Consider the following 55,564-nt stretch of genomic DNA (forward strand, 5'->3'; position numbering starts at 1 on the left):
AAACTGCGGTACGTGACATCGCGGCGGCCGGCTACGAAGGCACCGAAATGTTCGACGGCAACCTGGTCGAATACGCGGACCGGCCGGATGAGCTCCGTGAAACGCTGTCCAACGCCGGACTCGAGCTTGTCAGCGTTTACACAGGTGCGAACTTCATCTACGCCGATATCCTCCCAGACGAGCTCCACCGAATCCGGCGGGCTGCGGAACTGGCCACCATCTTCGGGGCGGAACGTCTCGTCGTCGGCGGTGGCGCGCGACGGGCGGCCGGAACAACGGACGAGGACTACGACCGGCTGGGCACTGCGCTGGACCGCGTCACGGACATCGCTGAGGAATTCGGGCTGTCGGCGAGCTATCACCCGCATTTGACAACCATCGTGGAAAGTCCGGATGAACTTGACCGCCTCATGTCCAAGACCCGGATAGGATTCTGCCCCGACACAGCGCATCTCGCCGCAGGCGGCGGCGATCCGGCGGCCGCGATCCGCAAATACCCTGACCGTATCCGGCATGTCCACCTCAAGGACTTCAAGAAGGATCCCTTCCAGTTCCTGCCGCTGGGAGAAGGGGACCTGGATTTCCCGGACATCATCCGCGCGGTGAAGGAAAGCGGCTATGACAGCTGGCTGATGGTGGAACTGGACTCGTACGACGGCGACCCCCGGGCTGCCGCAGAAATCAGCAAGAAGTACCTCGACAAGATCCTCGCCGAATCCGGCATCCAACGATAAGGAACACGCCATGCAGAATCTCAACGTCGGCCTCATCGGCGGCGGCTTCATGGGCAAAGCCCACTCCCTTGCCTACGCGGCCATGCCCATGTTCTTCTGGCCAGCCCCCGCAATGCCGGTACGCAAGGTGATCGCCGAAGCCACAGACGAGCTGGCCGCCCAGGCCGCCAGCCGCTTCGGCTTCGAAAAGTCCACTTCAGACTGGCGAAGCATCATCGATGATCCGGACATCCACGTGGTCGACATCGCGACGCCGAACCACCTTCATGCCGAGATCGCTATCGCTGCGGCCGAGGCCGGAAAGCACATCATCTGTGAAAAGCCGCTGGCGCGGACGGGTGAGGAATCCAAGGCCATGTATGACGCGGTGAAGAACACTGACATCGTGCACATGGTTGCGTTCAACTACCGCCGCACACCGGCAGTCGCCCTGGCCAAAAAGTACATTGACGAGGGTGCCATCGGCCGGGTTATCAGCTTCCGCGGCACCTACCTGCAGGACTGGAGCGCCGACGCGAATTCCCCGCTCTCCTGGCGCTTCCAGAAGTCCATCGCAGGTTCGGGCGCATTGGGCGACATTGGAACCCACGTAATCGATATGGCCCGCTACCTCGTCGGCGAATTCACATCCGTCAATTCGGTAATGTCCACCTGGATTCCGGAGCGGCCGTTGCAGTCCGGCAGCGCGGACAGCCTGGGTAACGTCTCCGGTGGGGAAGGTCCCCGCGGGGCTGTGGATGTGGATGACGAAGTGCTCACCATGGTCAAGTTTGCCAACGGTGCCATCGGATCCATCGAAGCGACCCGCAACGCCTACGGCCGCAACAACTTCCTGACCTTCGAGATCCACGGCACCGAAGGTAGCATCGTGTTCAACTACGAACGGCGCGATGAACTCCAGGTTTGCTTCGCCAGCGACCCCGGTGACCGCCGGGGGTTCCGGACTGTCTACACCGGCCCTGCGCACCCGTACGGAGAAGGGCTCTGGCCCATCCCGGCCCTGGGCATTGGCTACGGTGAAACCAAGATCATTGAAGCCTACGATTTCTTCAAGGCAATCGCTGAAGGCGGAAGCGTCAGCCCGAACTTCGCTGACGGGTATCAAATCGCCCTGATCGACGACGCAATCATCGAATCCGCGGAAAGCGGAGCCTGGGTCGACGTACCAAGGATCGACGCCTAACCCAGCCATCGGGGCGGGCAGGCGTGTGGCTGAAAATGAAGCTGCGCGCCTGCCTCGCCCGACCAGTCCCTGGCAGACAGTGCCAAGATAAGGCGTCGTGATGACTGCTGCAACAACCGGGTCGCCCACCTCCGGCCCCGTCCATCTGATTCCAATCTTCGTCGCCGAGCAGGGCAGCGCTGACGAGTTAAAGCGGCTGCTGACTGTTCTTCAGAATGCCAGCCGTCTCGATCCCGGTTGCCTGGAGTACTCGGTGTTCGGCGACGAGCAGGATCCCGACACCTTCCTGCTTTGCGAGAAATGGACGAGCAGTGAGGCCCTCGACGCCCACAATGAACAACCGCACGTCGTAGACTTCGTGGAATCCGCAGCGCAGTTCATGGCTGAACCCCTGCGCGTGCACCGGCTTCGCCCCATCGCGTAAGCCGATCCGAGACCATCCAGCTGGCAACGCCCGCCCTCCGAAGGAGCCTGACATGCCCCGCCCCTACACCCTGTTCACCGGCCAGTGGGCCGACCTCCCGTTCGAGGAAGTTGCCAAACTGGCCTCCGGCTGGGGCTACGACGGCCTGGAAATCGCCGTGTCCGGGGACCACCTGGACGCCTGGCGCTGGGACGAGCCCGGCTACGTGGAGTCCAAGCTCGCCGTCCTGGCCAAGTACAACCTCAAGGTCTGGGCCATCTCCAACCACCTCAAGGGCCAGGCCGTGTGCGATGACCCCATCGACTTCCGCCACGAAGCGATCGTCGGCGCGAAAGTCTGGGGCGACGGCGACCCCGAGGGCGTCCGCCAACGCGCCGCCGAGGAAATGAAACACACCGCCCGGCTGGCCAAAGCCCTCGGAGTGGACACCGTCGTCGGATTCACCGGCTCCTCCATCTGGCAGTACGTGGCCATGTTCCCGCCCGTTCCTGCCGCCGTGATCGAGGCCGGCTACCAGGACTTCGCAGACCGCTGGAACCCCATCCTGGACGTCTTTGATGAATGCGGCGTCCGGTTCGCCCACGAAGTCCACCCCTCCGAAATCGCCTACGACTACTGGACCACCGTCCGCACGCTCGAAGCGATCGGGCACCGTGAAGCGTTCGGCCTGAACTGGGACCCCTCCCATTTCATGTGGCAGGGCATCGACCCCGTCTCGTTCATCTGGGACTTCAAGGACCGGATCTACCACGTCGATTGCAAGGACACGAAGCTCCGCCCCACCGGCCGGAACACCGTCATGGGCTCGCACCTGCCCTGGGGCGACCCGCGCCGGGGCTGGGACTTCGTCTCCGCCGGCCGCGGCGACGTCCCCTGGGAATCGTCTTTCCGCGCCCTGGCCGCGATCGGCTACACCGGACCCATCTCCGTCGAATGGGAAGACGCCAGCATGGACCGGCTCCACGGCGCACCGGAAGCCCTCGCCGCGCTGAAGAAGTTCGACTTCCCCGCCTCCCAGACCAGCTTTGACGCCGCCTTCAGCACGAAGCCCTAGGAAGCGCACGTAGAATCCCTGCATGACCCACACGATTCGAAAGGCAACAACGGACGACGCCGGCCGGCTCGCCGACCTGGCGGCCGTCACCTTCCCGCTGGCGTGCCCGCCGTCGTCGTCACCCGAGGACATTGCCGCGCACTTGGCCAACACGCTCAGCGAACGGCACTTCCGGGAGTACCTGGCGGATCCTGATGTCACCATCCTGGTCATTGACGCGGACGGGGCGCTCCGCGGCTACAGCCTGCTGTTGAACCGGCCAGCAGAGGATCCGGATGTCGCGGCGGCGCTGAAAGTCCTGCCCTCCGTGGAGCTCAGCAAATGCTACGTCCACCCCGAACACCACGGCCTGGGCGCGGCCGGCGAACTGATGCACGCCAGCCTCCGGGCGGCGGCAGAAGCGGGCGCGGCCGGAGTATGGCTGGGGGTCAACAGCCGGAACGCCCGGGCCATCCGGTTCTACGAAAAGTCCGGCTTCCACAAGGTGGGCAGCAAGTCCTTCCGGCTGGGAACCACCGTGGAGCACGACTTCGTCCTCGAACGCGCCGTCTGACCCCACCCAACGCGACACACCCACCGCCCACACCCAGCGCGAATACCCAGCGCGAAGGGACACTTGAGGCCGCGCGGCTGAGGGCCTCAAGTGTCTGTTCGCGCTCAATGGTGACCAATCTGACACCCCGCCGCGGAATGGCCCCGGGGCAGGCGGGGTTGTGGCAAGCATGAAGATTGAGATCTGGTCAGACGTCGCGTGTCCGTGGTGCTACATCGGCAAGCGCCGGTTCGAGGCCGCCCTGGCCGAGTTCCCGCACCGCGACGCTGTTGAGGTGAAGTGGCGCAGCTACCAGCTGGACCCCACCCTTCCCGAGCACTATGACGGCACCGAGCTGGAGTATCTGAGCACGCGCAAGGGCATGGCCCAGGCGCAGGTCTTGCAGATGTTTGACCACGTCACCGAGCAGGCCAAGGGCGAGGGCCTGAACTACCGGTTCGACCAGGTGGTGGTGGCCAACAGCTTCACCGCCCACCGACTGATCCACCTCGCGGCGCAGCACGGACAGCAGGATGCCGCGAAGGAACGCCTGCTGAGCGACCATTTCGAGCACGGCAAGGACATCGGCAGCGCCGAGTACCTCACCGCCCTGGGCCAGGAGCTGGGCCTCAACACCGATGACGTCGCCGAGCTCTTCACCACGGACAAGTACGCCGACGACGTCCGCTTCGATTTCGAGGAAGCCCGCGCCCTGGGCATCACGGGCGTCCCGTTTTTTGTGATTGACCGCAAGTTTGGCCTCTCGGGTGCCCAGCCCGCCGAAACGTTCACGGCGGCGCTCAACCAGGCCTGGCAGGAGACCAACCCCCTGGTTCTGGTCACCGCCGCGGACGGCAACGACGGCGAGGCCTGCGGCCCGGACGGCTGCGCGGTCTGACACGGCCCGATGAGAGAGTTTACTGACACATCGCGGTAAAGTGTCTGCATGCCCAGGATTTCGGCGGCCAACAACGCCGCGCAACGCGCCGAGACTCAACGCAGGGTCCTGACAGCGTTCGGGGAACTCCTGTTCACGCACGGCCTGCCCGGACTGACCATGACGGACGTCGCCCGGCATGCCGGCGTGGGGCGGACCGCGGTGTACAACTATTACGCGGACATCGAAGAACTCCTGATCTCCTACGCCCTGGATGAGACCGAGCGCTTCCTCGCCGAACTCCGGGAGTCTCTGAGCAGGCTCGAGAACCCCGTCGAACGGCTGGCCCTGTACGTGCGCACCCAGGTGGAGGACCTTAGCCGCCGCCACCTCCCGCCCGGACCCGCGATGGCGGCGGTGCTGTCGCCGTCGTCCTTTGCGAAACTGGCCGACCACGTGGGTGAACTCAGCGTCCTGCTGCAGGGCATCCTCCGGGACGGCATGGCGCAGGGGTACCTGCCGCAAGCGGACATTGGCCAGCAGGCGCAGCTCATCCACGGCACGCTCTCCTCCAGCGCCGCACGCGGCAGCAACGAGCCCGCCGAACTTGAGGCCCGGATCGCCCGGACCGTGCGGTTCATCCAGCTGGGCGCCGGAGCAAGGTTCGACGACGACGGCGCACCCCTGCGCATCAGCTAGGGCGTGGGGGCCTAGAGCCTGGGCCTAGGGTGTGGCGCCGGCCGTCGGAATCACCGGCCACTTGGCATCGTCCGCGATCCGCCGGCTTTCACGCGGGCAGCTGAGCGTCCCTGGCGTCTGGTCCACACGGTCCGCGGCGGCCAGCTCTTGGAAATCGCTGGAAAGAATCACGTCAACGCTGGCGTCCGTCCGGCCGTCCTGGAAGTAGTCGGAGCCGGGCAGGTTCCGTTGGACGCTGAAGGCCGCAGACTGCCCGGCAGCCCCTGAAACCACCGCAGCCACGCCGCGGAAGCCGGCCTCCGTGTTGGCCACGGCACCCACCACAAACTTACGGACCAGCAACTCATCCGCCACGGAGCGGGCCAGACCGGGGCGGCTGGTGGAGTTGTAGACGTTGAGGTTGATTTTGTCGTTGGGGGTGTAGTCAAAGGTGGCCCCGGGACAGGTGGTCCGGGGCTCATTGCTGCCCAACGTCGTCGGAAGCTTCAGCTGTCCGCTCATGATGGCCAACGCAACGATGATGGCGCCGGCAATGAGGCCCAGCAGCAATACCAGGACCACTCCATGCACCACGCGGCGGCGGACCCGCACCGGGTTGTCGGGGTCTCCGGCAGCCTCAAACGTGGCCCGCAGTTCGGGGCCGGTGACAACGTGGTGGCCGTGCAGGACGCTGGCGTCCTTGGGTTTCCTAGCCATCTATGACCAGCACGCGGGCGTGGATGGCGGTCCGCTGGTGCAGCGCTGTCCGGACGGCGCGGTGCAGCCCGTCCTCCAGGTACAGGATTCCCTGGTACTGCACCACGTGGGGGAAGAGGTCTCCGAAAAAGGTGGAGTCTTCGGCCAGGAGCGCTTCGAGGTCGAGCGTCCGTTTGGTGGTCACCAGTTCGTCCAGGCGGACAGGGCGCGGCGGCAGCGACGCCCACTGTTTGGGCGTGTTGAAACCATGGTCGGGATACGGGCGTCCCTCGCCCACAGCTTTGAAGATCACCATGCCACCCTAAGCAGCTTGGGGGCCCAAGAGAAGTGTCCGGCCCGCAGCATCCCAAGGTTGTAGCCAAACAGTGACCATCTGTCACATGCCGTGGACATCGCGCCGCCGGCGCAGGATCAGAGGCCCGTGGCTGACACAATGGAGCCATGACTGCACCCGAATTCCCTGCCAGCACCACGCCCGGCGTCCGCCTGCCGTCCACCCCACCCCTCGCCCTCCTGCTCGACGTTGACGGACCCGTGGCCAGCCCCGTGACCCGTAACGTGAAACCCGGCATCATTGCCGATCTCGTGGCGCTGGCCACTGCCGGAATTCCGGTCATTTTCAATACCGGCCGCTCCGATACCTTCATCCGGGAGCAGGTCATGGAGCCGATGATCGCCGCCGGCATTCCCGCCGGGACAGTCATCCACGCCATTTGCGAGAAGGGCGCCGTGTGGTTCAGCTACACCGCCGCCGGGCCCGGCCCCATCCACGTTGATCACGAACTGGCCGTGCCCAAGGCCTACGGCGATGACGTCCGCCGGCTCGTGGCCGAGGACTACTCCAGGCACATGTTTTTTGACGAGACGAAACGTGCCATGGTGTCCGTTGAGCAGCACATCGAGGTGCCCTCCGCCGACTACCTGGCCGAACAGAAGCTTTTCGACTCCGACGCCATGGACCTCATGACCCGCCACGGCATGGGCGTGGTCCGCCTGGAGCACCACGCACCGAATTCCGACGACGAGGTGGACTACCGCGTCGATCCCACCATCATTTCCACCGATATTGAGTCAGTGCGGCTGGGCAAGGACCTCGGCGCCAGCCGCGCCGTGGAGTTGCTGGCGGCACAGGGCATCACGCCGCTGGCGTGGCGGACGGTAGGTGATTCCCGCACGGACTACGCCATGGCGGACTGGCTCCACCACAATGACCACCCCGTAAAACACGTTGATGTCCGCCCGGCGGACGGCGTTCCGGTCAAGCCCTATGACGTGTTGACCGCCACCGATCTCGGGCTTGGGGAAGATGTCATTCACGACGACGCCGGCGGAGCTTACCTGCGCAGCTGGCGGGAGGCCATGGCCGGCTGAGCCCGTCCCCGGCCGGCGGCGCCCGTTTGAGACTGCCATTTTGGGGGTCGCGCTATTATTCAGATAAGAACGCTTACCATTTAGCCGCGACGGAGACAACCATTACAGAAGCACCTGTCCAGGACGAGATCTACTACGGCGGCCAGGCGTCCGTAGAACCGCGCACGCATGCGGAGGTGACATCTCCGGCTGCTGAGGCGCGGCTCAAGCACCGGCCGGACGTCGTCCGGCACAAGGGCAGGTATGCCCTGATCAACCACAACCGGACGCCGTACCAGGCCATGGTTGAGGACCTGCTGTTCCTGCGGGGCGTCCTCGCGGAGGCCGGGCTGGACTACCTTTTGGTGCGCGGCAACAACGACCGTCCGGTCATCGCCCTGGACTGGAAAGACCGCAAGAAGCTGCGGGCGGCCTTGGTGGAAGCCTGCCGCAACGAGCCCGTGTACTCCATGACCGTGGACGCGAAAAAGAAGTCCTCCGTGCTGGTTGCCGACGGGGATCTCTCCCCCAACCGTCAGGCCCGCATCTTCCGCCTCTACCGTCCGCGGGTTGAACCCGACGGCGGTTTCGAGTTCGGTTCCTCCGCCGGCGTCCAGATTGAGCTCTGGAGCTTTGAGGGCGATCAGCTGATCCTCCCGATCGAAAACTCCCTGACCCGCCGCACCATGCAGTCCCAGGACGCTGTCCGCGGGACGGTTGAACGGTACGGCCACACCTGGCCCACCATCGAGAACATGTTCGCCGACCATGCCAGCGACATCAGCTTCGACGTCGACCTGGTGTTTTCGTGGGTTGATGGCAGCTCTCCCGAATACATCGCGGCCCGCCGTGCCCAGCAGCAGGGTGTGGTTCTCGGCGAAGGCGACGACCACGAAGCCCGCTTCCGGCAGATCAACGAACTCAAATACGCCCTGCGCTCCGTCTACATGTTCGCGCCCTGGATCCGCCGCATCTTTATCGCCACAGACTCCCCCGCCCCGGAGTGGCTCGCGGAGCACCCGTCGGTGACCATTGTCCGCAGCGATGAGTTTTTCGCCGATCCCGCAGTGCTGCCCACGCACAACTCGCAGGCAGTGGAATGCCAGCTCCACCACATCGAGGGCCTCTCCGAGCACTTCCTCTACTCGAATGACGACATGTTCTTCGGCCGCTCGGTGGGCCCGGACATGTTCTTCACCCCGGGCGGCGTCACGAAGTTCATCGAGGCCGAGACCCGGATCGGGCTGGGCGACAACGATGCCGAGCGCAGTGGCTTCGAGAACGCCGCCCGCGTGAACCGCAAGCTGCTCTGGAACCGGTTCGGTCGGATCACCACGCGGCACCTGGAACACACCGCCGCCCCGCTGCGGCGCAGCGTTGTGGCCAGGATGGAGCGTGAGTTCCCGGAGGAGTTCCAGAAGACGGCGGCGAGCAGGTTCCGCGCCGCGGACAACATCTCGGTCACCAATTCCTTCTACCACTACTACGCGCTGCTGACAGGCCGTGCGGTCACGCAGACCGCAGCCAAGGTGCGTTACGTGGACACCACCGCCCGCGCCGGGCTGAACTCCCTGCCCAAGCTGCTGGCCAAGCGGAACATGGACTTCTTCTGCCTCAACGACGGCAGTTTCCCCGAAGTCCCCGCGGACGAGCGCGCCGAGACCGTGACCGACTTCCTGGAGAAGTACTACCCCATCAAGGCGCCCTGGGAGCTCTGACGCTCGCAGCCCTGACGTTGGTCGCGCCCACGTCAGGGCTTCCGACCCGCCGGGCTTCGCGCGCTAGATAGCGTAGTTCGGAAGGGCTACCTTCCTGACGCCTCCTGTTTTGGCGTTGTCAGGGATGCTGACGCCCGCCGCGGCCAGTCTCTCGGCAGTCATTTCCGAGGTGACATGCTCGCCGACGGTGGCCGCGCTCCCCAGCGGAACCACGGAGTGGACAATGGTGTGCTCGTACACGTGTACCAGGTTGAAGGCCTGCCCGCCGTCCCGGCCGCGGGTACCGCCCACGGCGACGTTGAGGTCCTGGGTGTAGCACGTGGCCGAGGCGACGGAGACAGGAATCCCCGCAAAGGTGGCGGTGGTCGAGTAGTGCAGATGCCCGGCAAGAATGGTCCGGACGTCGGAGTTGCGGACCACGGAGGCCAGGCTTGCCTGATCCCGCAGTTCCACGAGCACGGCAAGGTCCAAGACCGACGGGACCGGCGGATGGTGGAGCGCCAGGATGGTGCCGTCGGGGGCCGGGGTATCCAGCTGGCGGGTGAGCCACCCCAGCTGTGACGGGCTTAGCTCGCCGTGGTGGTAACCCGGGACCGAGGTGTCCATGGTGATGATGCGCAGGCCATTGATGAAGTAGCTTCGGTCCACCGGCGCATCGCTCGCCGGCTCGTCCAAGAGCCCGGTCCGGAAGTTGGCGCGGTTGTCGTGGTTGCCCATGGCCCAGATGACTTGGGCGCCCATGTCTTCGCAGGCGGGATCAACAATGGCCCGGAGCTTTGCGTAGGCTTCAGGGTCGCCCCGGTCGGCGAGGTCGCCCGTGAAGATCACGGCCTCGGGCCGGGCACCGGAAGCCTTGACCTCTTCAAAAAGCTGAATGAGCTTGGCTTCGCTGTCGACTGCGCCGTGAAGGGGATCCGGACCTCCCAACAGGTGGGGGTCGCTCAGGTGGAGAAGGAAGTGGCGTGGCCGGGGGTGTTCGGCCTCGATGTGCTTCATTGCTGCCTCTGTGGTTGGTGGGAAACGGCGTTTCCCTTCTACCCTTCAGTAACTATTATCCAATCAGACAATTGGCAAACTGTGGGTAAATTACTGCGGCCAAGTTGGAAAAAACCAAAAGATTTACGCCCCGGAAAGTGCCGTTGTGGCCGCCGGTCCGTCAAATTCGGCCAGTGCCATTTCTATGGCATCGATAACTTCGGCGGAGTCCGGTTCGACGGCGGGCGCGAAGCGTGCCACTACTTCGCCCTTGCGGTTGACCAGGAACTTCTCAAAGTTCCATTTCACCAGGCCGGGCAGCACACTGGTCTTGAACCTGGTCAGCTCGGCGTAGAGCGGATGCTGGTCCTTGCCACGCACATTGGCCTTGGCCGTCAGCGGGAAGGTAACACCGAAATTCCGCTCGCAGAACTCGGCGATCTCGCTGTCGTTGCCCGGCTCCTGGCCGGCGAACTGGTTGCACGGAACTCCGAGCACGTCGAAGCCGCGGTCCCGGAACTTCTCGGAGAGCGTCTCCAAACCCGCGTACTGAGGAGTGAACCCGCACTTTGACGCCACGTTCACCACCATCACCACGTTGTCCTTGAACCGGCCGAAATCGGTTTCGGTGCCGTCGTTGAGGGTGAGCGGAATGGTGTATAGGTCTGTCACAGCGCCGTCCTTGAAGGTTGGTCATGCAAATGATTCGTTGCCAACCATCAAGGGTACGGGTGCAGTCTGGGAGTTCTCTGTCAGGGTCCCGCCGACTCGGACCATGTTGCGGTGTCGGTAGGCGTGGCGGTGGATGTAGCTGTCGTAGAAGACGAGGGCGAGGGCGACGCTGTTTCGGCTGAGGACCCGCTACTCGTTGTTGCTGTTGGCTCCACCGTTGGCGCCGGCGTCGGCGTCAGGCGCGAGGTAGGCCTGAACGGCCACGACCTGGAGACAGTGGGCGTCGGAGACGGCGACGCGCTCGTCGTCGGCGCAGGCGAAGTGCCCGTGGGGGCAGGTGAGGTGCCCGTGGGGGTGGGTGACGTCGTCGTCGGCGTGGCGCTTGAGGTTCCCGTCGGCGTCCTCGTTGCCCGGGGCGTGGAAGGCGTTGAGGAGGGCGATGCCGTCGAAGCGGCTGTTTCTGTCGAAGATTCTGTCGCTGTTTCAGTCGCAGTCGGGTCCGGCGATGCGGATTCAGGCGAGGTAGCGTCCGACGACGGCTCTTCCGTGGGTGCCTCGTCCGGCGGTCCCGACGTTGTCACTGATCCCTCCACCGGCGGCGGTTCGGACAGTTCCTCTTCGCCGCCCAGGACCGTGTGGCTGTTGTCCTCTGCGACCGGGATGGCCCAGCGTTGCGCGCCGACGTCCACGGGTTTGGCATAGCTGACCATGGCTATGTCCTCGAGTTCGTCCAACTGACGAATGCGCAGAAGTGTCCAGTTCAGCGGGCTGGTGTGCTTGCCGTTGAGGATGGTTTCGAAATGCAGATGGCAGCCGGTGGACCATCCCGTGGTGCCCACACGGGCAATGACCTGGCCCACCTGCACGGAATCCCCCGTCCGGACCGCCACAGCCTCCAAGTGGTTGTACGTGGTGATCAGCCCGTTGCCGTGGTCTAGTTCCACGCGGTTGCCGCCGCCCCAGGGGTGCCACCCGGCGGCACGGACCACACCTGCGTCGGCCGAATAAACCCTGGTGCCGCAGCCTGCAGCGAAGTCCTGGCCCAGGTGGAAATCGCCGCCCGCACCGGTGATAGGACTGACCCTGTACCCGAATGGAGAGCTTGAAGTGAGGAGCTCAAGGGGCGCCATGAGGGACCCCTCCCGGGGGCGGGTGAGCCCGGCGGCGGCCACGTTGAGGGGAGCGCTCCCGCCCTTGGCGATCGTCCTGACCAGTGTGCGGTTAAACGGAACCAAGGCCCGGCTGTCCGTCAGGAAAGCACCGGCCAGCCCAGGCAGGCCAACATGTCCGGCGGCCGCCGGCGAAGCTGCCGGGCGGGGTTCAACGGGGGACGATCCAGGGAGGCCGACGGCGATGAGTGACGCGGCAGCAACGGCGCTGGCGGCCAGCACGCGCACAGCTATGGCGCAGCCGCCCGCGGGCTCCTTCTCCCGGCCGGATCCCCGATGATTGCCCACTCGTTACTCCCGGGTTGGCCCGCCAGACCCCGGATCCAGACGGACTTACCATCTCATGGGACCACAAAGACCCGGGCCTGTGAACCCCCGCGCCGGTCCCGCTGCGGACATTATGTGGATCACCCCTCAGAACCGTGCCCGCCGGCTTCTGGGCGAGAATAGTGACATGCGAAATTTCCTCAGGGAATGGCAGGGCGAAATCAAACGGGTATTCACCGGCAGCACTGACGGTCAGCCCGCTTGGGTTCCGCGGCTGGCCGAAGGGGACGACGCCGGCTATCACCTTCCCGGCTCGGCCGTCTGGGCGGTGCACGGCTCCATGACCACCATTGTGGCCGGGGTCCGCGCGCTCCTGATGCAGGCCTTGCACCCCGGGGCGCTGGCGGGAATCCACGAGCACTCCGACTTCCGCGCAGATCCGCTCAGCCGGCTGGCCCGGACCATCCGCTGGATCTTCACCGTCACCTATGGCCCACAGGCCGCCGCCGACGAGGCTTCCGCCCGGGTCCGTCGCCTGCACGAGCCTGTACAGGGGACCTACAGTGACGGGCACGGCGGCGAGCGGAGCTACTCGGCCAACGATCCGGAACTCGCCCGCTGGGTCCACATCGCGTTCGTGGACGCCTTCCTCTCGGCCCACAAAATCTGGGGTGCCGGGATCCCCGGCGGCCCCGACGCCTATGTCCGCGAGTGGGCCCAGGCCGGACGGCTGATGGGCGTGGAGAATCCGCCCCTGAGCGAGGCCGAAATGCGGGAGCAACTGGACCGCTGGTATAACAACGGTGAGCTGGTGACGGACAGCAGGGTTGCCGAGACCGTTGAGTTCATCCGCAACCCGCCACTGCATCCGCTGCTGCGCCCCGGCTACCGGATCATCTTCGCCGGCGCCGTCTACAGCCTTGAGCCGAAGTACCGCCGCATGCTGGGGCTCCAGGTCCCCCGGCTGGGGCCGTTCCCGCTCCCCGTGAGGCTGGCAACGAAGGTGACTCTCGGCGTCGTACATCTTGCCCTTGGACGCGGGCCTGGACCCAGCGAACAAGCGGCCCGGGAGCGCCTCCACCGCCTGGGCTACGCGGGCACGTGACCTGGCCGCCGGGCTGGGCAGCTGGGCTCCAGCCATGGGTCATCGCCTGGCTGGAGGACAGCAAAAACCCGGCCCTGACGAGGTCAGAACCGGGTTTTTGGCTGGCGGAGAATGGGGGATTTGAACCCCCGAGGGCGTTAACCCAACACGCGTTCCAGGCGTGCGCCATAGGCCGCTAGGCGAATTCTCCAGCTGCTTTCGAATCAAAAGCAGATACTAGACTACCTGAACATTCCGGCATCGCCCAATTGGCCCGTCGGACTGTTACCGCACGCGGCAATCCGGGCTCCAGCTGGCCCGTTAACGTAAAAATGGACGCCCCCAATGCGCCCATTCCTCCGATACACCGTTGAGCTGCCGGGTCCGGCCCTCCAGCCAGGCCCCGCAGCTCACAACCTTGAGATTGCCCCAATCGGTGTACATATCCATGATCGGCCCTACCCGCCGGATAAGCAATGAAAATCGCTGCCCATTAGCCTGCCTTCTTGGCAGGATGAGGCCATGACACAGCTGCACGCCCTGGTGGTTTACGTTCCGGAGACACACACGGAGCCGCTGCTCGCGGCAATCGGGGACGCCGGCGCGGGCAGGATCGGGAACTATTCGCACTGCACATTCACCTCCCCCGGCACCGGGCGCTTCACTCCGTCGCCTGGCGCCGAGCCGTTCATCGGGGCCGTCGGTGCGGTCGAACGCGTGCCGGAAACCCGGGTGGAGTGCGTTGTGGAGGAAGAGATGCTCGACGCCGTTGTGCTGGCCCTGCGCGCGGCGCACCCTTACGAGGAGCCCGCATTCATGACCTGGCCGGTGGACGGCTGGCGACGCTAGCTGGCGTCCGGGCCTTTGAACCCGCTTTCGCCTTTGCGCCAGCTTTCGCGGCCGTGGCCCGCTTGAGCGGTGCGGGCCAGCACCGCTCAAGCGGGTCCGGGCAGCTCATCAGGAAATTCCGGGCCGCGAGTGGGCACCCGGCCGGGCCACGGCCGGCCGCAGTCCGGGCCGTCCGGACCTTCCTGAATCTTCGGGTAAACTTGTCTGCGGCCCCTCATGTGGCGTCATCCTGTTGAACTCCCCCAGGACCGGAAGGTAGCAAGGGTAAACGGGCTCTGGCGGGTGCATGGGGGGTCTTTACTATTTCCCCACAGGGCGGCCGTCCGCGAGGGATCCTGATTGTCTGCCCGGATTGGTAGGGTTTTCTCGTGACTGTTACTACCACCGCCCTTTACCGCAGATACCGCCCGGACTCCTTCGCTGACGTTATCGGGCAGGAACATGTCACCGAGCCGCTGATGACGGCACTGCGGAAAAACCGTGTCAACCACGCCTATCTCTTCTCCGGCCCACGCGGTTGCGGAAAGACCACCTCCGCCCGCATCCTGGCCCGCTGCCTCAACTGCGCCCAAGGCCCCACAGATACGCCCTGCGGTACGTGCCCCAGCTGCATTGAACTGGCCCGCGGCGGCTCAGGCTCCCTGGACGTCATCGAGATCGACGCCGCCAGCCATGGCGGTGTCGACGACGCCCGCGACCTCCGCGAGCGCGCAACGTACGCTCCGGTCCGCGACCGCTACAAGATCTTCATCATCGATGAGGCCCACATGGTCACCTCTGCCGGGTTCAACGCCCTGCTGAAGATCGTTGAAGAGCCGCCGGAGCACATCAAGTTCATCTTCGCCACCACGGAGCCGGACAAGGTCATCGGCACCATCCGCTCCCGCACGCACCACTACCCTTTCCGGCTTGTCCCGCCGGAGCCGCTGATGGCGTACCTGGAGCTGCTCTGCAACCAGGAAAACGTTCCCGTGGCTCCCGGCGTTCTATCGCTGGTGGTCCGGGCCGGCGGCGGCTCCGTCCGCGATTCCCTGTCCGTGCTGGACCAACTGATGGCCGGAGCCGGACCCAACGGCCTCGACTACGAACTTGCCGTAGCCCTCCTCGGCTACACCCACGCATCGTTGCTGGATGACGTCGTGGAAGCTGTGGCCGCCTCAGATGCCGCCACCGTTTTCCGGGCTGTGGACCGCGTGGTGCAGACCGGCCACGATCCCCGCCGCTTCGTCGAGGACCTGCTGGAACGCTTCCGCGACCTCATCATCGTCCAGGCCATGCCCGAAAGCGCCCAGGTCATCCTCCGCGGCATGCCTGCGGACCAGATCGCCCGGCTCCAGAACCAGGCGCACAACCTCGGGGCTTCCGAACTCTCCCGCGCCGCTGATGTCACCAACACTGCGCTGACCGAGATGACCGGCGCCACGTCTCCGCGCCTGCACCTTGAGCTTCTCTGCGCCCGCATCCTGCTCCCCAGTTCGGAACAGACGGAACGCGGCATCGCTGCGCGGATCGACCGCGTGGAGCGGCGCCTGAATTACGCCGGGAACGACGTCGGCGCTCCCGCTCCGGCTGGTGCTGCGGTTTCGGCTGGACCCGCTGCGGTTTCCGCGGTGCCGACAGCGGCAACTCCGGCTCCTGCTGCACCTGTTTCCGTACCAGCAGCTTCCGCGCCGGCTCCTGCTGCACCCGTTTCCGTACAACCAGTTTCTGCGCCAGCCGTTTCTGAGGCGCCCGCTGCGGCGCCGGTTGCTGCGCAGCTGCCTTCAGGGCCAGCGGCTGCCGGTCCCGGGTCGGCCCGGCCACAGGTATCCGGAGCCGAACAGACCAGGCCGTCGCTGACGCCGCCCAAGGTCAGCACCAACGACTGGCCGGTTGACGAGTCCACAGGCAGGCCGCCCGCTCCCACTCCGCAGGCATCCGGTCAGCCCACCCGAGAGACCGGGGCAGACGCCCCCCGCACAGTTTCCCCGGCTACCCCGCCGGCAAGCACCGACGCTGTCACGGCTCCTGCCACCGCTGCACCTGCCCCGGCTGCGCCCGCTTCGGTTGGCCATGCCCCTGCCACTGCCGCACCGACCGGTGCGACAGGAACTGGCGCGGCAAGCACTGGGGCCGCCGGGACAGGCGACGTCGAAGTCCTGCGCCGTGCCTGGCCGGAAGTTCTGCAGACACTCTCCAAGATCAAGCGCAGCACGTGGGCCCTGGTTGAGCCGAACGCCCAGGTGGGTGCATTTGACGGCCAGGTCCTGACACTGTCGTTCAGCACTACCGGGTTGGCTGGCGCCTTCGGCCGGGCTGATCACGCTGAAAACCTGCGGCAGGCGATCCACAAAACAGTGGGCATCGACTGCCAGATCACCGCAGTCGCCGGTGGCGCCAACAGGGCAGCGAGCGCTGAGCCAAACCCAAAAGCTCCCGCTAGTCCGGAAGCCAGCCCGGAAGCTCCGGCCAGTTCAGCCGATGTCGCGTGGGGACTGGCCCCTGCCAGCGCCGTTTCCACGCCTGACGTGCTGGCCACCGCGCCGGCACCTTCGCCAGCCCCCTCCTCCGCGACGCGTGCTCCCGAACCGGCCGTGCCTCCTGCCACTGCTGCACCTGCACCGACTGCAGGCGCAGCAGCTATTGCGGAAACTGTCCAGCACACTGGCGACGTCAGCGCGTCGGCAGCCACTGAGGCCGCCCAGGGACAGCCGGTACCAGCTGAGCCGGATGCCACCGCCGGTTCGTATGCCTACTCCGATAACGACTGGGGTCCCCCGCGCGACGAAGATGCTCCGCCGCTGGACGAGGAACCACCCATGGACTGGGATCCCTCGGCTGCGGCTGCCCCACGCCTGTCGCCTTCACAGCCTGAGCCTTCAGCGGCCGCACCCGCCAAGCGGCCCGCTCGAGGTGCTTCAAAGGCTGCAGCAGCAAAGACCTCCCCAGCTAGCAGGTCCTCCGGTGCGGCTTCGGCCGCTCCTTCACAACCCGATCCGGCACTGGATCCGTGGGGCCGGGCCGTCGAGCAGGCGCCGGGCGTATGGGTGGTTGGCACCGAGCCCAATGTTGGCAAAAGCCTGAACACGTCCGTCCCGGAAGAGGCCGCGGAAACCGCTCCTGCGCCCAGCTACGAGCCGGCCACCGCCCAGGTCCCCAAGACGTCAGCTGTCGTCAGCCAGTCCGATGCCGACGCCAGCTGGGGCTTGCCGCCCGTAGCCCCCACCGCAACCACCGAAATCCCCGCACTATATTCAGCAGCACAACATTCAGCTGCACCGCAGAGCTCCGCGCCAGAGACCCCCGCACTACAAGGCCCCGCACCAGAATCCGCGGCGCCCAACAACCCGGCGCCAGCCAGCCAAGCCCCGGCAGTCCCGCCAGTGGAAGCAGCCGTTCCCGAACCGGCTGAAGTTCGTGAGTACGCCATGGCATCGACTGCTCCGGCTGCCGCACCCCTGCAGCCGGCACCGGCGACATCCGAGTCCGCTGCTGCCGCCCGGCAGAGTCTTTACCAGCGCCTGTCCAACAGCCCCGAGGCCGAAGCCGGGCGTGCCAAGGCGCCGGCCAGGGCTGCCGCCGCAACCTACGTCCAGGACATACCGAGCGCGGACGATGAAACCATCGAGGAATCCGGTGTCTTTGGACGCGCCGCCGTCGAGCGTATTCTGGGCGGGAAGCTGATCGAGGAGCGGTCCCCGGACGGAAGCCCCATCGTTGCGAGGTTCTAGGCACCTGGCGCACGTACTCCCGCAACTCCATTCACTACCCAAGCCAAGCCAAAAGAGGAAAACGTGTACGAAGGTGCAGTCCAGGAGCTGATCGACGAGCTCGGACGGCTTCCCGGTGTTGGTCCCAAATCCGCCCAGCGGCTTGCCTTCCACATCCTCGAAGCGGACCCGCAGGACATGAAGCGACTCGTGGAAGCCATCACCATGGTCAAGGAACGCGTGAAGTTCTGCACTGTATGCGGCAACGTCACCGAGCAGGAACTGTGCAACATCTGCCGGGATCCCCGGCGCGACCCGTCAGTCATTTGTGTAGTGGAGGAGTCCAAGGACGTCCTCGCCGTGGAGCGCACCCGGTCCTTCCGCGGCCGCTATCACGTGCTGGGCGGAGCCATCAACCCCATTGCCGGCGTTGGGCCCGAGCAGCTGCGGATCCGGGAACTCCTGACCCGGCTGAACGACGGCGCCATCCAGGAAGTCATTATCGCCACCGACCCCAACCTCGAAGGCGAAGCAACGGCCACGTACCTGGCCCGGATGCTGAAGACAATCGGCATCGTGGTGACCCGTCTGGCCTCCGGGCTGCCTGTGGGCGGCGATCTTGAGTACGCCGACGAGGTCACCCTCGGGCGTGCATTCGAAGGCCGCCGCAACGCCCTGACCTGAGCGGACCTGCCCCTGACCTGGTCAGGCCGACAGGCTAAGGCAGACAGGCTAAGGAAGACCGGCGCCCCGACCCGACCCGGCCTGGCCAGCCTGGCCTGGGTTCAGGGGGCCGGGCTGAGCCGTCGTCGGGCACACCGGCTTAGGCGATGCGGGTTCCGCGTGCCAGCCTGTGTGCCGGGGTGCGCAGCGAGCGCCAGCCCAGCCACATCAGCAGCCCGGCAAGCAGCAGCTGCAGGCCGAGCCCCAGCGGCCACAAGGGAGTGGACTGTGCCAGGTACTGCGGCTTGGCCTCCCCGTTGGCGCAGGGGTAGGTGCCCTCCGGACCGGCCATGGCGTAGCGTGCACCCTGGCTGATGGATTCGATGGCCCCCACCGGTGACGACATTCCGAGGCCACTGTTGACGCGGACCGTGTAGGGGATGGCATCGGCCACCACCACGTAAGGGTTCATGGCCAGCATCCACGCCACCCTTTCGGTGCGAACTGCTGGCTGGGCACGCAGCGGTCCGGAGCAGGTGTACTCCGGTTCCTGCGGCGCTGTTTCGTCGGGTACCGGCCGCAGCGGTTCGTAGTTGCGGTACTGCGCCTGGTTGGCCATAACGGTGCCCTGCGAGAGCCCGGTACCCAGGCCGAAGGCAATCAGGGAACCGAAAACCAGCCCGGCCACGGCAAGGTACGTGACGACAATCGAGAACAGCGGACGCCCCGCCAGCGCGGAAATTCCGACGCCGATGGCACAGACCACACCCACCTCAACCGCGAGCATCAGCAGGGCCACGATGACATGGCCGGGCGTCATGCCGCCGAGGGCCACTCCGATGACCAGGAACGGCGTGCTGGCAACCAGGAAGGCCAGGGCGGCGGCCCACGCGGCGAAGAACTTGCCCCACAGGATCTGGCCGGGACGGAGCAGGGTCACCTGAAGGATGGCCAGGGTCCCGCCGGCGCGGTCGCCGTTGACGGCATTGGCAGACAGTGCGGGCGCCACCAGCAATGCGAAGAGGAGGACAAAGGCCAGGACCACTTCGAAGATCATGGACCCCGGACCGGTGTCGGGCGGCAGAAAGTTGGAATAGGCGCGCTGGGCTTCGCGCTGGGCGTTCCAGCTGGCCCAGGTCAGCCAGGTCACCAGGCCCGTCAGGATGAACCAGATGGCCAGCATGATGTACCAGCCGCGGGACCGGAGCCGCTGCTTGAGTTCCAGGACCACCACATCCCGGATGCCGGCAAGGTAGCCGGCACCAAAGCCGGAAGCCGGCGGGCGCTGCGTTTGTTCTGTCAGCTGGCTCATCGCCGCTCCCCCTCAAGGTTCATGTAAGTCTCTTCCAGGGCACCCGAGGCGGGGGCAAAGGAGCTGACCCCGACGCCGGCGAGCACCAGGTCGCGGAGGAGGCGGGCGGCGTCGTCGTCGTTCAGCAACACCAGGCTGACGGCCGGCCGGCGGCCGTCCTCAACCCGGAACGTCAGGCCCAAGTCCGTGAGTTTGGCGGCGAGCGCTGCGCCGTCGGTTGCCGAGATGGCGTAGCGCCTGCCGGAGGCGGCAGCCGCGTCCGTGGTCTGGTGCCGGACCGTCCTCCCGCGGTTGACGAACACCGCTGCGTCCGCAATTTCGTCCAGCTCGCTGAGCACGTGGGAGGAGACAACGATGGACTTCCCCTCCGCCGCAAGCTGCCGCAGCATCACGCGCAGCTCCACCCGCGATCCCGGGTCCAGGCCCGACGCCGGCTCATCGAGCAGCAGCACGGACGGATCGTGTATCAGTGCGCGGGCCAGGCTGAGGCGCTGCTGCTGCCCCCGGGACAGGACACGGGCCGGCTGGTCTGCAAGGTCACTCAGGCGGACCCGGTCCAGCATCTCTGTAACGCGCTGCGGGATTCCGGCCTTGGGCAGCCGGTAGAAACGGGCTATCTGGGTGAGGATCTCACGGGCGGTCAGGGACTCCCACACGCCCAGGGTATCCGGCATCCAGCCAATTCTTTTCCGCACTTCCGCGCGGTGGTTCTGCGGATCCAGCCCATCCACCGTGACAGTGCCGGAATCCGGCGCCAGCAGTGAAGCCAGCATGAGCAACAGCGTGGTTTTACCGGCACCGTTCGGGCCGATCAGTGCGGTGACTTTTCCCGCCGGAGCATGGAAATCCATGTGCTCGACGGCGTGCACCTGCCCGAAGCTGCGGCTCACCGCGGTGGCGCTGATGCCGTCCTGGCGCGGGCTTTCCGGCTGGGCCGGAATGCCTATTCTGTCCCAGTTTTCTGTCATTTCCCGAGCACCTGTCCCCCAAAGCCGTTCATGCATACTGACTATATGAGCCTACGCCTGAGCCGACGGGCGCAGTATCCGCCGGAAGGCTGAGATTTGGACACAATTCCGCGTCCGGCCACAGGCGGCGATAAACTGGGCTGACACGTCACGCCGTCCAGCCGCAAGGCCGTGCCTGACCTCCAGAACTCCGATTGATCCAGTGAAGGTACGCGCATGAGTACGCCCACTTCCGAAGTGCACACAGCAACGCAGCCACAGGAGCTGCCCGAAGGCACTGCCGTGACCAAACAGCTGATTGTGCAGAAGTTCGGCGGCTCTTCCGTGTCGGATGCCGAGGGAGTCAGGCGCGTCGCCAAGCGCGTGGTCGACGCGCAGCGGGCCGGCAACGAAGTGGTGGTGGTCGTTTCGGCCATGGGCGACACCACCGACGAACTGCTGGACCTCGCCGCCCAGGTGACAGACTCCGCCCCCGCCCGCGAGATGGACATGCTCCTCTCCGCCGGTGAGCGCATCTCCATGGCCCTGCTCGCCATGGCCATCAACAAGTTCGGCGCCTCGGCGCAGTCCTTCACCGGCTCCCAGGCCGGCATGATCACCGACGGCATCCATGGCAAGGCTCGAATCATCGACGTCGATCCGCACCGCATCCGTACGGCCCTGGACAAGGGGCACATCGCGATCGTGGCCGGCTTCCAGGGCATGAGCCGCAGCACCAACGAGATCACCACCCTGGGCCGCGGCGGCTCGGACACCACCGCCGTCGCGCTTGCGGCCGCACTCGACGCCGATGTCTGCGAGATCTACACAGACGTTGACGGCATCTATACGGCTGACCCCCGAGTGGTGCCTTCCGCCCAGAAAATCGACACCATCTCCAGCGAGGAAATGCTGGAACTCGCGGCGTCCGGTGCGAAGATCCTGCACCTGCGCTGCGTTGAATATGCGCGCCGGTTCGGTGTGCCGTTGCATGTCCGGTCCTCATTCAGCCAGAACGAAGGCACCTGGGTCATCCCCAGCGCCGAAGACAAGATCACCACTCAAGAGGGAGTTGCCTTGGAGCAGCCAATCATCTCCGGCGTTGCACACGACCGTTCCGAAGCCAAGGTCACTGTGGTGGGTGTCCCGGACATCCCCGGCAAGGCGGCCGCGATCTTCCAGGTCATTGCCGACGCCCACTCGAACATCGACATGATCGTGCAGAACGTTTCCACGCACGGCACGGGCCGGACGGATATTTCCTTCACGCTCCCCATCGTCGAAGGCGCGGAGGCCCTGGAAGCGCTCAAGGCCGCGCAGCCGGACATCGGGTTCGAGAACATCGAATACAACGAACAGATCGGCAAACTGTCCCTGATCGGGGCCGGCATGCGGTCACACCCGGGCGTCTCCGCGACGTTCTTCAAGGCCCTGTCCGACGCCGGGATCAACATCAACATGATCTCCACCTCGGAAATCCGGATCTCCGTGGTGACACACGCCGATCTCCTCGATGACGCCGTCCGGGCAATCCACAAGGCCTTCGACCTGGACAGCGAGGACGAGGCAACCGTCTACGGCGGCACCGGGCGCTAGGCCGCTCTTAGAAAGCAACGAGGGCCCACGCCCCGCAGGGTTCCCTGGCCGAGCTTGCGAGGCTAGGGCGCGGGCGGGGAGGGTCACTTCCGGCCCGATAAACGAAGGTTATCGGGCCGGAAGTGACCCCGCGTTGCTTTTGTTTCAGCCCTGTTTGTCCAATTCTTCGCGGCGCACGGCGTAGTGATGACCTTCGGAATCGGTTTCCACCACGAAGTGGGAAAGATCCTCGTCAGAGGCCTGCTCGAACTCATCATGCTTGTGGACCACGGGCGAATCCGTGTCCAGACGCGTTGCCGGCCCGAAGACAAAGCGGAGCCTGTCAGTCGCGTGCATAAAACCGGTGAGCGCATGTCCCATTGTTTCCACCCCCCTTCCCGCGTTGCGGGCGAAAGAGCCACTGCCTCCTTGTGGAGTCAGTGCCATTATTTTACGCCCGCCGCCCGAAAATTGGTCTGGTGAGGTTGGGCATGGTGGGGAGGCCGGGGAGCGTCAGCGGAGGGACTGGTCGTCCGGGTTCCTGGGCACAACATAGGTGCTGCCGTCCGGGCGGGTGACCGTTTCCCATTGCTGGGTTTCCCGCTCGCGCTGAACCAGGAGTGCCCGGTTCTCTTCGGTCATGTCATGCACCAGGGAACTGCGGTTGGCCGGGCCGAAAATCGCCCTGAGCTTGCCGGTTGCGCGCATGAACCGCTGGGATGCGTTGCCCTTGTCGCCTGACTTGCCTTTGCCCATGAAAGTGACCCCTTCGATAGAACCCAATTAGCCGCTCCAGTGTACGCTAACAATTAGGGCACTAACTATTGGAGGAAATGTTATGACGGTACTGGCCGGCGCTGCGCGGCAGCAGGACGATGACCTCCTCTTGGAGCAACAGCTCTGTTTTGCCCTCACCGTGGCATCCAGAAGCGTGGTGGGCGCCTACAAGCCCGTCCTCGAAAAGCTCGGACTCACCCACCCGCAGTACCTTGTGATGCTGTGCCTGTGGGAGTCAGCACCCCGCACCCTGCGCAGCATCAGTGAAGCCCTGGCGCAGGCCCCGGCCACCATCTCACCGCTACTTCGGCGTCTGGAGGAGGCCGGCTTTGTCACCCGCCAGCGGGTGGACGGAAACGAACGCACCCTTGCCGTGGGCCTGACCCCGGCCGGCGCCGCGCTGCGTCAGCAGGCCATTGCTGTCCCGGGCACCATGATGGAACGCCTGGGGCTGACCCGTGAGCAGGTCGGCGCGCTGCACAAATCCATGATGGGGCTCATCGCCGCCTCCGCCGGATCCAACGGGCAACCCGCCGGGGAATAAATGCGGCAAGGCGTAAAATGGCAGCAACCTAGGAGGGTCCATGCGTTTGCGAACAGTACGGCCATTGCTGGCGGTCCTCGCCATTGCCGGGCTCGCCGCTTGTACGGGCACGCCTGACGGGACCGGGACTTCATCCGCCAGCCCCACAGCCAGCCCCACAACCAGCTCCTCCGCCAGCCCGGGCGCCTCCGGCTCCCCCGCTCCGGACACCGAGACCACCGTCCCTGCGCCGTCCCCTTCAGCACCCCCGGCCCCGACGGCAGGCCCCGGCGCCGGCAACGCCGAGCTTGCCATCATGGTCAGGCCCTCTCCCACCGAAGCGGCAGTGAACTACACGCTGGTCTGCCGCGGCGGCCTCCCCACGGCTGAGAGCAAGCACCCCAGGCCGGAGGCTGCGTGCGCTGCCCTCAAGAACAACGCTGCGCTCCTCAGCCCGGCCCCCAAGAGCAAAGACGTGGCCTGCACCGAACAATACGGCGGCCCGCAGACCGCCACGGTCACCGGGATTGTGGACGATACTCCCGTGGATGCCACGTTCGCGCGCACCAACGGCTGCGAAATCGGTGCCTGGAACGCAGCCCAGGACGTCCTGGGTGCCAGCGGTGGAGCAACGTAGCCTGCTGACGGCCGAGGCCTGGCGTGCCCGCGAAGAAGCGCACGCCCAACGCGTCCGCCGTTACTCGGATCCCTACCTTGCCCGCCGCTCGGCAGGTAGGAAGCACCCGGTGGAGGACTTTCTTTTCACTTACTACACCCAGAAGCCTGGCCAGCTGCTGCGCTGGCACCCGGGAGCCGGCGTCGTACTGACCGCGGAAGCGGCGTCCGCCCGCATGGGCTGGAAGCACTACAAAACGCTCGACGACGGCGAACTCGCCTCCCTTGGGCTGCCGCCAGGAACCCCTGCCGTGACCTTTGACCGCGCCCGGTTCCTGGCCGACCGGCAGGAGGCGGTGGCCTTCGCGGACATCATTCTTCGCGGCACCGCTGCCCGGCCCGCGCAGTTCGGCTGCTTCGGGCTGCACGAATGGGCCATGGTCTACCGACAGGACAAATTCGACCTGCGCCATGAATACCTGCAACTGAGGCTGGGTTCGGCCGGCACGGACAAAGTGGTGGAGGACAACAGGATCCGGTGCTCACACTTCGACGCCTTCCGCTTTTACACGCCCGACGCGATTGCGCTGAACGAACTGGCGCCCAGCCGCGAAAACCAGCGGCACATGGAACAGCCGGGCTGCCTGCACGCCAACATGGACCTCTACAAGTGGGCGTACAAACTGCTGCCCGCGCTTCCCAGCGAACTGGTCATGGATTGCTTCGAACTGTCCTGGCGGATCCGGGCCATGGACATGCAGGCCTCCCCCTACGACCTCGCGGAGTGGGGTTACCCGCCCATTCGGATCGAAACCGCGGAAGGCAAAGCGGCCTACGTTGAGCATCAGCGCGCCTTCGCCGGCGAGGCTACTGGGCTCCGAGGTCGCCTGGCGCAGGCCTTGGCACCGCTTCGAACTGCGGGGACCGTATGAAGGACCTCGAGCTGACCATCAGGGTCACGGAAGACCCCGACTCCCCCGAGTACGAGTTCCGGCTGATAGTCCGCGATGGCCGCCCTGCTGACGGTTGTACCGTGCCCGATTCCGCAGCAGCGTTGTCAGCGATGGAACGCTTCGGTGAGGACATCTTCTTTCCCAAACCGGCCCCCCCGAAACTCTGCACGCAGCAATACGGCGGGCCGCAGGTGGCCGTTGTGACCGGCTCCATCAACGGCCGTCCCGTCAGTGTGACTTTCCGGCGAACCGATGGCTGTGAAATCTCCCGCTGGCGCGCCATGGCTCCCCTGTTCGGCGGGACAACTGGTTCCCGCGGCGAAATCTGACCATCGGCGGCAGCCTCCGCAAAACGGGAACGCCGCCGGAACCAAGCGGTCCGGCGGCGTTCCCATGCTGTTGCTGAAGGGCTAGAGATCCATATTGCGGTTTCCGGAGAACTCCGGGACCTCCTGCTTCTTCTTTTCCTTTTTGACCTTGTCCTTCTTGTCGTTGGCAGGGTCATCGGCAGTTTCATCAGCAGGGACCACCAAAGCACTGCCTGGTGTGACAACCACAGATACGAAGGTGGGCGCGCTCGAACCCGCGAACGTCACTCGGCCGATATACGAGCCTTCAGCGAGGTCCTTCCACTGGAGCTTCAGAATGCCCGACTGGCCGTTCCCGAGCCGCAGCGGATTGGGGGTCACAGTGGCATTTCCCACGTTGGCTCCCAGCACCGCAGCGTCCACGGACGCCTTCGTGGGCTGCCCATTGGGGCTTGCGTAGAGGTTCACAAAAATCGTGTACACGCCCGGAGCCGGGTTCGGAACCGAAATTGATTCACTGGCAGAGGCCGTCTGGGCCAGCAGGGCCTGGCCCGCCGGGTTGAAGACCACCATGTCGAAGTCGGCGGCCTCGTCCGAGGAAAAGACGGAGAACTTTGCCAACGGCGATCCTGCCGGAACGGTGACCTCCTTGGCGAAGTTGGACGCGTCCGTTTCCAGGGCCAGCGGCCCTGGCACCAGTTCGATGGCCGAGGAGTCAGCCTTGGACAGTCCGTCCAAAGTAATCTTCACAGGCGCGTTGGTGCCCGAAACCACCGGAATGTCGCCCTGCCCCTGGCCTCCTTCCGAGGTAAACGCCAGGTTTGCCGGTGCCACCACTGACTGCGGGCGGACGGCCACCGGCGATGCCACGTTCTTGCCGGCACCCTGCCAGATGAGGTTGCCCATGGCAAACTGCCCCAGGGCAGCGCTGGTGTTCTCGAACTTGACATTGAAGGTGCGCTTCTCGCCGGCAGCATTGAAGCTAAGGATCGACGGCGTGACCGTCACCTTGACGCCAGGAACGCTGGCCTTGGCCCGGTAAACGCCTGGGGTCAGCGCGGTGACAGTCCGCGTGACCTCTGTCTTGCCGGTGAGTGCCCCCAGCGCGAACGAGGCAACATTCATATCCCGCGGTGCGGTTGTTCCGAGACCCCGGATGCCCATGTCCAGGCCCGTTCCCTGAATGAACTTCAGGTAGTCGTCCTCGGAATTGTCGTAGACGAGGCCGGGATCCAGGACCCGCGCAATGTCCACGTGGCCAGCGCCGGTTGCGAACACGTCACCGTTCCGGCTGCCGTCTGCGTTCTTGATATCAGCTGCCGTGGTCATCATGGCTGACTTGACGGTGGCCGGAGACCATGTGGGGTTCTTGGCCAGGATCAAGGCGCCAAATCCGGCCACGTGCGGCGCGGCCATGGACGTCCCGGACATCATGCCGAACTGGTCGCCGCCGGAACCGATGGGCGAAACGCCTGCCAGCACTGCCACACCCGGCGCCGCCACGTCAGGCTTGAGCAGGTCTGAGCCGGCGGCAAGCAGCGGGCCCCGGGAGGAGAACCCGGCGATCTGAGGCTGAGGCGCGGCCGGAAGGCCGGTGGTGTCCGTGTTTACCAGGGAGACCTTGATGCCGGGGTTGGCGATGATCTTGTCCTTGATCTGCTGCGTGGCTGGCGGGTTCACGTGCACTGTCGGGACTGCGTGGCGGTCAAGGTCCTCGGAGGAGGTGGTTACGTTGACCAGAATCATGCCGATGCCGCCGGCGCGCTGCACCTCGGCGCTCTTGGCTACGCGGTCCACCACCCCGCGGTCGCAGACAACAATCTTCCCTGTCACCTTGGCGGGATCCAGCGCATTGGGTGCGCACAGTTCCGGGTTTGCTGCGCCGGCGGCTGCGGCACTTGCCGCCAGCACAACGTTGCTCGCAGGAACGGGAGCGGACATAAGACTGGCGCCGCGGTACTTGCTGCCGTCCTCAAATTCGACGGTTCCCTGCAACTCCGTGGAGAAGGAGCTCGCGGCCACTGTGGTCAGCCACGGAGCGCCGTGGTTTACGGTGCTTGCCGTGGGTCCCGAGTTTCCGGCGGATGCGGCAACAAAGATTCCCGCGGACGCCGCGGAAAGGAAAGCCAGGGAAACCGGGTCCGTGGTGGTTGAGGTGCTGCCGGAGATGGAGTAGTTGAGCACATCCACGCCGTCCAGGATGGCTTGATTGATCGCGGCCACGGAGGCGGAGCTGTAGCACCCTCCTGTGGCTGGGTTGTCGTCCTCCCAGCAGACCTTGTAGACGGAGATCTTAGCCGCCGGCGCAACGCCGCTGGTGATGCCCATATCGGTTGCACCAAGGTTGGCCCGGACGTTCGCGTTGCCCGCGGCAGTGCTGGCGGTGTGCGTCCCGTGGCTTCCCACATCCACAGGCGAAATCAGTTCTTCGGGCGCGCGGTTCTCCGGCGCCACGTACGCCATGAAGTCGTCAGCGAAGTAGCGGGCACTCAGTACTTTGGAGTTGCAGGCGCTGCCGTCAAACGCAGCCCCGGTCCCCTGCCCCTTCTGGCACTCACCAACGAAGGTGTCGCCGTCGGACTTGAGCATGGCGATATTGCCGTCTGCGGTGCGGTACGGGGCGCCCATCTGGGCCTGGCCGGCGAGGGGTTGCACGTCGTCCCCGGCGAAGAACGGGTTGGAGGGTGTGTAGCCGGAGTCAATAACGCCCACTACGACGCCTTTGCCGGCATTCTCCTGCCCGCCGAAGGCAGTCTTCCAGATGCCATTTTCACCGCTGAGCCCAAGGAAGTCTGTAGTGGAGTAATCCGGCGCGTTCTCCGTGTCCGGTGCCACCATGAGGACGGCCGGGTCCTTGGCGAGCTTAGCGGCCTGGTCGGCGGTCAAATCGGCCGAGAACCCGTTGATGGCAGCCGTGTACTGGCGCTTGATCCGGACGCTTTCGGACCCGGCCACAGCGTTCTGCCTGCCCTCAAGGTGCGCCCGGTACTGCTGGACTTCCGGCCGGTCGGCGTCAAGCTTGCTGCCCTTCTGGGGCTTCGTCGCTGCGAGTCCGGGAGTCCCGCCGTCGTAGGTGGCCGCCGGCTTCTCGGCCAGGACCACAATGTAGCGGCCGGCGGGGTAGTCGCCGGGGTTGATCTTCTTTGAGGCAACTGCCGTGTTTGCTTCAGCGGGCGCCGCGGTAGCGGGGCTCATCGCCATCGAAGAAAGGAGCAGCGGCAAGCCCACGGCCAATGCCGCTGCTTTCCGGAGTCCCCCGCCCCGAATGGGGCTTTTTCCAGTTGATTTCACGAGCGACTACACCTTTCACGAGGAACGGCCGGCCACGTTGCCGGTCTGGAGCAGCTGGGAACGGCACACGACATTACAGATTTTGTAATGCTGTGACCAGCCGTTACAAACAGTACAGACTGAGAGCTGAATATGACATAGGACACATCAGGTGTATACGTCAATCATGCAGCTACAAGGCGGGGCCGGGAAGGCACAAAAGAAAGACCCCGACGCGGGCCGGACTTTGGAAATGTCCAGCTCCGCGCGGAGGTCTTCTTTGGTGCTAGGAAATCACCTGGCTCAACCCTTGGGCGTTACCTGCAGGCGGTCGAAGGAGACCTGCTTGCCGTCCTTGTCCAGCACCACCACGCCGTCGCGGCCGCTCTGCACACCTGAGGGCAGGATGAACTACACCGTGTTGTCGGTGGTGGGGAAAATCCAGCCGATCCGGTAGCTCTTCTTGTTCAGGTACACGTAGTACCACTGGCCGTAGTCGAGACCCTCCAGGGTCACCTTCTGGCCGTTGCGGTACTTGTCCTGCGTGCCGAGGTCGAACGGAGCCGCCTGTTCCTCGAGGTCCTGGACGGCGAGGACAGGGACCGTCTCGGGCTGCGACGGCTGGAGAGCCAGCACCGGCACGTGCAGCGGGCACAAAAACGGGCGCCCCCGCTCAGGGACGCCCGGTTGAGGCTTGGGCAAAGACTTGAGGCGTGGATAAGGAGTGGGCGCCTACTGCCTGGGCGTCCGAACCACGTCACTGATCCACTGGCGGGTCTTTTCGTCCACGGGGCCGGCCACGCGCGTTTCCCGGGCAGCCCGGTCCGCCTTGATCTTCTGCATAACCATCCGGCCCAACCCGGCAAAAACGGCCACGGCCATCATCGGCAACAGCAGAGATTTCGATTTTTCAGCCATGCGGTAATCCTAGTGACGCTTGCTCCACGAGGCCATAGCCGCCGTCGTCCTCCACCTCCCGAAAGCCCGCCCCGCCGCGATGACTGTGGCCGATCCCACCGAATACAGGGTGCGGCGCTCGGCCCGGTAGAATGGCCTAGCAAGCTCGCGGAGCGCCCGTCCACACTGTTCGAAAAAGAACGTCCCCAGCATCCCGGAACGGCGTAAGACGGCGTGACTCCGCTGCGCCCTTACCCAATGCTCACGCACAGGAGTTGCCGGATGCCCCGGATCGTTGTTGACGTCATGCCCAAGCCCGAGATTCTGGACCCGCAGGGGAAGGCCATCGTGGGTGCACTCCCCCGTCTGGGCTTCACCAGCTTTAGCTCTGTCCGCCAGGGCAAGCGCTTTGAACTGACGGTTGAGGGCGAGGTGACCGACGCAATCCTGGCCCAGGCCCGCGAAGCCGCCGAGACCCTGCTGTCCAACCCCGTTATCGAAGACGTCGTCAACGTCGAGGTCGTCGAGGCCTGAGATGACTGAACTTCCCTTGATCGGCGAGGCAATCGCCGTCGCCGCCGAGCCCCGGCTCGCCGGTGCCCGGATCGGCGTTGTAACGTTCCCAGGCACCCTTGACGACCGCGACGCCGCCCGTGCAGTCCGGCTCGCCGGCGGCACTGCAGTGCCGCTCTGGCACGCGGACACCACCCTGGGTGACGTGGACGCCGTCGTGATCCCCGGCGGTTTCTCCTACGGCGACTACCTCCGCGCCGGTGCCATTGCCCGCTTCGCGCCGCTGATGTCCAAAATCATCGACGCCGCCAACTCCGATGCCAAGCTGCCCGTGCTGGGCATCTGCAACGGCTTCCAGATCCTGACCGAGTCGCACCTGCTGCCCGGCTCCATGATCAAGAACGACCACCTGAAGTTCATGTGCCGCGACCAGGTCCTGCGAGTGGAAAACAGCAACACCGCCTGGACCCTCGACTACACGGCCGGCCAGGAAATCACGGTTCCGCTGAAGAACCAGGACGGCCAGTACATCGCGGACGACAAGGTCCTGGACGCGCTCGAGGCTGAAGGCCGCGTGGTGTTCCGCTACGTGGGCTTCAACCCCAACGGCTCGCGCCGCGACATCGCCGGCATCTCCAACGCCGCCGGCAACGTGGTGGGCCTGATGCCGCACCCCGAGCACGCGGTGGAAGTTGGCTTCGGCCCCGAATCCCTGGACGGGATCGGCGGGTCCGACACCGACGGCCTGGGTTTCTTCACCTCCGTACTGAACAAGATTGTGGGAGGCAACAAATGACCGAGATCAATTCGGTGGTCGAGCCTGTCGAGACCAAGAAGTTCAATATCGACACTGTCGAGAACGCTGCCAAAACGCCCGACACCGACCTGCCGTGGGCCGAACTGGGCCTGAAGCAGAACGAGTTCAATGAAGTAGTGAAGGTCCTGGGCCGCCGCCCCACCGGCGCCGAGCTGGCCATGTACTCCGTGATGTGGAGCGAGCACTGCTCCTACAAGTCGTCGAAGAACCACCTGCGCCAGTTCGGCGAAAAGGTGACCGACGAGATGAAGAAGGACATGCTGGTGGGCATCGGCGAAAACGCCGGCGTCACCAACTTGGGCGACGGCTGGGCCGTGACGTTCAAGATCGAGTCCCACAACTCGCCGTCGTTCGTGGAGCCCTACCAGGGTGCTGCCACCGGCATCGGTGGCATTGTCCGTGACATCATCTCCATGGGCGCCCGCCCGGTTGCCGTGATGGACCCGCTGCGTTTCGGCGCCATCGACCACCCGGACACCGCCCGCGTTATGCACGGTGCCGTTGCCGGCATCGGCGGCTACGGTAACTCGCTGGGCCTGCCGAACATCGGCGGCGAAATGGTCTTCGATTCTGTTTACCAGGGCAACCCGCTGGTTAACGCGCTGGCTGTCGGCGTGATGCGCCACGAGGACATCCGCCTCGCCAACGCGTCCGGCAAGGGCAACAAGGTGGTCCTGTTCGGTGCACGCACCGGCGGCGACGGCATCGGTGGCGCCTCGGTGCTGGCCTCCGAGTCCTTCGACGACACCAAGCCGTCCAAGCGCCCCGCCGTCCAGGTGGGCGACCCCTTCGCCGAGAAGGTCCTGATCGAGTGCTGCCTGGAGCTCTTCAAGGGTTCCCTCGTTGAGGGCATCCAGGACCTCGGCGCCGCTGGCATCTCCTGCGCAACGTCCGAGCTCGCCTCCAACGGCGACGGCGGCATGGAAGTTGAACTGACCTCCGTCCTGCTGCGCGACCCCACGCTGACCCCGGGCGAAATCCTGATGTCCGAGTCGCAGGAACGCATGATGGCCGTGGTCACCCCGGAGAACATCGCCGCGTTCGAAGCTGTGATGGACAAGTGGGCCGTGGAGTACTCCTGGCTCGGCGAGGTCACCGACACCGGCCGCCTGATCATCACCTGGGACGGCGTAGTCATCGTGGACGTCGACCCGCGCACCGTGGCCCACGACGGCCCCGTGTATGACCGCCCGTACGCCCGCCCCTCATGGCAGGACTCCGTCCAGGCCGATTCCTTCACCGGCTCCGTCCAGGACACCGGCCGCCCCTCCGCCCCCGCGGAACTGGCTGCCGCCGTCACCGAGCTCGTGGCCTCGCCGAACATGTGCAGCAAGGACTGGATCACCAACCAGTACGACCGGTACGTGGGCGGCAACACCGCCCTGGCGTTCCCGGACGACGCCGGCGTGGTCCGCGTCGACGAGGAAACCGGCCTGGGCGTTGCCCTGGCCACCGACGCCAACGGCCGCTACACCTACCTCGATCCGTACCACGGCGCACAGCTGGCGCTGGCCGAGGCCTACCGCAACGTGGCCACCTCCGGCGCCGTACCGATGGCCGTCAGCGACTGCCTGAACTTCGGCTCCCCCGAGGACCCGGACGTCATGTGGCAGCTCGCGGAGGCCATCCGCGGCCTGTCCGATGCCTGTATGGTGCTGGGCATCCCGGTCACCGGCGGCAACGTCTCGCTGTACAACCAGACCGGCACCACGCCCATCCACCCCTCCCCCGTGGTGGCAGTGCTGGGCAAGCTCGACGACGTTGCCCGCCGAACGCCGTCAGGCTGGCGTGAGGACGGCCAGGCCATCTACCTGCTGGGTACGACGGCGGCTGAACTGGACGGTTCCGAGTGGGCCAACATGCGTGGTCACCTCGGTGGACTGCCGCCCAAGGTTGACCTCGCCGCCGAACGCGAGCTGGGTGAAATCCTGATCAACGCGTCCCGCGACGGCATGGTGGACTCCGCGCACGACCTCTCCGAAGGCGGCCTCGCGGCAGCCCTGGTGGAATCCGCACTGCGCTACGGCGTGGGTGCCCGGATCGCCCTGCAGGACGTCCTGGACCGCGACGGCGTGGACCTGTTCACGGCGCTGTTCTCCGAGTCCCAGGGCCGCGCGGTTGTCGGCGTGCCCCGCTCGGAAGAGGTCCGGTTCAAGGACATGTGCACGGCCCGCGGCTTTGCCCACACCCGCATCGGCGTGGTGGACGCAGCCAGCGGCAACCTCGAGATCAACGGCGTGGACACCATGTCCCTGGCCGCCCTCCGCGAAGCCCACGAGGCGACCCTGCCGAAGTACTTCGGCTAGTACCCTCCATCGATTGCTCCGTAACTGCCCTTTTGAACCCTCATAACGGCGGTTCCGGAGCAATCGTTCGTTAAGGCCGGGGCCGCCACCCCGCCTGGACAAGGGCGGAACGAACCTTGGCGACCGCAGGCTTGGCGTCATTGAGCATGTGCCGCTTGGAAATCCTGACTTCAGTCCACCCCAGCGTGTGGTACTTTTCAGAACGCGTGATGTCCCGGACGATCTGCCCGTCCTCACCGTGCTGTTCACCTTCGTACTCGATCCCGATCCGGTACTTGCGGTAGGACAGGTCCGGCTCGTGATGGCGTATACCGTCGTCGCCGATGATCGGCACGTTCAACTCCGGTTCCGGCAGCCCCGCCCTCACAATGGCCAGCCTCAACAGAGTCTCCTGCGGCGAGTCAGATCCCACGCGGATGAGTTTGATGGCTTCCTTGGCCCTGCGTAGCCCGCGCTTTCTTGTGCCTGTCGATCATTCGCTGCAGATCAGCCAAACTGCACAGCGGCATGTCCCTGTCCTCAAACGCCGCCCTCGGCACGCGAACACAGCTGTCCCCCATGGCCACAAGCTCGTCCACCGTGAGCATTTCCGCCATGTCCAGCCAGGATCGCTCCGGAGTGGTCACGGGAATCCCGTCAACTGTGGCGACCTCATCGCTGTAAAGCTTCATGCGGTGCACAATGACGTGCGGCCTGTTCAGGTGTGCCGATCCCTCAGGCCTGATGACATGAAACATCTCTGGAGTCCCCTTCTGCTGACGTCGCGGCAGCAGAAGCATCTCCGCCGCGGTGAGGTGCGACGCGGCGCATCGCTCATTGACCTCGATGAAGGGCCGGACCCTGTCAGTCAAGGGGAGCTCCGCCGTCGGGCTTTCCGACCGGATCCCCTTGCCGAGCCGATGCAGTGTCCGGTGTCGCAGCCGCTTGTGCGACACTCCGGCGCGCACCGCCTCGACAACTGTGAACGGGCGGTCCTGTAGTTCCTCGGGCAGCGGGCGCTGGGTCTTCATGGATTCATCAGAGCAGAATACGGTGTGCGCTGCAGAAGTTATCCACAGCCTTCATCGATTGCTCCGTAGGCGCCGTTTTGGGCACTCAAAAGGGCGCCTACGATCGATGGGGTCAGTCGTCGCTGCGGAGCTCCCGCTGCCTTGAGCTGAGCAGTTCAAACTCGGGCCGGGCGGCCACAAAGCGTTCGACGGCGGTGAGCACCTCCACCAGGTGCGCCCGGTCTGCTGCCACCAGGCCGGCGCCCACCTGCGAGCGCCGGTACTGGTCGTGGTCCCCCACCTCCGCGACGGACACGTCGAAGCGGCGCTTGAGCTCGGCCAGCAGCGGCCTGATGACGGAGCGTTTCTCCTTCAGGCTCTGGACGTCGCCCAGGAGGATGTCGAATTCAATCCAGCCGATCCACATACAGTAATCGTATCGATCGGGGTCAGATGGTGAGTTCGCCCATCCGGTCCCAGCCGTCGCCGTCGAGCTGGCGGCTGATGATGTGCGGCGTCTCAGCCAGCGCCTGCGGCATGTCCGCCATGGCCTGCTTGAAGTGTGTGCTGCTGATGTGGTCCCCGGCGGCGTCGTCCTTGAAGGCTTCCACCAGGACAAACTCGTTGGGGTCATCCACACTGCGGGACCAGTCGAACCAGAGGTTGCCGGGCTCCGCGCGTGTGGCTTGGGTAAATGCGTCCACGAGGCCGAGCCAGCGCTCGGACCAGTCGGGTTTGACCTTGAATTTCACGACGATGAAGATCATGCGGTATTCCTTCAGTTGCAGGGGTATATGGGTTGTTCAACCTGCGGCCAGGGCAAGGTCACAGGCCTGGATGGCCTCACGTGCAGCCTGCTGCTGCGCCGGGGTTCCTGCCCGTTCCGCCCACTGTTCGGCCAGCTGGAACTCCACCAGCGCCTCGGTAAACCGGCCGGCGCCGTGGAAAGTCCAGCCGAGGTTGTTGTGCAGCGCCACCATCCAGCGCCGTGTGTGCGGATCGTGGGCGGTGGACGCGTATTCGAGGGCGCTCCGGGTCCACAGTTCAGCGTGGGCGGAGTCTGCCAGGGCCAGCACGTGCAGCGCGTCGACGGCGAGGAACTCCTCGCCGAGGTGGTCGCCGAGCTCGGCTGCCTGTTCGAACAGGGGCACGGCCATGGCGGCGTGGCCGCTGGAGTTCAGGACGCGTCCGCGTTCCAGCAGGATCCGCACGCCGACGGTGGGTTCTTCCTCGCCGTCCACGGAGTCCAGCAAGGCATCCGCCTCCTCGTAGCGGCCCTGCAGGCCAATGGCCCGGCCAAGCTGCGTGGCGAGTTCGGCCTTTTCGTACGTGTCGTAGGTCGGGTCAGTAAGGGCGTCCCGGAAGCGCTGTTCGGACAGCTCGGGATCCCCAAAATTCCATAGGCGGTCAAGGGTCGATTGGTCCAGCATGTACCTTCTCCTGATCAGCTTTCACCTGCGGCGAGTTGGCGTGCCCCTCCAACGTATCGCGAAGTGATGTGCCGTTGCGCCGCCCGGGCCAGCAGGCCTCCCGCCTGGTAGAACCAGTTCGCGTGCCTGCTGAAGGCGGTGATCTTCAGGAACACCAGCCCGTCAGCGCCGATCTCAACTTCGAAGGCTTCCTCGCCGCGTTCAGGATGGCCGGGCAGCGTGCCGTAGCCGAAGCCCGCTGACTGGGGGCCGTCTCCCGGCACCGGCCGCCGCACCCAGACCACCTCGCACGGGGCATTGATACGGAAAGGCCCGACACCGAACCCGCTCACCACGCGTGCGCCGGAGATCACGACGTCGGACTCGGTCCGGACGCGCAGTCCAGACCGACGCTGCAGTTCCCATATAAGGATTCCGTGCGCCACCCGTCGGTAGACCGCCGGTCCATCGCCCAGGTACTCCCGCGATACGAGGCAGGGGTAACCTTCCGGCGCCCGGCCGTGTTCGGTGAAGCCGATGCCCGGATAGTTGAGGCCGCCGGGAGCCAGGCGCTTCCCCGTCAACGGGGCCCGCCCGAAGACCCGGACAGCCGCGCCCACCCCAGCTGCTCCTGCTGCTTGCGGCTCAGGGAGACCACCACCAGGTCGTAGGAATCCTCCACCATGTCCCGGACCATGGCATCAGGCAGGTTTCCATCCAGCCGCACGCCGTTCCAGTGCGTCTTGTTCATGTGCCACGCGCCGGTGATTTCAGGGTGGGCGGCCCGCAGCTGCTCAGCCAGGGCGGGTTCACATTTCAGGCTCACGGACCAGTCGTCGGGGTTCATGGCGGACGCGGCAAACATCTTGGCTTCATGCCGCGCGCCACCTGCCACGGCAGCCCGGACCTTGAACACGGAGGTCTCCGGGCCGAAGGGAAAATCCTCGAAGGCACCGGGAAATGACAGGCATATTGCCTTGAGTTGGGCTGCGTCCATGGACCGAGCCTACAAAGCCCTTCCCGGCGGTGCTAGTCTGCGAAGATGTCACCCGATCAGGCCACCATTCCCGTTCTGGACATGAGCGCCGCACGCCAGCCGTACGGCTCCTTCAGCCCCGAATTCATTGACCAGCTGCGGGACGCCGCCCACAACGTGGGCTTCTTCCAAATCACCGGTTACGGCGCCGCCCCCGGCCAGGCCGACGAGCTGCTGGCCCTCATCAAACGCTTCTTCGAACTGCCCCTCGAGGAGCGGATGAAGCTGGACAACAGGATTTCCCCGCACTTCCGCGGCTACACCCGGATGGGCACCGAAGTCACGCAGGGACGGGCCGACGCCCGCGAGCAGATCGACTACTCCCCCGAGCGCGAGCCCGTCCACAACTATCCGGCCGACCAGCCGTACTGGCTTCTCCAAGGGCACAACATGTGGCCCGATGAGGCGTTGCCGGAGCTCAAGCCGGCGGCCATGGCCTGGGCCGACCTGATGTCCAGTGTGGGCATGGAGCTGCTGCGGGGCATCTCGGTTTCCCTGGGACTGCCGGAGGACCACTTCGACGAGCCCTTCGGCAACGAACCCGCGTGGATGGGCAAGCTGGTGCATTACGTCGGCGGTGTGGTGGAGGCGGCCGGGAACCAGGGCGTGGGCTCCCACGCTGACTACGGTTTTGTCACCCTCCTCCTCCAGGACGAGGTGGGCGGCCTCGAAGTGCTGCCGCCCGGGACAACTGAATGGGCGCCGGTTGAGCCTGTTCCCGGGGCACTCGTGGTGAACCTGGGCGAAATGCTGGAGGTGGCCACGGAAGGATTCCTTGCCGCCACGATCCACCGGGTCAAGGCGCCGCCACCGGGCGTGGACCGCTACTCAGTCCCGTTCTTCTGGTCGCCGCGGCTGGACGCTGTCATCGATCCGGTGCCGCTGCCTCCGGAGCTCAAAGCCCAGGCACGCGGCATCTCCGACGATCCGTCCAACCCGATGCTTGCGTCCTTTGGCCTGAACATGCTCAAGGGCCGCATGCGCGCCCATCCCGATGTGACCGAACGCCACTACCCGGAGCTGATGCAGCGCTGATCAGAGGTTGTACTTCCACGCCTGCTGCGCGGGGCAAACGTCCATCACCACGTCCAGGCCGGCGGCCTTGGCACGGTCCACTGCCGCTTCGTCGATAACACCCAGCTGCAGCCACACGGCTTTGGCGCCCACGGCAATTGCCTGGTCCACCACCGCACCGACCTTCTGTGAGTTCACAAAGCAGTCGACGACGTCGAGGGGTTGCTTTTCGGAGGGAATTTCACCCAGGGTACGGTACCCGGTTTCGCCGTGGACGGCATCGCCGGGAAGGTTGACGGGGATGATGTCCATCCCGAGCCGGTCGCGGATAAACAGCGAGGTGTCGTAGGCGGCACGCCACTCGTTGGTGGTCAGGCCCACGATGGCCCACCGCCCTTTGTTTCGCATCAGGCGCTCAATAACGGCAGGATCGTTGACGTGGACCATGATGCAAGCGTACATCGTCCCCTGAGCGGCCCCTGATCGAATATTTGAATGAATAGCTGGCGTCAATACTCGCGTGAGCGAATATTACGTCCCACAGACCATGATTTGGCGCAAGGCATGCGGTTCGGCTGTAGTGGTAGTGACCATCCCGAGCGGCCGAGAGACCTGGATCGATGAAGCCGCAGCATCCCTGACCAAACGCTGTACCCGTTGAGGCGACCATCCTCGGCACACAGCGAAGGGTGCTACCGCCAGGATCGATGGAGCACATCTATGACATCAGAAGTATCCTCTGCCACGCCTTTATCCACCCCGAGTCCCGTCAGCGCCGCAGCAGCGGCCGCCACACTGGGCTCTCCCCAATCCACTTCGAACGCGACGGCGGTCGAAGCAGGGCTGCGTGACGCGCCCGGCCCTTCCAGCAGCTCATCGGGATGGTCCTCGACCGAGCCCAACGACGTCGCAGTGCACGGCGCACCGTCGGGAGGGCCGGCGCGCCACAGCAGCACCATCACCACTCAGCACACGGCGGAGCACGAAGAAACACGCGGCGAAGCCCAGCCGGACAATGTGGCATTTTGGGAACAGCAGGCCCTCCGCCTGGACTGGGCGCAGCCCGAAGGAATCACAGGCAAGCCGTGGCACACGGCCCACCGCCGCGTCCCGGCCGACCCCGCAGCCGGCAAAGGCCCGGAGATCACCTGGTTTGAGGGCGGCAAGCTCAACGTCGCCTACAACTGCGTGGACCGCCACGTAGCCAATGGCCGCGGCGACAAGGTGGCCCTCCACTTCGAAGGGGAGCCCGGGGACCGCCGAGCCATCACGTACGCGGAACTGCAGCGCGAAGTCTCCAAGGCCGCCAACGCCCTGCTGGCCCTGGGCATCACCAAGGGTGACCGCGTGGTCATCTACCTGCCGGTGATCCCCGAGACCGTCATCATCACCCTCGCCGTGGCCCGCATCGGCGCCATCCACTCGCTCGTTTTCGGCGGCTTCTCCGCCGAAGCCCTGAAGTTCCGCGTCGAGGACACGGGCGCCAAGCTCCTGGTGACCACGGACGGCCAGTTCCGCCGCGGTGTCGCCGTGCCCGTCAAGGACAACGCGGATGCCGCCGTCGCCGGGGACAACGCCATCGAACACGTGCTGGTCATCAACCGCACCACGGCGCCGGAGGACCTGGCCGCCGTCCCCATGATTGAAGGCCGCGACGTGTGGTGGCATGACGCCGTCGGGAGCGCCGCGGAAGTCCACGAACCGGAGGCGTTCGACGCCGAAACGCCGCTGTTCATCATGTACACCTCCGGGACCACCGGCAAGCCCAAGGGCCTGGTCCACACCTCCGGCGGCTACCTGACCCAGGCGTCCTGGAGCTTCGAACACCTCTTCAGCAACCCGGACCCCGCACTCCGCGACCAGGATGTGCACTGGTGCACCGCGGACCTCGCCTGGGTAACGGCGCACACCTACGAGATCTACGGCCCGCTCTCCAACGGCGCCACCCAGGTGATCTTCGAGGGCACCCCCAACACCCCGCACCCGGGCCGCCACTTCGAAATCATCGAACGCTACGGCGTCACGCAGTACTACACCGCGCCCACCCTGGTCCGCTCCCTCATGGGCTGGTTCCCGGACGGCGTGCCGGACAGCTACGACCTCTCCTCCATCCGGATGCTCGGGACCGTGGGCGAAGCCGTGAATCCCGAGGCCTGGCGCTGGCTGCGCCAGAATGTCGGCGCCGGCACCGCACCCGTGGTGGACACGTGGTGGCAGTCCGAAACCGGCGCCACCATCCTCTCCCCCGCCCCCACGGATACCGAGTTCAAGCCCGGCTGCGCGGCCCGCCCGCTGCCGGGCGTCAGTACCAGGATCGTGGACGACGCCGGCAATACGGTGCCGCCAGGCGTCCAGGGTTTCATTGTGGTTGACACGCCCGGGCCCGCCATTGCGCGCACCGTCTGGGGCAACCCCCGCCGCTACTACGACTCCTACTGGAGCCAGTATGTGGAGCAGGGCTGGTTCCTCGCCGGCGACGGCGCGAAGTACGACGCCGACGGCGACATCTGGATCCTGGGCCGCGTGGACGACACGCTGAACGTCTCCGGCCACCTGCTGTCCACCATCGAGATCGAGTCGGCGCTGGTGTCCCACCCGGACGTGGTGGAGGCCGGCGTCTGTCCGGTGGCCGATCCCAAGACCGGGCACGCGATTGTCGCCTTCGTCGTACTAAAGCGCGGGGTTTCGACAAGCTCAACCACCGAGGAGCTCCGCAACCACGTTGCGAAGGCGACCGGCCCGATCGCGAAGCCGCGCGACGTCGTCGTCGTTCCTGACGTACCGAAGACGCGCAGCGGCAAGATCATGCGCCGGCTGCTCACCCAACTATTCGAGGGGACCGCCCTGGGCGACACCACCTCCCTCCAAAACGAACCGGCGATCGCCGGAATCCAGGACGTCCTGCGCGAGCGGGCCCTAGTAAAGGAAAACTCATGACAGACATCAGCAACGTTGCCCGCCTTTCAGAGCCGCTCAAGTTTGCGTACTGGGTGCCGAACGTTTCCGGCGGCCTGGTGGTCTCCACCATCGAACAGCGCACCGGCTGGGACTTTGACTACAACAAGAAGCTCGCGCAGATCGCCGAGAACTCCGGTTTCGAATACGCCCTGACGCAGACCCGATACGCCGCCTCCTACGGAGCCGACAAGCAGCACGAGGCCACGTCCTTCTCCCTGGCCCTGCTCGCCGCCACAGAGCGCCTCAAGGTCATCGCCGCCGTCCACCCGGGCATGTGGCACCCCGGTGTGCTGGCCAAATACATCATCACCGCGGACCACATCTCCAACGGCCGCGCCGCCGTCAACATCGTCTCCGGCTGGCTCAAGAACGAATTCACCAACTTCGGCCTCGACTGGCTGGAGCACGACGAACGCTACGTCCGCACCGAGGAATTCATCAAGGTGCTGCGCGGACTGTGGACCGAGCAGGAGTACAGCCAGGCCGGCAAGTACTACAACATCACGGACTTCACCCTGAATCCGGCCCCCGTCGACGTTCCCGGCCGCGCCCACCCCGAGGTCTTCTTCGGCGGCAACTCGACGGCGGCCCAGGCCACCGCGGGCCGCGTGGCTGACTGGTACTTCTCCAACGGCAAGGACCTGGAAGGCTTCAAGGAGAACATCGCCGGCGTGGTGGCCGCTTCAGGTGAGACGAAGCGCGGCACCGACGGCGCCCTGGCCGCTCCCCGGTTCGGCCTCAACGGCTTTGTGATCGCCCGTGATTCCGAGAAGGAAGCCCGCGATACGCTGCGCGAAATCGTTGAGAAGGCACACAAGCCGGCAGTCCAGGGCTTCCGCGACGCCGTGCAGGAAGCCGGCGCGTCCACCAAGGACGGCAAGGGCATGTGGGCCGACTCCAGCTTCGAGGACCTGGTCCAGTTCAACGACGGCTTCAAGACCCAGCTGATCGGCACCCCGGAGCAGATCGCCGAACGGATCGTGGCTTACAAGAAGATCGGCGTGAACCTCTTCCTCACCGGCTACCTGCACTTCCAGGAGGAAGTCGCCGCCTTCGGCCAGGACATCCTGCCGATCGTCCGCGAACTCGAAGCCGACCTGGCCCGCAAACACGGCACCGAGCTCGATCTCTCCAACACACCTGTAGCCGAGTCGGTGGCTGTCTGATGGCTGACCGCAAGTTCGGTTTCCGCACCCGCGCGCTGCACGCCGGCGGCACTCCCGACGCCGAGCACGGCGCCCGTGCGGTGCCCATCTACCAGACCACGTCCTTCGTGTTCAAGGACACCCAGGACGCCGCCAACCTCTTCGCCCTGCAGAAGTACGGCAATATCTACTCCCGCATCGGCAACCCCACCGTGGCAGCGTTCGAAGAGCGCATCGCCTCGCTTGAGGGCGGCATCGGAGCGGTGGCAACGTCGTCGGGCATGGCCGCGGAGTTCATCACCTTCGCCGCGCTGACGCAGTCAGGCGACCACATCGTGGCGGCATCCCAGCTGTACGGCGGCACCGTCACCCAGCTGGACGTGACCCTCCGCCGCTTCGGCGTGGACACCACCTTCGTTCCCGGCACCGACCCCGCGGACTATGCCGCGGCGGTCCAGGAGAACACGAAGGCGATCTTCGTCGAGGTGGTGGCCAACCCGTCGTCGGAAGTCCAGGACCTGGCGGCCCTCGCGAAGGTAGCGCACGACGCCGGCGTCCCCCTCGTGGTCGACGCCACCTTGAGCACGCCGTACCTGGTGCGCCCGATCGAACACGGTGCCGACATCGTGATCCACTCCGCCACGAAGTTCCTCGGCGGGCACGGCACCACGCTGGGCGGCGTGATCGTGGAGAGCGGCCGGTTTGATTGGGGCAACGGCAAGTTCCCCACCATGACCGAGCCGGTGGCGTCCTACGGAAATGTCTCCTGGTGGGGCAACTTCGGCGAATACGGCTTCCTCACCAAGCTGCGCTGCGAACAGCTCCGCGACATCGGCCCGGCACTTTCCCCGCTCTCGGCGTTCCAGCTGCTGCAGGGCGTGGAAACCCTGCCGCAGCGCCTGGATGAGCACCTCAAGAACGCCCAGGCAGTGGCCGAATGGCTCGAGGCCGATCCCCGCGTGGCCTACGTCAACTTCTCCGGGCTTCCCTCGCACCCGCATTTTGAGCGCGCGAAGAAGTACCTGCCCCTGGGCCCCGGCTCTGTCTTCTCCTTCGGCGTGAAGGGCGGCCGCACGGCCGGGCAGAAGTTCATCGAATCCCTACAGCTGGCCTCACACCTGGCCAATGTAGGCGATTCCCGCACCCTGGTGATCCACCCGGGTTCCACCACGCACCAGCAGCTGAGCCCGGTCCAACTGGAATCGGCGGGCGTTCCCGAGGACCTGGTCCGCATTTCCGTGGGCCTGGAGGACATCGACGACATCCTGTGGGACCTGGACCAGGCACTGGACGCGGCCTCGGTTTCGACGGGCTCAACCACCGAGGCGAGCTCAACCGCCGAAGCGGATTCCTGCACGGTTGGAGCGAACGTATGAGAACCGGCGAACGTACCTGGACCGGACCTTCCGCTCCGGAGCGCCTGAACCTGCTGCGCGCAGCCACCTCGATTGCGATCGTGGGCGCCTCGGACAAGCCGTCCCGGGCGAGCTATTTTGTGGCAACCTACCTGCAATCGTCCACGCGGTACAAGGTGTACTTCGTGAACCCCGTGGTCAAGGAGATCCTTGGTGAACCGACGTACGCCTCACTGGCCGATCTTCCCGAAAGCCCGGACATCGTGGATGTGTTCCGCAAGCACGGTGACCTCCCGGGCGTCCTGGACGAAGCCGTCGCGGCGGGCGCCAAAACCCTCTGGCTGCAGCTCGGCTCCTGGCATGAGGACGTGGCCACGGACGCGGAAGCCGCCGGGCTCAACGTGGTGATGGACCGCTGCGTGAAGATCGAGCATGCCCGGTTCCACGGCGGGCTGCACCTGGCCGGCTTCGACACCGGCGTGATCTCCTCCAAGCGGCAGCTGCTTTCCTGACGGAGATGCTCTTCCTGGCGGACAGGCGTTCCCTGAAGCAAACCTGATTAACGGCTGAACTTCTTCAGCCAGATTGAACCGGGTCCGGCCTTGCCGGCCCCGGTTTTTTCTGTCAGTGCCGGGGGTACCATGGCCGACGTCGGGGACTCTGCCGCTGTTCCGGCTTCGGCCAGGGTACCGGCAACCAGCTTTCCGGCCTTGTCGAGTTCGGCAGCGGCGTCACGGGTGACGCTCGCAGCGTTCCCCGGCACGCCGCCGTCGTCCGTCCTTGACTTGCCGGACGGCGTACCGTTTCCGCGGCCGGCCGGCTCCGCGCCCCGGTTCTGGCCTGCGTTTTCCGGACCGTTCGCCGGCGGGGCAGTTTCCCGTTCAACATTTTCCGGCTGTGCCGGCGCTGCGTCGTCGCGGGTTGCCGGCTCCGCGGGCAACTGCGCCTCTGTCCGATTTGCGGCGGTCCCGCTGGCGGCGGGAGTCCCTGCGATGGACCAGCCGGGAGCCCAGTCCTGCAACAACTTCTGGATGGAACTGCTGGCCTGCGCGTCCGGAGATGTGCCGGTGGCGGCCACCCCGGTGACGCCCAGCCCCATCCCCGCGATGACGGCAAGGCTCACAACAGTGGTCCGGTGCTTCCGGAGGAGCCGGTGCCGGGCGAGCTGGTGGGTCTGGCCAGACAAGAGTGCGGCCAGTTCGGGGCCGGGTTCGGGGACCGGCAGGGAGGCGAGGGAGCCCAGCGCGAGCAGGGTTTTTCGAAGCCCGGCGGAATCGGTTCCACCGGCGTCAAGGAGCATTTCGTCCACAGTACCGATCAGGGAGCTGGCATTGGAGGTCATGGCGCCACGTACTCCTTCACTGCGGACTGCTCGCGCAGCCGGATCAATGCACGGCGCTGGAGCTGTTTGACGGCGCCGGCACTCTTGCCCATCACAGCGGCCACCTGGTCCACCGTGAGGCCCGCGACGAGGCGTAACGACAGCACTTCCCGCTGTTCATCCGGCAATTCTTTGAGGAGATCGGCCACTTCCTGCGGCGAGATCCGGTGCAGCACTTCAGTCTCGGCCGAGGACTCCTCGCGTCCGTCGAGGTCGGGTTCGAACGGGAGTTTACTGGGGGTGCGCTGCTGTCTCCGGTGATCGTCCACCATCCTGGCGTGCGCCACGGAGAAGACAAACGTGCGCAGCCCGGCCACGCCGCCGGTAACCTTCTGCAGCCGTGGCAGGACGGCGATGAAGACTTCCTGCATAACCGCCTCCGGATCTTCTACCCCGCGGGCTGTGAGGTAGCCCAGGACCTGTGGCGCGTACGTTCGGTACACGATACTGAAGAGCTCCGGATCGCGGGCGCGCGCACGCAGAACGTCGTCTGTCAGTGCATCGGTCACGGACACAGGGCCTTCGGTGGAGGGGACTGGGCTTGCTCAGCTTGGGGCCCGCACGTCGCACGCGGAATGCCCTCGCCAGCCAACCTTACCTTCCAGTAACAAAAGAGCCGGCCTGGAACATGATGGGGGACAAGTTCCAGGCCGGCGCTTCATAGGGGTAATCGCTCTTCGCACCGCAGGGGTTACGCCGTCGGACAAAAAACCTTCCGGGAGCGTAACGTCGGGCAGGGCTGGCTACGTCCAGCGCGTTCGGGCCCAGCCCAGCTCAGGCCCAGCGCGCCTCAAATCCAGCGCGGGGCGGCCACCCCCAGGCGCGGTGCCTTGGCCATAACAAAAGTGTGCGCCCTGGTGGCGGGGACGCGTTGGTCCCCGCAGTTCGGCTGGAGTTGGGCGGGGACCACCACGGACGTGGGGGCGGGGGCGGTCCGCGAAACTTTGGCGGCGGGGCAGAGATCGGTGACCAGCCCTGTCCCGGCGCATTCGCGGACGGCGGCGATACCGGCAACCACTGCGGCTTTGTCCTCAAAAGCCCCGGACACAGCCATCACCGTGCCATCCGGCGCCGTGAGGCGGAACCTGAAATGTGAATCCGAATCCAAGAAAACTTCAAACTTCCCGGCCATGATAAATCCTTCCGGTCTGGGGTCCCGTCCGGGCGGCATCGTCGCCACGGGCGGTCCCGGAAGCATCTCTGCGTCCGGCACCTGCGGGTCTGGTCGAATGATCAACTGATCAGTTCAGGGTGTGCTTAAGAGTCTGTCCGGCCCGTCTACAGCCTCACAAGACCGGCTGCGTTAAGCCTGTGTAAATTCCCCCAAGTGACGACAAAGGCGGGCCACCCTTTCAGGTGACCCGCCGTCGTCGTGCTTTACAGGCTGTCAGTCGTTGATCAGATCGTGGACCACGATGGTCTGGTCACGGTCCGGGCCGACGCCGATCGCGGAGAAGCGCGTGCCGGAGAGCTTTTCGAGGGCCAGCACGTAGTTGCGGGCGTTCTCGGGGAGATCCTCCAGGGTGCGGGCACCGGTGATGTCCTCGGTCCAGCCGTCGAAGTACTCGAAGATGGGCACTGCGTGGTGGAACTCGGTCTGCGTCATGGGCATTTCGTCGTGCCGGACACCGTCAACGTCATAGGCAACGCAGACCGGGATCTGCTCGATGCCGGTGAGGACGTCCAGCTTGGTGACGAAGTAGTCCGTGAAGCCGTTCACGCGGGAAGCGTGGCGGGCCAGGACGGCGTCGTACCAGCCGCAGCGGCGCGGGCGGCCGGTGTTTACGCCGAACTCGCCACCGGTCTTCTGCAGGTACATGCCCATCTCGTCGAACAGTTCGGTGGGGAACGGTCCGGCGCCAACACGGGTGGTGTAGGCCTTGATGATGCCGATGGAGCGGGAGATCCGGGTGGGGCCGATGCCCGAGCCAACGGACGCGCCGCCGGCGGTCGGGTTGGAGGAGGTCACGAACGGGTAGGTGCCGTGGTCCACGTCCAGGAAGGTGGCCTGGCCGCCTTCCATAAGCACAACCTTGCCCTCGTCCAGGGCGTTGTTGAGGACCAGTGTGCTGTCGATGACCAGCGGGCGCAGGCGCTCGGCGAAAGCCAGGAAGTAGTCCACGATCTCGTCCACCACAATGTCGCGGCGGTTGTAGACCTTGACCAGGAGTTCGTTCTTCTGGCGCAGGGATCCTTCCACCTTCTGGCGGAGGATGGACTCGTCGAAGACGTCTTGGACGCGGATGCCCAGGCGGGCCACCTTGTCCATGTAGGCGGGGCCGATGCCGCGGCCGGTGGTGCCGATGGCGCGGCTGCCGAGGAAACGCTCGGTGACCTTGTCCAGGACCTGGTGGTAGGGCGCCACGAGGTGCGCGTTGGCGGAGATGCGCAGCTTGGACGTGTCCGCGCCACGGGCCTGCAGGCCTTCGATCTCCTGGAACAGGGCCTCGAGGTTCACCACACAGCCGTTGCCGATGATCGGAATCGCGTTGGGGCTCAAAATGCCGGCCGGAAGGAGTTTGAGCTCATACTTCTCACCGCCTACGACGACGGTGTGCCCGGCATTGTTGCCGCCGTTGGGCTTTACGACGTAGTCAACGCGGCCGCCCAGAAGATCGGTGGCCTTGCCTTTTCCTTCGTCGCCCCACTGGGCTCCTACGATCACGATTGCTGGCATGGGATCCTCCCCCATTCGTTCGGGCCGCACAGGTCCGTCCACCGAAATGGCAGGCCTGCGTAGCGCCGTTCATGAGAATGCCCCGAAGGCCATAGCCTGGCCGGACCGCTACGGCGGCCAACCACGCAAGAGTCCGGGGCTCTTACCACCCAAGTTTAGCCGATCACGGACTTTGTCCACTCAATAGGGTGCCCGTGGCCCTTCACGCGCGGCAAAGGACCACGGGCAGACTTCCCGCCGTCTACTACTCGTCGTCAGCTTCCTCGCCGGGACGGGACGTCTGGGTGTCCAGGCTGTCCCAGAAGGACGTATCGGCGTCGGCAATCGAACAGTCAGCGATGGCCGCCGCAGTGGCCGTCAGCGTGGTCACTGTCTGCTGGATCAGGTAACCGTTGCTGCGGAGCCCGAGGGCGTAGCCGTCCAGATAGTGATCAGACATGCCACGCATTTCGAAGAGCAGGGTAGCAATCCCGTACTCCACTGCGATGCCGTTGCGGCTGATGGTCTCGGCGCTGCCGCCCACATACTTGCCCAAGTGGCCCCAACCGGTGGAATCGACGTTGTTGAAGACCACGGCGCCCAACTGCTTGGACATTTCCACAACAGCCGGATCGGCATTGGGCGTGGTGGGGTACAGGATGGACCCGGAGACCAGCTTTCCGTCGCGTTCGCTCCGGGTGCCCTGGTGGTGCAGGTCGATCATGTAGTCAATGTTGTACTTCCGCATGACGTTGGTGTGAAGGGCCTGGGTTTCGGGCTGGATTTTGGCGACGTGGTCGCGGTTCAGGTCCACCTCCTCGGCGTTGTACCGCGTCATGTGGCGGTCGCCCTTGGCCAGGTAATCATCCAGCGGGAAGTTCACATCTCCCATCGCGCCGTCGGCGTTGAGCATGGGAACGATGAGGATGTTCACTCCGTCCAGGATGTCCCCCGATTTCCCGGTTCCCAGGTGTTTCACGAATGCCATGGCACCCTCGGTGGTCAACTGCTCATTTCCGTGCTGCTGGGTCAGGTACAGGATGGTGGGCTTGGCCGGGTCCGAAATGTACTTCACCAGGTGGATGTCCCGGCCCTTGACAGTCTGGCCGATCACTTCCAGATCCATGGCTGGCTGGCGGGTGTCCTGATCCTTCAGGAAGGAGACCAACTCGTCATAGGTTGCCAGTTTCGAGGTGGTGATCTGGCCGTTGCCGTCATAGTTGGGGCCTTCGCCCACGGCTTGGGCCAACGGTGCCGGCGCGGCGAGTGCCGTCAGAACCAGGGCTCCGGATACGGCCGCGGTCCTTAAAGTTGCCAGGGTTTTGTTCACGGTACGTTACCTCTCTCGACTGCATGGAGGGTGCGACCAGCCGCAACGTCCTTATTACGGGCTGTCACAGAAGCCAATCAAGCTAAACGAAAGCTGTCAATTAACTTGACAAAGACTGATCGCCCTGTGCCTTCCATCACGGGAGGTTAGGGCCGGGCCCCGCATTTCGCGGGGCTTGCTAAACTGATAGAGATCGACCAGGAATCGGTCCACACCACATTTCAAACCACGCCGGACGGGCGCGCCCATCACGCGCCCATTTTCCGGATTGGCAGCATCGCCGAGCCCCGCAGGAGACATTGCACTATATGACAGCCCTGGCCCCCGAATCCCTCCGTGAACAGCTCCTGAGCCGCCGCTACGAGCCCAACGTTGCCGCCGTCAACGAGCTGTGCGATTCCCTGCAGAGCGTCAAGCCCCACACCGAAGTCCCGTACGTCGACCCCATGCACGACGTGGACGAGTGCCGCATCATCAGCCTCTACTCCAACATCGGCGAGGCTGACCCGTCCGGCTTCATCACCGCCGGCGACGAAGACGCCGCCACCCGCATGCTCGGCATCCAGTGGAAGCTGGGCCTCCGCCCCGAGTTCGTGATGCCGTGGAACGTACACCCGTGGCACACCCCCGGCGAGGTCAACGGCAAGTTCACGCCGGACCAGATTTCCGCCGGCCTCAAGCCGCTCCTGAAGTTCCTCGCCGTGGTCCCCCGCGCCTCGGTGATCGTGGCCCACGGCACCGAAGCCAACCGCCTGGCCAACCTGCTGTTGAAGACCGAAGTTCCGCTGCTCTGGCGCCGCGGGCTGAAGACCTACAAGGTCCGCTCCCTCAGCGGCCGCGCCTTCGCCGGGACGCCCGCACGGCAGGAACAGTACCTTGAGGAAATGCGCGTCGTCTACACCGACGCCATGGCCCGCACAGGGCTCGCGAAGGTCTAGCCAACGGAACGCTCAACCACCGAACGACGGCGGGCGGTCACCTTTCTGAAACGGTGACCGCCCGCCGTCGTTCGTTAACAAGCAATGCGGGGTCACTTTCTGCCCAAAGACGTGGTTTATTGGGCAGGAAGTGACCCCGCGTTGCTCTTCAAACTACTTGCCCTCGATGGCTGCCTTGGCTGCCGGGTCCGAGTCGTTAAGGAACTTCTCGATGCGTTCCGGTTCCTCGGCCTCGCCGATGGCCGCGGACGCGCGGCCCAGCGAGTAGAGCGCGCGCAGGAAGCCGCGGTTGGGTTCGTGCTCCCACGGGATGGGACCCACGCCGCGCCAGCCGTTGCGGCGCAGAGAGTCCAGCCCGCGGTGGTAGCCAACGCGCGAGTAGGCGTAGGAATCGATGGTGCGGCCCTCGGCCCACGCCTCCTCCGCCAGGACAGCCCACAACAGCGACGATGTGGGGTGCTTTTCAACCAGGTCCAGGGCTTCGGCGCCGGCGTCCAGCTGAGCGTAGACGTCGGTCTCGGCAGGCAGGAGCGTTGGCTCCGGGCCCATGAGGTTCTTGCGGAACTCGTCGGACATTCCTAGAAGGTCTTTCCAGCGGAACCCAGCTGCTTGGTTGCCTCGACGACGCGGGCGGACAGGCCCGCCTCGGCGGAGGCACCCCAGACGCGCGGATCGTAGAGTTTCTTGTTGCCCACTTCGCCGTCAACCTTAAGCACGCCGTCGTAGTTCTTGAACATGTGGTCCACCACGGGACGCGTGTACGCGTACTGGGTGTCGGTGTCGATGTTCATCTTGATCACACCATAGGAGACGGCGTCGGCGATCTCCTGGTCGGAGGAACCGGAGCCGCCGTGGAACACGAGGTCGAAAGGGCTGTTCTTGCCAAGTTTGGCTCCCACTTGGGCCTGGATGTCCTTGAGGATCTCCGGGCGCAGCTTCACACCACCGGGCTTGTACACACCGTGCACGTTGCCGAAGGTCAGGGCCGTGATGTAGCGGCCGTTCTCGCCGGCGCCGAGGGCTTCAATGGTGGCCAGAGCGTCCTCCACCGTGGTGTACAACTTGTCGTTGATGGCGTTTTCCACGCCGTCTTCCTCGCCGCCCACGATGCCGATTTCAACTTCGAGGATCATCTTCGCGGCGGCGGTGCGTTCCAGCAGTTCGCGCGCGGTGCTGAGGTTCTCGTTGAGCGGCTCGTGCGAACCGTCCCACATGTGCGAGTTGAAGATCGGGTTGCGGCCGGCCTTGACCTCGGCCTCCGAAGCTGCGAGCAGCGGCAGGACAAAGCCGTCCAGCTTGTCCTTGGGGCAGTGGTCGGTGTGGAGGGCAATGTTGACGCCGTAGTTCTTGGCAACTTCCCGGGCGAACGCGGCGAAGCCGAGCGAACCGGCCACCATGTCCTTGGTGGCCGCGCCGGACCAGTAGGCGGCTCCGCCGGTGGACACCTGGACGATGCCGTCGGACTCAGCCTCGGCGAAGCCGCGCAGTGCGGCGTTCAGCGTCTGCGAGGAGGTGACGTTGACGGCCGGGAATGCATAGCCTCCGGCCTTGGCACGGTCGATCATCTCGGAGTAGATCTCTGGGGTTGCAATGGGCATGGTGACTCCTATGCTGAGTTTTCGTCTATGGGTTGTGACCCTGGAGAGTAGACCTCTTACGGCTAGCCACCATCCTAGCCATTTCTGTACAGGGGCAGTGTTTCGGGTCACGCGGGCCGGTAACACTTACGCTCACATGCCGCACCGAGATGGCATTTCACGGCAGTGTCGGCGCCCGGGACTGCCGCGAAATGCCATCTCGTGCAGGGGGTTTAGCCGTACAGCCAGCAGTTGCTCACTGCGGACCGGTTTGAGAAGCGGCGCTCCAGGAAGATGAACGCCTGCGGGATGGCGGCCGCGTAGCCGCCGATGTGGGTGGCCCCGGCCGTGACATCGAAATACACCGACGATCCGGCGGCGCACCAGCGCTTGGCCAGCTGCCTGCCTTGGTCGTAGGGGATGACGTCATCGAGGACGCTGTGCGAGAGCAGTACGGGGACCTGCGGCGCCCGGCCGTTGCCGATCTTCTGTGCGGCAATGACGGTTTTTAGCTCGGGGAGCTCCAGCAGCGAGCTCAGCTTCTGCCCCGAAACCGTGAGCTGCGCAGTGTTCAGGAAGCCGCTTGAGGCGATCGACTGCAAAGTGCAGTCGTTGTCTGTCGCCGCCAGCTTCGCCCGCCCTGCGGCGTTGAGGTGGGGGCTCAGGTCCAGTCCGCCGGCGGCGCCCATGCCCGTCACCGCATAGAGCAGGAAGCCGGTATACAGGCCGCCGTCGAGGTTTCGTCCGACGGCGGGAAGGTCCGCCGGAACCGCCCCCGCGTACGCACCCTTGAGGTTCAGTTCCGGAGCGTATTGGGGTGCAAGCTCGACGGCGGCTGCCGAGGCGCCGCCGCCCTGCGAGTAGCCAGCCAGGGCTACGGGGCCGCCGGGCATGATCTGCGGGTTCCCCAGCCGCTGGGCCGCACGGGCGGCGTCGAGAACGGCATGCGCCTGCGATTCGCGCGCCATGTAGGTGTGGCTGCCGGCCGTGCCGAGGCCCTCATAGTCGGTCACCGCCCGCGAGTAGCCCCTCGCCAGCAGCCCGGCGATGAAGATTCCTTCGTATTCCTCGCCGGTGGCCATGGCCCGGGACGGCGCGCACTGGTCCCCCTGCCCCTGGGTTCCGGCGGCGTAGCTGACCAGCGGGCGCGGGCCCGACCCGGTCCAGGCCGCGTACGGCACCAGCACTGTGCCGGTCACGGCGACGGGCGCCCCGGAACTGTTCACGGAGCGGTACATGATGCGCTGCACGGAGGCCTGGGCCCGGATGATCTTGAGCGGATCGACATGGAAGACAGACGGCTCCGTCCGGACCAGGTCGCCGTTGTTGGCCGGAAGTGAGGCGGGGGTGAAGTAGAAGTCGAGCGGGTTGGCCGTCGTCGCCGGTGTAAGGGCAGGTGCCGGCTCGGCGTAGGCCACCGCGCCACAACCGAAGGTGAGAACCGCGGCCAACATAATGGCCGAACAGACGCGTACAGAAGGATGCTTCATTGAACCTCCAGTCAGTGCCACACTCGCCAGTGAGTGTGATCCAAGCCAGATGCTACTGGCGGGTAACTTATAGACCTAGGGATTCACGAAGATTACCGATAGTTTCATCTCGGATTCAACGCCGGGGCCAGCCGCGCCTGCATCGAGATGGCATTTCACGGCAATGCCGGAGCCCGGGACTGCCGTGAAATGCCATCTCGGCGGGGTTCAGAAGTTGCGCGGGGTCAGACGGGCTGGCTAAAGACGTGCCGGCGGATCCAGGCGTGCATGGCGATCGCGGCGGCGGAGGCGGCGTTGATGGAGCGCGTGGAGCCGAACTGCTCGATGGACAGGGTGGCAAGGGCCGCCTCGTGGACCTCCGGCGTCAGCCCGGGCCCTTCCTGGCCGAACACCAGGACGCAGTCCTTGGGCAGCTCATACGTCTCCAGGGGCACGGAATCCGGGAAGATGTCGATCCCGATGATCGCGAGCCCCTCCCCCTGCGCCCACACCACAAAGTCCTCAACGGTCGGGTGGTGGCGGACGTGCTGGTAACGGTCGGTGACCATCGCCCCGCGCCTGTTCCACCGGCGTCGTCCGATGATGTGGACTTCCTTGGCGAGGAACGCGTTGGCGGTGCGCACCACGGTGCCGATGTTGAGGTCGTGCTGCCAGTTTTCGATGGCGATGTGGAAGTTGTGCCGCTTCGAATCGAGGTCCGCCACGATCGCGTCATGCTTCCAGTAGCGGTACTGGTCCACCACATTGCGGCGGTCGCCGTCGGCGAGCAATTCCGGATCCCAGTGGTCACCTTCCGGCCACGATCCCTCCCAGGGCCCGACGCCGACCTCCGCCTTTGGCTCCGGCGCCTCCTGGGGCGCTGGCTCCTCCGCTGGAATCGGATGAAGTTCGACTGGGTTTCCGGGCGTTTGTTTCACCCCTCAACACTAGACTGGACCACTGGAGCATTCATCACCGGCGGAGGTAAACGTGGCAGAAGCAGACCAGGTACAGGGTTCACCGGCGGTTTACCGCAGCGGCCAGGAGATCGAATGCTGGCTGACAGACATGGACGGCGTGCTCGTCCACGAAAACCATGCCGTCCCAGGGGCCGCCGAACTGATCCAGCGCTGGGTGGACACGTCCAAGCGGTTCCTGGTGCTGACGAACAACTCGATCTTCACGCCCCGCGACCTGGCTGCCAGGCTGCGGGCCTCCGGGCTGGAGATCCCCGAGGAGAACATCTGGACGTCCGCGCTGGCCACCGCCACCTTCCTCAAGGACCAGGTGCGGGGTTCCGGCTCCGGGAACCGCGCCTACACCATCGGCGAGGCAGGGCTGACGACGGCGCTGCACGAGGCAGGCTTTATCCTCACCGACCAGGACCCGGACTATGTGGTGCTCGGCGAAACCCGTACGTACTCCTTTGAGGCCATCACCATGGCCATCCGCCTGATCCTGGCCGGGGCCCGCTTTATTGCCACCAACCCGGACGCCACCGGCCCGTCCAAGGACGGCCCGATGCCCGCGACGGGCGCCATCGCCGCGCTCATCACGAAGGCCACAGGCCGGGAACCGTACATTGTGGGCAAGCCGAATCCCATGATGTTCCGGTCCGCCATGAACCAGATCGATGCGCACTCGGAGACCACGGCAATGATCGGGGACCGGATGGACACCGACATCATCGCCGGCATGGAGGCAGGCCTGCACACGGTCCTGGTCCTCAGCGGCATTACGCAGCGCGAAGACATTGCCGCCTACCCGTTCCGGCCCAACCAGGTGCTGGACTCCGTGGCCGACCTGAAGAACCAGATCTAGAAGACCGTCACCTTCGAGCCACCGCGGGGCAGCGGGAAAAAGTCGTCCATCAGCCGCTCCACGATGGGCCGGTAGATGAGCGGATTCCAGCCCGGGCTCGCGTGCGCCGGCAGGGCCCCGTCCGTTTGCAGGTCCATGGAGACCATGTGGGGTTGGAACGCTGCCGACCACGCGTCCTTGGCCGTCTGGTAACGGACCGTGCGGTCTTTCGGGTTGCCGATGTACGCCATCCGCGTCGCGCCGAGCTTGTCCACAAACCGGTTTCCGTCGAAGTGGTAGATGTAGGCCGACTCGGACTGGATGAGCACACTGGACGGGGCGATCGGGGACAGCTGCTCCATGGTCTGGTCCAGGATCTGCCGCCAGGTCCGCTCGTCCTTGTGGATGACGCGCTCCCCCAGTTCGTAGCTGCCGCGGACCACGGACGGGACCCGGAAGCCGCTCTCGTACAGGAACACCACGCCGTCGAACCAGCTCTCGTCCAGCACGTCGCTCCGGCTGTAGGGGCTGGAGTCCAGCAGGATGAAATCCACCTCCACGCCGTGGAATTCCCGGAGCCGCGCTGCCACCTGGGTGGCCACCATGCCACCGAAGCTGTGGCCGTAGAAAAAAAGCTTGGTCAGCTTTTTCGCCCGGACGTGTTCGATGACGGCGATCACCACCTCATCGATGTCCAGCCCTAGGTTGGAATAGCCGACGGCGGCCAGCTGGCCGCGCTTGTTCAGCGCACCACGCATTGCGTTCAGGATCCAGAGCGCCTCTTCCCAGCTTGTCTTGTAGCCGGGGAAGAGGAACCAGCTGGCGTTCGGGTAGTAGGCGTCGGCGAAGTCGTCCGCGACCTGCAGTATCCGGTTGACCTGCCGCTCCGCCTGGACATGGCGGGTGACCAGCATGTCCGCCGCCAGCAGGGCCGAGGCGCCCGTGCCGGCCAGGAACCCGCGGCGCGAAAACCGCTTGAATGCGGCGGCATTGGCCAGCAGTCGGGCTTGATGAGCACCTGGCTGTTCCTGCGGATCTGCTTCCCCCCTGTACGGCACA

At 65.3% G+C, this 55,564-nt stretch carries 58 protein-coding genes, 1 tRNA gene and 1 other RNA gene (1 of these 60 cut by a window edge); 29 read left to right on the forward strand and 31 right to left on the reverse strand.

Annotated features, from left to right (window positions below):
- The 7 genes from NG697_RS07915 to NG697_RS07945 form a co-directional block, all read left to right on the forward strand.
- Positions 1-734: the 3' portion of a sugar phosphate isomerase/epimerase family protein gene (locus tag NG697_RS07915; protein ID WP_252610160.1), read on the forward strand. 103 nt of this gene lie to the left of the window's left edge; 734 of the gene's 837 nt are visible here — the last part of the coding sequence; its start codon lies beyond the left edge, outside the window; the stop codon is at positions 732-734.
- Positions 735-744: 10 nt separating this feature from the next.
- Positions 745-1,917 carry a levoglucosan dehydrogenase gene (locus tag NG697_RS07920; protein ID WP_252610157.1) on the forward strand — a complete coding sequence of 391 codons (1,173 nt, stop codon included), beginning with the start codon at positions 745-747 and terminating at the stop codon, positions 1,915-1,917.
- Positions 1,918-2,017: 100 nt separating this feature from the next.
- The gene (locus NG697_RS07925) at positions 2,018-2,341 is read left to right on the forward strand and encodes a putative quinol monooxygenase (protein ID WP_252610155.1); all 324 of its coding nucleotides are present in this window, start codon (positions 2,018-2,020) and stop codon (positions 2,339-2,341) included.
- 52 nt (positions 2,342-2,393) lie between these two features.
- On the forward strand, positions 2,394-3,395 hold the full coding sequence (locus tag NG697_RS07930; RefSeq protein ID WP_252613962.1) for a sugar phosphate isomerase/epimerase family protein: 1,002 nt from the start codon (positions 2,394-2,396) through the stop codon (positions 3,393-3,395).
- 22 nt (positions 3,396-3,417) lie between these two features.
- On the forward strand, positions 3,418-3,948 hold the full coding sequence (locus NG697_RS07935) for a GNAT family N-acetyltransferase (protein WP_252610150.1): 531 nt from the start codon (positions 3,418-3,420) through the stop codon (positions 3,946-3,948).
- Between the two features lie 169 nt (positions 3,949-4,117).
- The gene (locus NG697_RS07940; protein ID WP_252610250.1) at positions 4,118-4,825 is read left to right on the forward strand and encodes a DsbA family oxidoreductase; all 708 of its coding nucleotides are present in this window, start codon (positions 4,118-4,120) and stop codon (positions 4,823-4,825) included.
- 48 nt (positions 4,826-4,873) lie between these two features.
- The gene (locus NG697_RS07945) at positions 4,874-5,503 is read left to right on the forward strand and encodes a TetR/AcrR family transcriptional regulator (protein WP_252613963.1); all 630 of its coding nucleotides are present in this window, start codon (positions 4,874-4,876) and stop codon (positions 5,501-5,503) included.
- Between the two features lie 24 nt (positions 5,504-5,527).
- Here the strand turns inward: NG697_RS07945 and NG697_RS07950 are convergent, their stop codons facing one another.
- Entirely contained in the window at positions 5,528-6,199 is a 672-nt protein-coding gene (locus NG697_RS07950; RefSeq protein ID WP_252603152.1) for a LytR C-terminal domain-containing protein, read from the reverse strand.
- The gene (locus tag NG697_RS07955) at positions 6,192-6,491 is read right to left on the reverse strand and encodes a type II toxin-antitoxin system VapB family antitoxin (protein WP_181577293.1); all 300 of its coding nucleotides are present in this window, start codon (positions 6,489-6,491) and stop codon (positions 6,192-6,194) included. The genes NG697_RS07950 and NG697_RS07955 overlap by 8 nt, the downstream gene beginning before the upstream one ends.
- A 149-nt stretch (positions 6,492-6,640) precedes the next feature.
- On the opposite strand from NG697_RS07955, the gene NG697_RS07960 reads away from it, so the two are divergent.
- Positions 6,641-7,570, forward strand: coding sequence for a hypothetical protein (locus NG697_RS07960; protein ID WP_252603155.1), 930 nt, complete (start codon positions 6,641-6,643; stop codon positions 7,568-7,570).
- A 281-nt stretch (positions 7,571-7,851) separates the two neighbouring features.
- Positions 7,852-9,267 carry a stealth family protein gene (locus NG697_RS07965; protein ID WP_374209909.1) on the forward strand — a complete coding sequence of 472 codons (1,416 nt, stop codon included), beginning with the start codon at positions 7,852-7,854 and terminating at the stop codon, positions 9,265-9,267.
- A 63-nt stretch (positions 9,268-9,330) separates the two neighbouring features.
- Here the strand turns inward: NG697_RS07965 and NG697_RS07970 are convergent, their stop codons facing one another.
- From NG697_RS07970 to NG697_RS07980, 3 genes are all read right to left on the reverse strand, one after another.
- A complete protein-coding gene (locus tag NG697_RS07970; protein WP_252610142.1) occupies positions 9,331-10,263 on the reverse strand; it encodes a phosphodiesterase in 933 nt (310 codons plus the stop codon).
- Positions 10,264-10,386: 123 nt separating this feature from the next.
- Complete coding sequence (locus NG697_RS07975; RefSeq protein ID WP_308293037.1) at positions 10,387-10,914, reverse strand: glutathione peroxidase; 528 nt, start codon at positions 10,912-10,914, stop codon at positions 10,387-10,389.
- Between the two features lie 80 nt (positions 10,915-10,994).
- Positions 10,995-12,371 (reverse strand): M23 family metallopeptidase, encoded by a 1,377-nt coding sequence (locus NG697_RS07980; protein ID WP_252613966.1) that lies wholly within the window; start codon positions 12,369-12,371, stop codon positions 10,995-10,997.
- A 166-nt stretch (positions 12,372-12,537) separates the two neighbouring features.
- Here NG697_RS07980 and NG697_RS07985 point away from each other — a divergent pair, with 166 nt between their 5' ends.
- A complete protein-coding gene (locus tag NG697_RS07985) occupies positions 12,538-13,455 on the forward strand; it encodes an oxygenase MpaB family protein (protein WP_252613968.1) in 918 nt (305 codons plus the stop codon).
- A 102-nt stretch (positions 13,456-13,557) separates the two neighbouring features.
- On the opposite strand, the gene NG697_RS07990 is transcribed toward NG697_RS07985, so the two are convergent.
- Positions 13,558-13,645 (reverse strand) — tRNA-Ser (locus tag NG697_RS07990).
- Between the two features lie 311 nt (positions 13,646-13,956).
- Between NG697_RS07990 and NG697_RS07995 the strand changes: the two genes are divergently transcribed.
- From NG697_RS07995 to recR, 4 genes are all read left to right on the forward strand, one after another.
- Complete coding sequence (locus tag NG697_RS07995; protein ID WP_252603164.1) at positions 13,957-14,283, forward strand: YqfO family protein; 327 nt, start codon at positions 13,957-13,959, stop codon at positions 14,281-14,283.
- Between the two features lie 205 nt (positions 14,284-14,488).
- An RNA gene (gene ffs / locus NG697_RS08000) (signal recognition particle sRNA small type) lies at positions 14,489-14,585 on the forward strand.
- A 66-nt stretch (positions 14,586-14,651) separates the two neighbouring features.
- On the forward strand, positions 14,652-17,993 hold the full coding sequence (locus NG697_RS08005) for a DNA polymerase III subunit gamma and tau (protein ID WP_252610124.1): 3,342 nt from the start codon (positions 14,652-14,654) through the stop codon (positions 17,991-17,993).
- 63 nt (positions 17,994-18,056) lie between these two features.
- Positions 18,057-18,656 (forward strand): recombination mediator RecR, encoded by a 600-nt coding sequence (recR, locus tag NG697_RS08010; protein ID WP_056348564.1) that lies wholly within the window; start codon positions 18,057-18,059, stop codon positions 18,654-18,656.
- Positions 18,657-18,795: 139 nt separating this feature from the next.
- Here the strand turns inward: recR and NG697_RS08015 are convergent, their stop codons facing one another.
- Both NG697_RS08015 and NG697_RS08020 read right to left on the reverse strand, forming a co-directional pair.
- On the reverse strand, positions 18,796-19,947 hold the full coding sequence (locus NG697_RS08015; RefSeq protein WP_252602229.1) for an ABC transporter permease: 1,152 nt from the start codon (positions 19,945-19,947) through the stop codon (positions 18,796-18,798).
- Positions 19,944-20,915: an ABC transporter ATP-binding protein gene (locus NG697_RS08020; RefSeq protein ID WP_252602227.1), complete on the reverse strand. Its 972-nt coding sequence runs from the start codon at positions 20,913-20,915 to the stop codon at positions 19,944-19,946. Before NG697_RS08020 ends, NG697_RS08015 begins: the two co-directional genes overlap by 4 nt.
- Before the next feature lie 216 nt (positions 20,916-21,131).
- On the opposite strand from NG697_RS08020, the gene NG697_RS08025 reads away from it, so the two are divergent.
- On the forward strand, positions 21,132-22,490 hold the full coding sequence (locus tag NG697_RS08025) for an aspartate kinase (RefSeq protein WP_252602223.1): 1,359 nt from the start codon (positions 21,132-21,134) through the stop codon (positions 22,488-22,490).
- 144 nt (positions 22,491-22,634) lie between these two features.
- On the opposite strand, the gene NG697_RS08030 is transcribed toward NG697_RS08025, so the two are convergent.
- Positions 22,635-22,850 carry a hypothetical protein gene (locus tag NG697_RS08030; protein WP_252602242.1) on the reverse strand — a complete coding sequence of 72 codons (216 nt, stop codon included), beginning with the start codon at positions 22,848-22,850 and terminating at the stop codon, positions 22,635-22,637.
- Between the two features lie 132 nt (positions 22,851-22,982).
- Complete coding sequence (locus tag NG697_RS08035; protein WP_252602220.1) at positions 22,983-23,225, reverse strand: hypothetical protein; 243 nt, start codon at positions 23,223-23,225, stop codon at positions 22,983-22,985.
- An 82-nt stretch (positions 23,226-23,307) separates the two neighbouring features.
- Between NG697_RS08035 and NG697_RS08040 the strand changes: the two genes are divergently transcribed.
- Genes NG697_RS08040 through NG697_RS08055 form a run of 4 tightly spaced genes read left to right on the forward strand, consistent with a single transcriptional unit; the run spans position 23,308 to position 25,666 of the window.
- Complete coding sequence (locus NG697_RS08040) at positions 23,308-23,790, forward strand: MarR family winged helix-turn-helix transcriptional regulator (RefSeq protein WP_252602218.1); 483 nt, start codon at positions 23,308-23,310, stop codon at positions 23,788-23,790.
- A gap of 40 nt (positions 23,791-23,830) precedes the next feature.
- Positions 23,831-24,406, forward strand: coding sequence for an SSI family serine proteinase inhibitor (locus NG697_RS08045; RefSeq protein WP_252610119.1), 576 nt, complete (start codon positions 23,831-23,833; stop codon positions 24,404-24,406).
- Complete coding sequence (locus tag NG697_RS08050; protein WP_252602215.1) at positions 24,384-25,316, forward strand: 3-methyladenine DNA glycosylase; 933 nt, start codon at positions 24,384-24,386, stop codon at positions 25,314-25,316. Before NG697_RS08045 ends, NG697_RS08050 begins: the two co-directional genes overlap by 23 nt.
- The gene (locus NG697_RS08055) at positions 25,313-25,666 is read left to right on the forward strand and encodes a serine protease inhibitor (protein WP_252602213.1); all 354 of its coding nucleotides are present in this window, start codon (positions 25,313-25,315) and stop codon (positions 25,664-25,666) included. The genes NG697_RS08050 and NG697_RS08055 overlap by 4 nt, the downstream gene beginning before the upstream one ends.
- A gap of 81 nt (positions 25,667-25,747) precedes the next feature.
- On the opposite strand, the gene NG697_RS08060 is transcribed toward NG697_RS08055, so the two are convergent.
- The 3 genes from NG697_RS08060 to NG697_RS08070 form a co-directional block, all read right to left on the reverse strand.
- Positions 25,748-28,912, reverse strand: coding sequence for a S8 family peptidase (locus NG697_RS08060; RefSeq protein WP_445260448.1), 3,165 nt, complete (start codon positions 28,910-28,912; stop codon positions 25,748-25,750).
- Positions 28,913-29,326: 414 nt separating this feature from the next.
- A complete protein-coding gene (locus NG697_RS08065) occupies positions 29,327-29,551 on the reverse strand; it encodes a hypothetical protein (protein WP_308293082.1) in 225 nt (74 codons plus the stop codon).
- A gap of 96 nt (positions 29,552-29,647) precedes the next feature.
- Positions 29,648-29,833, reverse strand: coding sequence for a hypothetical protein (locus NG697_RS08070; protein WP_252566883.1), 186 nt, complete (start codon positions 29,831-29,833; stop codon positions 29,648-29,650).
- 261 nt (positions 29,834-30,094) lie between these two features.
- On the opposite strand from NG697_RS08070, the gene purS reads away from it, so the two are divergent.
- The 3 genes from purS to purL are packed head-to-tail and all read left to right on the forward strand — an operon-like array spanning position 30,095 to position 33,448.
- Positions 30,095-30,346 (forward strand): phosphoribosylformylglycinamidine synthase subunit PurS, encoded by a 252-nt coding sequence (gene purS / locus NG697_RS08075; RefSeq protein ID WP_056348600.1) that lies wholly within the window; start codon positions 30,095-30,097, stop codon positions 30,344-30,346.
- A 1-nt stretch (position 30,347) separates the two neighbouring features.
- The gene (gene purQ / locus NG697_RS08080) at positions 30,348-31,121 is read left to right on the forward strand and encodes a phosphoribosylformylglycinamidine synthase subunit PurQ (protein WP_252610117.1); all 774 of its coding nucleotides are present in this window, start codon (positions 30,348-30,350) and stop codon (positions 31,119-31,121) included.
- Positions 31,118-33,448 carry a phosphoribosylformylglycinamidine synthase subunit PurL gene (gene purL / locus NG697_RS08085; RefSeq protein WP_252613969.1) on the forward strand — a complete coding sequence of 777 codons (2,331 nt, stop codon included), beginning with the start codon at positions 31,118-31,120 and terminating at the stop codon, positions 33,446-33,448. The genes purQ and purL overlap by 4 nt, the downstream gene beginning before the upstream one ends.
- 70 nt (positions 33,449-33,518) lie before the next feature.
- Here purL and NG697_RS08090 read toward each other — a convergent pair whose 3' ends face one another.
- From NG697_RS08090 to NG697_RS08120, 7 genes are all read right to left on the reverse strand, one after another.
- Positions 33,519-33,860, reverse strand: a complete 342-nt coding sequence (locus NG697_RS08090) for a putative endonuclease domain-containing protein (RefSeq protein ID WP_252613971.1) — start codon at positions 33,858-33,860, stop codon at positions 33,519-33,521.
- Positions 33,850-34,458, reverse strand: coding sequence for a type IV toxin-antitoxin system AbiEi family antitoxin (locus NG697_RS08095; RefSeq protein ID WP_252613972.1), 609 nt, complete (start codon positions 34,456-34,458; stop codon positions 33,850-33,852). The genes NG697_RS08090 and NG697_RS08095 overlap by 11 nt, the downstream gene beginning before the upstream one ends.
- A 112-nt stretch (positions 34,459-34,570) precedes the next feature.
- Positions 34,571-34,864, reverse strand: a complete 294-nt coding sequence (locus tag NG697_RS08100) for a DUF503 domain-containing protein (RefSeq protein ID WP_248762970.1) — start codon at positions 34,862-34,864, stop codon at positions 34,571-34,573.
- Between the two features lie 22 nt (positions 34,865-34,886).
- Positions 34,887-35,204: a putative quinol monooxygenase gene (locus tag NG697_RS08105; RefSeq protein ID WP_252602205.1), complete on the reverse strand. Its 318-nt coding sequence runs from the start codon at positions 35,202-35,204 to the stop codon at positions 34,887-34,889.
- A 36-nt stretch (positions 35,205-35,240) separates the two neighbouring features.
- Entirely contained in the window at positions 35,241-35,867 is a 627-nt protein-coding gene (locus NG697_RS08110) for a hypothetical protein (protein WP_252610107.1), read from the reverse strand.
- A 14-nt stretch (positions 35,868-35,881) separates the two neighbouring features.
- Positions 35,882-36,466, reverse strand: coding sequence for a DUF1990 domain-containing protein (locus NG697_RS08115; protein ID WP_252613974.1), 585 nt, complete (start codon positions 36,464-36,466; stop codon positions 35,882-35,884).
- A complete protein-coding gene (locus NG697_RS08120; RefSeq protein WP_252602197.1) occupies positions 36,427-36,843 on the reverse strand; it encodes an MmcQ/YjbR family DNA-binding protein in 417 nt (138 codons plus the stop codon). Before NG697_RS08120 ends, NG697_RS08115 begins: the two co-directional genes overlap by 40 nt.
- 45 nt (positions 36,844-36,888) lie before the next feature.
- Here NG697_RS08120 and NG697_RS08125 point away from each other — a divergent pair, with 45 nt between their 5' ends.
- Positions 36,889-37,917 carry an isopenicillin N synthase family dioxygenase gene (locus NG697_RS08125; RefSeq protein WP_252613975.1) on the forward strand — a complete coding sequence of 343 codons (1,029 nt, stop codon included), beginning with the start codon at positions 36,889-36,891 and terminating at the stop codon, positions 37,915-37,917.
- Here the strand turns inward: NG697_RS08125 and NG697_RS08130 are convergent, their stop codons facing one another.
- Positions 37,918-38,343 (reverse strand): CoA-binding protein, encoded by a 426-nt coding sequence (locus NG697_RS08130; protein ID WP_252602191.1) that lies wholly within the window; start codon positions 38,341-38,343, stop codon positions 37,918-37,920.
- A 273-nt stretch (positions 38,344-38,616) separates the two neighbouring features.
- Between NG697_RS08130 and acs the strand changes: the two genes are divergently transcribed.
- From acs to NG697_RS08150, 4 genes are read left to right on the forward strand one after another with little or no spacing between them, the layout of a single operon-like run.
- Positions 38,617-40,833: an acetate--CoA ligase gene (gene acs, locus NG697_RS08135; RefSeq protein WP_252613976.1), complete on the forward strand. Its 2,217-nt coding sequence runs from the start codon at positions 38,617-38,619 to the stop codon at positions 40,831-40,833.
- The gene (gene sfnG, locus NG697_RS08140; RefSeq protein WP_252613980.1) at positions 40,830-42,020 is read left to right on the forward strand and encodes a dimethylsulfone monooxygenase SfnG; all 1,191 of its coding nucleotides are present in this window, start codon (positions 40,830-40,832) and stop codon (positions 42,018-42,020) included. Before acs ends, sfnG begins: the two co-directional genes overlap by 4 nt.
- On the forward strand, positions 42,020-43,375 hold the full coding sequence (locus NG697_RS08145; protein WP_252602182.1) for an O-acetylhomoserine aminocarboxypropyltransferase/cysteine synthase family protein: 1,356 nt from the start codon (positions 42,020-42,022) through the stop codon (positions 43,373-43,375). Before sfnG ends, NG697_RS08145 begins: the two co-directional genes overlap by 1 nt.
- Positions 43,372-43,866 (forward strand): CoA-binding protein, encoded by a 495-nt coding sequence (locus NG697_RS08150; RefSeq protein ID WP_252602180.1) that lies wholly within the window; start codon positions 43,372-43,374, stop codon positions 43,864-43,866. Before NG697_RS08145 ends, NG697_RS08150 begins: the two co-directional genes overlap by 4 nt.
- Before the next feature lie 47 nt (positions 43,867-43,913).
- On the opposite strand, the gene NG697_RS08155 is transcribed toward NG697_RS08150, so the two are convergent.
- The 5 genes from NG697_RS08155 to NG697_RS08175 all read right to left on the reverse strand — a co-directional run bounded on the left by NG697_RS08155 (position 43,914) and on the right by NG697_RS08175 (position 48,721).
- Positions 43,914-44,696, reverse strand: coding sequence for a hypothetical protein (locus NG697_RS08155; protein WP_252613982.1), 783 nt, complete (start codon positions 44,694-44,696; stop codon positions 43,914-43,916).
- A complete protein-coding gene (locus NG697_RS08160) occupies positions 44,693-45,244 on the reverse strand; it encodes an RNA polymerase sigma factor (RefSeq protein ID WP_252602176.1) in 552 nt (183 codons plus the stop codon). The genes NG697_RS08155 and NG697_RS08160 overlap by 4 nt, the downstream gene beginning before the upstream one ends.
- Before the next feature lie 281 nt (positions 45,245-45,525).
- Positions 45,526-45,867 (reverse strand): YegP family protein, encoded by a 342-nt coding sequence (locus tag NG697_RS08165; protein ID WP_252610083.1) that lies wholly within the window; start codon positions 45,865-45,867, stop codon positions 45,526-45,528.
- A gap of 255 nt (positions 45,868-46,122) precedes the next feature.
- Positions 46,123-47,412 carry an adenylosuccinate synthase gene (locus tag NG697_RS08170; protein WP_056348633.1) on the reverse strand — a complete coding sequence of 430 codons (1,290 nt, stop codon included), beginning with the start codon at positions 47,410-47,412 and terminating at the stop codon, positions 46,123-46,125.
- Between the two features lie 244 nt (positions 47,413-47,656).
- Positions 47,657-48,721 carry a M14 family zinc carboxypeptidase gene (locus tag NG697_RS08175; RefSeq protein ID WP_252613984.1) on the reverse strand — a complete coding sequence of 355 codons (1,065 nt, stop codon included), beginning with the start codon at positions 48,719-48,721 and terminating at the stop codon, positions 47,657-47,659.
- Positions 48,722-49,029: 308 nt separating this feature from the next.
- Between NG697_RS08175 and NG697_RS08180 the strand changes: the two genes are divergently transcribed.
- Positions 49,030-49,659 carry a uracil-DNA glycosylase family protein gene (locus NG697_RS08180; RefSeq protein WP_056348638.1) on the forward strand — a complete coding sequence of 210 codons (630 nt, stop codon included), beginning with the start codon at positions 49,030-49,032 and terminating at the stop codon, positions 49,657-49,659.
- Positions 49,660-49,812: 153 nt separating this feature from the next.
- Here NG697_RS08180 and NG697_RS08185 read toward each other — a convergent pair whose 3' ends face one another.
- The 4 genes from NG697_RS08185 to NG697_RS08200 all read right to left on the reverse strand — a co-directional run bounded on the left by NG697_RS08185 (position 49,813) and on the right by NG697_RS08200 (position 53,643).
- Positions 49,813-50,235 carry a DUF3151 domain-containing protein gene (locus tag NG697_RS08185; RefSeq protein ID WP_252602174.1) on the reverse strand — a complete coding sequence of 141 codons (423 nt, stop codon included), beginning with the start codon at positions 50,233-50,235 and terminating at the stop codon, positions 49,813-49,815.
- A 2-nt stretch (positions 50,236-50,237) separates the two neighbouring features.
- A complete protein-coding gene (fbaA, locus tag NG697_RS08190) occupies positions 50,238-51,257 on the reverse strand; it encodes a class II fructose-bisphosphate aldolase (RefSeq protein ID WP_056348649.1) in 1,020 nt (339 codons plus the stop codon).
- A gap of 212 nt (positions 51,258-51,469) precedes the next feature.
- A complete protein-coding gene (locus tag NG697_RS08195; protein ID WP_252613986.1) occupies positions 51,470-52,726 on the reverse strand; it encodes a lipase family protein in 1,257 nt (418 codons plus the stop codon).
- Between the two features lie 224 nt (positions 52,727-52,950).
- A complete protein-coding gene (locus NG697_RS08200; protein WP_374209906.1) occupies positions 52,951-53,643 on the reverse strand; it encodes a TrmH family RNA methyltransferase in 693 nt (230 codons plus the stop codon).
- A 52-nt stretch (positions 53,644-53,695) separates the two neighbouring features.
- Between NG697_RS08200 and NG697_RS08205 the strand changes: the two genes are divergently transcribed.
- Positions 53,696-54,526: an HAD-IIA family hydrolase gene (locus NG697_RS08205; RefSeq protein ID WP_252602164.1), complete on the forward strand. Its 831-nt coding sequence runs from the start codon at positions 53,696-53,698 to the stop codon at positions 54,524-54,526.
- Here NG697_RS08205 and NG697_RS08210 read toward each other — a convergent pair.
- Entirely contained in the window at positions 54,523-55,563 is a 1,041-nt protein-coding gene (locus NG697_RS08210) for an alpha/beta fold hydrolase (RefSeq protein WP_252613992.1), read from the reverse strand. The two genes, NG697_RS08205 and NG697_RS08210, sit on opposite strands and share 4 nt — an antisense overlap.
- Between the last annotated feature and the right edge of the window lies 1 nt (position 55,564).

Origin of the sequence: Pseudarthrobacter raffinosi (assembly GCF_023913835.1) — a bacterium.
Taxonomy (GTDB): Bacteria; Actinomycetota; Actinomycetes; order Actinomycetales; family Micrococcaceae; genus Arthrobacter; species Arthrobacter raffinosi.

What these genes read in the sequence shown, in the direction of transcription:
- NG697_RS07920 (WP_252610157.1), top strand. Translation starts at nt 745, where the DNA reads ATGCAGAATCTCAACGTCGGCCTCATCGGCGGCGGCTTCATGGGCAAA.
- NG697_RS07925 (WP_252610155.1), top strand. Translation starts at nt 2,018, where the DNA reads ATGACTGCTGCAACAACCGGGTCGCCCACCTCCGGCCCCGTCCATCTG.
- NG697_RS07930 (WP_252613962.1), top strand. Translation starts at nt 2,394, where the DNA reads ATGCCCCGCCCCTACACCCTGTTCACCGGCCAGTGGGCCGACCTCCCG.
- NG697_RS07935 (WP_252610150.1), top strand. Translation starts at nt 3,418, where the DNA reads ATGACCCACACGATTCGAAAGGCAACAACGGACGACGCCGGCCGGCTC.
- NG697_RS07940 (WP_252610250.1), top strand. Translation starts at nt 4,118, where the DNA reads ATGAAGATTGAGATCTGGTCAGACGTCGCGTGTCCGTGGTGCTACATC.
- NG697_RS07945 (WP_252613963.1), top strand. Translation starts at nt 4,874, where the DNA reads ATGCCCAGGATTTCGGCGGCCAACAACGCCGCGCAACGCGCCGAGACT.
- NG697_RS07950 (WP_252603152.1), bottom strand. Translation starts at nt 6,199, where the DNA reads ATGGCTAGGAAACCCAAGGACGCCAGCGTCCTGCACGGCCACCACGTT.
- NG697_RS07960 (WP_252603155.1), top strand. Translation starts at nt 6,641, where the DNA reads ATGACTGCACCCGAATTCCCTGCCAGCACCACGCCCGGCGTCCGCCTG.
- NG697_RS07965 (WP_374209909.1), top strand. Translation starts at nt 7,852, where the DNA reads ATGGTTGAGGACCTGCTGTTCCTGCGGGGCGTCCTCGCGGAGGCCGGG.
- NG697_RS07970 (WP_252610142.1), bottom strand. Translation starts at nt 10,263, where the DNA reads ATGAAGCACATCGAGGCCGAACACCCCCGGCCACGCCACTTCCTTCTC.
- NG697_RS07985 (WP_252613968.1), top strand. Translation starts at nt 12,538, where the DNA reads ATGCGAAATTTCCTCAGGGAATGGCAGGGCGAAATCAAACGGGTATTC.
- NG697_RS07995 (WP_252603164.1), top strand. Translation starts at nt 13,957, where the DNA reads ATGACACAGCTGCACGCCCTGGTGGTTTACGTTCCGGAGACACACACG.
- NG697_RS08015 (WP_252602229.1), bottom strand. Translation starts at nt 19,947, where the DNA reads ATGAGCCAGCTGACAGAACAAACGCAGCGCCCGCCGGCTTCCGGCTTT.
- NG697_RS08020 (WP_252602227.1), bottom strand. Translation starts at nt 20,915, where the DNA reads ATGACAGAAAACTGGGACAGAATAGGCATTCCGGCCCAGCCGGAAAGC.
- NG697_RS08025 (WP_252602223.1), top strand. Translation starts at nt 21,132, where the DNA reads ATGAGTACGCCCACTTCCGAAGTGCACACAGCAACGCAGCCACAGGAG.
- NG697_RS08030 (WP_252602242.1), bottom strand. Translation starts at nt 22,850, where the DNA reads ATGGGACATGCGCTCACCGGTTTTATGCACGCGACTGACAGGCTCCGC.
- NG697_RS08035 (WP_252602220.1), bottom strand. Translation starts at nt 23,225, where the DNA reads ATGGGCAAAGGCAAGTCAGGCGACAAGGGCAACGCATCCCAGCGGTTC.
- NG697_RS08040 (WP_252602218.1), top strand. Translation starts at nt 23,308, where the DNA reads ATGACGGTACTGGCCGGCGCTGCGCGGCAGCAGGACGATGACCTCCTC.
- NG697_RS08045 (WP_252610119.1), top strand. Translation starts at nt 23,831, where the DNA reads ATGCGTTTGCGAACAGTACGGCCATTGCTGGCGGTCCTCGCCATTGCC.
- NG697_RS08055 (WP_252602213.1), top strand. Translation starts at nt 25,313, where the DNA reads ATGAAGGACCTCGAGCTGACCATCAGGGTCACGGAAGACCCCGACTCC.
- NG697_RS08070 (WP_252566883.1), bottom strand. Translation starts at nt 29,833, where the DNA reads ATGGCTGAAAAATCGAAATCTCTGCTGTTGCCGATGATGGCCGTGGCC.
- purS (WP_056348600.1), top strand. Translation starts at nt 30,095, where the DNA reads ATGCCCCGGATCGTTGTTGACGTCATGCCCAAGCCCGAGATTCTGGAC.
- purQ (WP_252610117.1), top strand. Translation starts at nt 30,348, where the DNA reads ATGACTGAACTTCCCTTGATCGGCGAGGCAATCGCCGTCGCCGCCGAG.
- purL (WP_252613969.1), top strand. Translation starts at nt 31,118, where the DNA reads ATGACCGAGATCAATTCGGTGGTCGAGCCTGTCGAGACCAAGAAGTTC.
- NG697_RS08095 (WP_252613972.1), bottom strand. Translation starts at nt 34,458, where the DNA reads ATGAAGACCCAGCGCCCGCTGCCCGAGGAACTACAGGACCGCCCGTTC.
- NG697_RS08100 (WP_248762970.1), bottom strand. Translation starts at nt 34,864, where the DNA reads ATGTGGATCGGCTGGATTGAATTCGACATCCTCCTGGGCGACGTCCAG.
- NG697_RS08105 (WP_252602205.1), bottom strand. Translation starts at nt 35,204, where the DNA reads ATGATCTTCATCGTCGTGAAATTCAAGGTCAAACCCGACTGGTCCGAG.
- NG697_RS08110 (WP_252610107.1), bottom strand. Translation starts at nt 35,867, where the DNA reads ATGCTGGACCAATCGACCCTTGACCGCCTATGGAATTTTGGGGATCCC.
- NG697_RS08120 (WP_252602197.1), bottom strand. Translation starts at nt 36,843, where the DNA reads ATGGACGCAGCCCAACTCAAGGCAATATGCCTGTCATTTCCCGGTGCC.
- NG697_RS08125 (WP_252613975.1), top strand. Translation starts at nt 36,889, where the DNA reads ATGTCACCCGATCAGGCCACCATTCCCGTTCTGGACATGAGCGCCGCA.
- NG697_RS08130 (WP_252602191.1), bottom strand. Translation starts at nt 38,343, where the DNA reads ATGGTCCACGTCAACGATCCTGCCGTTATTGAGCGCCTGATGCGAAAC.
- acs (WP_252613976.1), top strand. Translation starts at nt 38,617, where the DNA reads ATGACATCAGAAGTATCCTCTGCCACGCCTTTATCCACCCCGAGTCCC.
- sfnG (WP_252613980.1), top strand. Translation starts at nt 40,830, where the DNA reads ATGACAGACATCAGCAACGTTGCCCGCCTTTCAGAGCCGCTCAAGTTT.
- NG697_RS08145 (WP_252602182.1), top strand. Translation starts at nt 42,020, where the DNA reads ATGGCTGACCGCAAGTTCGGTTTCCGCACCCGCGCGCTGCACGCCGGC.
- NG697_RS08150 (WP_252602180.1), top strand. Translation starts at nt 43,372, where the DNA reads ATGAGAACCGGCGAACGTACCTGGACCGGACCTTCCGCTCCGGAGCGC.
- NG697_RS08155 (WP_252613982.1), bottom strand. Translation starts at nt 44,696, where the DNA reads ATGACCTCCAATGCCAGCTCCCTGATCGGTACTGTGGACGAAATGCTC.
- NG697_RS08165 (WP_252610083.1), bottom strand. Translation starts at nt 45,867, where the DNA reads ATGGCCGGGAAGTTTGAAGTTTTCTTGGATTCGGATTCACATTTCAGG.
- NG697_RS08170 (WP_056348633.1), bottom strand. Translation starts at nt 47,412, where the DNA reads ATGCCAGCAATCGTGATCGTAGGAGCCCAGTGGGGCGACGAAGGAAAA.
- NG697_RS08180 (WP_056348638.1), top strand. Translation starts at nt 49,030, where the DNA reads ATGACAGCCCTGGCCCCCGAATCCCTCCGTGAACAGCTCCTGAGCCGC.
- NG697_RS08185 (WP_252602174.1), bottom strand. Translation starts at nt 50,235, where the DNA reads ATGTCCGACGAGTTCCGCAAGAACCTCATGGGCCCGGAGCCAACGCTC.
- fbaA (WP_056348649.1), bottom strand. Translation starts at nt 51,257, where the DNA reads ATGCCCATTGCAACCCCAGAGATCTACTCCGAGATGATCGACCGTGCC.
- NG697_RS08195 (WP_252613986.1), bottom strand. Translation starts at nt 52,726, where the DNA reads ATGAAGCATCCTTCTGTACGCGTCTGTTCGGCCATTATGTTGGCCGCG.